At 55.2% G+C, this 57671-nt stretch carries 50 protein-coding genes (2 of these 50 cut by a window edge); 28 read left to right on the top strand and 22 right to left on the bottom strand.

What is annotated here, in order from left to right; translation table 11 throughout:
- A protein-coding gene (locus tag FRY97_RS07785) for an L-serine ammonia-lyase (protein ID WP_211356826.1) crosses the window boundary here: on the bottom strand, positions 1-780 show its 5' portion. The gene continues 639 nt to the left of window position 1, outside the view; the window shows 780 of its 1419 coding nt (coding positions 1-780); the start codon lies at positions 778-780; the stop codon falls past the left edge of the window.
- Between the two features lie 645 nt (positions 781-1425).
- Here FRY97_RS07785 and FRY97_RS07780 point away from each other — a divergent pair.
- The 3 genes from FRY97_RS07780 to FRY97_RS07770 are packed head-to-tail and all read left to right on the top strand — an operon-like array spanning position 1426 to position 4703.
- Complete coding sequence (locus tag FRY97_RS07780; protein WP_147166881.1) at positions 1426-2448, top strand: dipeptide epimerase; 1023 nt, start codon at positions 1426-1428, stop codon at positions 2446-2448.
- A 3-nt stretch (positions 2449-2451) separates the two neighbouring features.
- Positions 2452-3501: an aminotransferase class I/II-fold pyridoxal phosphate-dependent enzyme gene (locus FRY97_RS07775; protein ID WP_147166880.1), complete on the top strand. Its 1050-nt coding sequence runs from the start codon at positions 2452-2454 to the stop codon at positions 3499-3501.
- Positions 3498-4703 (top strand): serine hydrolase, encoded by a 1206-nt coding sequence (locus FRY97_RS07770; RefSeq protein WP_147166879.1) that lies wholly within the window; start codon positions 3498-3500, stop codon positions 4701-4703. Before FRY97_RS07775 ends, FRY97_RS07770 begins: the two co-directional genes overlap by 4 nt.
- A 3-nt stretch (positions 4704-4706) precedes the next feature.
- Here FRY97_RS07770 and FRY97_RS07765 read toward each other — a convergent pair whose 3' ends face one another.
- Positions 4707-6605 (bottom strand): serine hydrolase domain-containing protein, encoded by a 1899-nt coding sequence (locus FRY97_RS07765; protein ID WP_147166878.1) that lies wholly within the window; start codon positions 6603-6605, stop codon positions 4707-4709.
- A gap of 88 nt (positions 6606-6693) precedes the next feature.
- On the opposite strand from FRY97_RS07765, the gene FRY97_RS07760 reads away from it, so the two are divergent.
- The 3 genes from FRY97_RS07760 to FRY97_RS07750 all read left to right on the top strand — a co-directional run bounded on the left by FRY97_RS07760 (position 6694) and on the right by FRY97_RS07750 (position 12321).
- Positions 6694-8025, top strand: coding sequence for a D-alanyl-D-alanine carboxypeptidase/D-alanyl-D-alanine-endopeptidase (locus FRY97_RS07760; protein WP_147166877.1), 1332 nt, complete (start codon positions 6694-6696; stop codon positions 8023-8025).
- 99 nt (positions 8026-8124) lie between these two features.
- Complete coding sequence (locus FRY97_RS07755) at positions 8125-9615, top strand: Na+/H+ antiporter NhaC family protein (protein WP_147166876.1); 1491 nt, start codon at positions 8125-8127, stop codon at positions 9613-9615.
- Positions 9616-9951: 336 nt separating this feature from the next.
- Positions 9952-12321, top strand: a complete 2370-nt coding sequence (locus tag FRY97_RS07750) for a hypothetical protein (protein ID WP_147166875.1) — start codon at positions 9952-9954, stop codon at positions 12319-12321.
- A 52-nt stretch (positions 12322-12373) separates the two neighbouring features.
- Here FRY97_RS07750 and pth read toward each other — a convergent pair whose 3' ends face one another.
- Entirely contained in the window at positions 12374-12934 is a 561-nt protein-coding gene (pth, locus tag FRY97_RS07745; protein WP_147166874.1) for an aminoacyl-tRNA hydrolase, read from the bottom strand.
- Positions 12935-12996: 62 nt separating this feature from the next.
- Positions 12997-13815 carry a 2,3,4,5-tetrahydropyridine-2,6-dicarboxylate N-succinyltransferase gene (locus FRY97_RS07740; protein ID WP_147166873.1) on the bottom strand — a complete coding sequence of 273 codons (819 nt, stop codon included), beginning with the start codon at positions 13813-13815 and terminating at the stop codon, positions 12997-12999.
- A 105-nt stretch (positions 13816-13920) separates the two neighbouring features.
- Between FRY97_RS07740 and FRY97_RS07735 the strand changes: the two genes are divergently transcribed.
- Genes FRY97_RS07735 through FRY97_RS07700 form a run of 8 tightly spaced genes read left to right on the top strand, consistent with a single transcriptional unit; the run spans position 13921 to position 20986 of the window.
- The gene (locus FRY97_RS07735; protein ID WP_170254545.1) at positions 13921-14541 is read left to right on the top strand and encodes a TetR/AcrR family transcriptional regulator; all 621 of its coding nucleotides are present in this window, start codon (positions 13921-13923) and stop codon (positions 14539-14541) included.
- Between the two features lie 43 nt (positions 14542-14584).
- A complete protein-coding gene (locus tag FRY97_RS22300; RefSeq protein ID WP_170254544.1) occupies positions 14585-14980 on the top strand; it encodes a cupin domain-containing protein in 396 nt (131 codons plus the stop codon).
- Positions 14981-14989: 9 nt separating this feature from the next.
- The gene (locus FRY97_RS07725; protein WP_147166871.1) at positions 14990-16282 is read left to right on the top strand and encodes a TolC family protein; all 1293 of its coding nucleotides are present in this window, start codon (positions 14990-14992) and stop codon (positions 16280-16282) included.
- A complete protein-coding gene (locus FRY97_RS07720) occupies positions 16279-17190 on the top strand; it encodes an HlyD family secretion protein (protein ID WP_147166870.1) in 912 nt (303 codons plus the stop codon). Before FRY97_RS07725 ends, FRY97_RS07720 begins: the two co-directional genes overlap by 4 nt.
- Positions 17187-18080, top strand: a complete 894-nt coding sequence (locus tag FRY97_RS07715) for an ABC transporter ATP-binding protein (RefSeq protein ID WP_147166869.1) — start codon at positions 17187-17189, stop codon at positions 18078-18080. The genes FRY97_RS07720 and FRY97_RS07715 overlap by 4 nt, the downstream gene beginning before the upstream one ends.
- The gene (locus FRY97_RS07710) at positions 18070-18813 is read left to right on the top strand and encodes an ABC transporter ATP-binding protein (RefSeq protein WP_147166868.1); all 744 of its coding nucleotides are present in this window, start codon (positions 18070-18072) and stop codon (positions 18811-18813) included. Before FRY97_RS07715 ends, FRY97_RS07710 begins: the two co-directional genes overlap by 11 nt.
- Positions 18810-19904, top strand: coding sequence for an ABC transporter permease (locus tag FRY97_RS07705; protein ID WP_246141627.1), 1095 nt, complete (start codon positions 18810-18812; stop codon positions 19902-19904). Before FRY97_RS07710 ends, FRY97_RS07705 begins: the two co-directional genes overlap by 4 nt.
- Positions 19901-20986, top strand: coding sequence for an ABC transporter permease (locus FRY97_RS07700; RefSeq protein WP_147166867.1), 1086 nt, complete (start codon positions 19901-19903; stop codon positions 20984-20986). Before FRY97_RS07705 ends, FRY97_RS07700 begins: the two co-directional genes overlap by 4 nt.
- 74 nt (positions 20987-21060) lie before the next feature.
- On the opposite strand, the gene FRY97_RS07695 is transcribed toward FRY97_RS07700, so the two are convergent.
- Positions 21061-21561: an OmpH family outer membrane protein gene (locus FRY97_RS07695; protein WP_147166866.1), complete on the bottom strand. Its 501-nt coding sequence runs from the start codon at positions 21559-21561 to the stop codon at positions 21061-21063.
- Between the two features lie 271 nt (positions 21562-21832).
- On the opposite strand from FRY97_RS07695, the gene FRY97_RS07690 reads away from it, so the two are divergent.
- Complete coding sequence (locus FRY97_RS07690) at positions 21833-22738, top strand: glycoside hydrolase family 73 protein (RefSeq protein WP_170254543.1); 906 nt, start codon at positions 21833-21835, stop codon at positions 22736-22738.
- 451 nt (positions 22739-23189) lie between these two features.
- Here FRY97_RS07690 and FRY97_RS07680 read toward each other — a convergent pair whose 3' ends face one another.
- Both FRY97_RS07680 and FRY97_RS07675 read right to left on the bottom strand, forming a co-directional pair.
- The gene (locus FRY97_RS07680) at positions 23190-23903 is read right to left on the bottom strand and encodes a gluconate 2-dehydrogenase subunit 3 family protein (protein WP_147166863.1); all 714 of its coding nucleotides are present in this window, start codon (positions 23901-23903) and stop codon (positions 23190-23192) included.
- Positions 23903-25621: a GMC oxidoreductase gene (locus FRY97_RS07675; RefSeq protein WP_147166862.1), complete on the bottom strand. Its 1719-nt coding sequence runs from the start codon at positions 25619-25621 to the stop codon at positions 23903-23905. Before FRY97_RS07675 ends, FRY97_RS07680 begins: the two co-directional genes overlap by 1 nt.
- A gap of 243 nt (positions 25622-25864) precedes the next feature.
- On the opposite strand from FRY97_RS07675, the gene FRY97_RS07670 reads away from it, so the two are divergent.
- The 7 genes from FRY97_RS07670 (at position 25865) to FRY97_RS07640 (ending at position 32227) form a co-directional block, all read left to right on the top strand.
- Complete coding sequence (locus FRY97_RS07670) at positions 25865-26083, top strand: hypothetical protein (RefSeq protein ID WP_147166861.1); 219 nt, start codon at positions 25865-25867, stop codon at positions 26081-26083.
- Between the two features lie 81 nt (positions 26084-26164).
- A complete protein-coding gene (gene ahcY, locus FRY97_RS07665; protein WP_147166860.1) occupies positions 26165-27478 on the top strand; it encodes an adenosylhomocysteinase in 1314 nt (437 codons plus the stop codon).
- Positions 27479-27598: 120 nt separating this feature from the next.
- Positions 27599-28207 (top strand): HupE/UreJ family protein, encoded by a 609-nt coding sequence (locus tag FRY97_RS07660; RefSeq protein WP_147166859.1) that lies wholly within the window; start codon positions 27599-27601, stop codon positions 28205-28207.
- A 133-nt stretch (positions 28208-28340) separates the two neighbouring features.
- On the top strand, positions 28341-29021 hold the full coding sequence (locus FRY97_RS07655; RefSeq protein ID WP_147166858.1) for a succinate dehydrogenase cytochrome b subunit: 681 nt from the start codon (positions 28341-28343) through the stop codon (positions 29019-29021).
- Positions 29022-29023: 2 nt separating this feature from the next.
- The gene (locus tag FRY97_RS07650; RefSeq protein WP_147166857.1) at positions 29024-30940 is read left to right on the top strand and encodes a fumarate reductase/succinate dehydrogenase flavoprotein subunit; all 1917 of its coding nucleotides are present in this window, start codon (positions 29024-29026) and stop codon (positions 30938-30940) included.
- Positions 30937-31683 (top strand): succinate dehydrogenase/fumarate reductase iron-sulfur subunit, encoded by a 747-nt coding sequence (locus tag FRY97_RS07645; protein ID WP_147166856.1) that lies wholly within the window; start codon positions 30937-30939, stop codon positions 31681-31683. Before FRY97_RS07650 ends, FRY97_RS07645 begins: the two co-directional genes overlap by 4 nt.
- Positions 31684-31723: 40 nt before the next feature.
- Positions 31724-32227 (top strand): DUF6702 family protein, encoded by a 504-nt coding sequence (locus FRY97_RS07640; protein ID WP_147166855.1) that lies wholly within the window; start codon positions 31724-31726, stop codon positions 32225-32227.
- A 79-nt stretch (positions 32228-32306) separates the two neighbouring features.
- Here FRY97_RS07640 and FRY97_RS07635 read toward each other — a convergent pair whose 3' ends face one another.
- The 7 genes from FRY97_RS07635 to FRY97_RS07610 all read right to left on the bottom strand — a co-directional run bounded on the left by FRY97_RS07635 (position 32307) and on the right by FRY97_RS07610 (position 41656).
- Positions 32307-33575 carry a UbiA family prenyltransferase gene (locus FRY97_RS07635; RefSeq protein ID WP_170254542.1) on the bottom strand — a complete coding sequence of 423 codons (1269 nt, stop codon included), beginning with the start codon at positions 33573-33575 and terminating at the stop codon, positions 32307-32309.
- 68 nt (positions 33576-33643) lie between these two features.
- Positions 33644-34396 carry a DUF2059 domain-containing protein gene (locus FRY97_RS22295; protein WP_170254541.1) on the bottom strand — a complete coding sequence of 251 codons (753 nt, stop codon included), beginning with the start codon at positions 34394-34396 and terminating at the stop codon, positions 33644-33646.
- 306 nt (positions 34397-34702) lie between these two features.
- Positions 34703-35488, bottom strand: coding sequence for a bacteriorhodopsin-like (locus FRY97_RS07630; protein ID WP_147166853.1), 786 nt, complete (start codon positions 35486-35488; stop codon positions 34703-34705).
- Between the two features lie 225 nt (positions 35489-35713).
- Entirely contained in the window at positions 35714-36643 is a 930-nt protein-coding gene (locus FRY97_RS07625; protein WP_147166852.1) for a Brp/Blh family beta-carotene 15,15'-dioxygenase, read from the bottom strand.
- 3 nt (positions 36644-36646) lie between these two features.
- Positions 36647-37864 carry a lycopene cyclase family protein gene (locus FRY97_RS07620; protein ID WP_147166851.1) on the bottom strand — a complete coding sequence of 406 codons (1218 nt, stop codon included), beginning with the start codon at positions 37862-37864 and terminating at the stop codon, positions 36647-36649.
- 423 nt (positions 37865-38287) lie between these two features.
- Positions 38288-40405: a 3-hydroxyacyl-CoA dehydrogenase NAD-binding domain-containing protein gene (locus FRY97_RS07615; protein WP_147166850.1), complete on the bottom strand. Its 2118-nt coding sequence runs from the start codon at positions 40403-40405 to the stop codon at positions 38288-38290.
- 45 nt (positions 40406-40450) lie between these two features.
- The gene (locus tag FRY97_RS07610) at positions 40451-41656 is read right to left on the bottom strand and encodes an acetyl-CoA C-acetyltransferase (RefSeq protein ID WP_147166849.1); all 1206 of its coding nucleotides are present in this window, start codon (positions 41654-41656) and stop codon (positions 40451-40453) included.
- A 268-nt stretch (positions 41657-41924) separates the two neighbouring features.
- Between FRY97_RS07610 and FRY97_RS07605 the strand changes: the two genes are divergently transcribed.
- Both FRY97_RS07605 and FRY97_RS07600 read left to right on the top strand, forming a co-directional pair.
- Positions 41925-42236 carry a hypothetical protein gene (locus tag FRY97_RS07605; protein ID WP_147166848.1) on the top strand — a complete coding sequence of 104 codons (312 nt, stop codon included), beginning with the start codon at positions 41925-41927 and terminating at the stop codon, positions 42234-42236.
- 2 nt (positions 42237-42238) lie between these two features.
- The gene (locus FRY97_RS07600; protein ID WP_147166847.1) at positions 42239-42571 is read left to right on the top strand and encodes a phage holin family protein; all 333 of its coding nucleotides are present in this window, start codon (positions 42239-42241) and stop codon (positions 42569-42571) included.
- 19 nt (positions 42572-42590) lie between these two features.
- On the opposite strand, the gene FRY97_RS07595 is transcribed toward FRY97_RS07600, so the two are convergent.
- Complete coding sequence (locus FRY97_RS07595) at positions 42591-44654, bottom strand: TonB-dependent receptor family protein (RefSeq protein WP_147166846.1); 2064 nt, start codon at positions 44652-44654, stop codon at positions 42591-42593.
- 145 nt (positions 44655-44799) lie between these two features.
- Here FRY97_RS07595 and FRY97_RS07590 point away from each other — a divergent pair, with 145 nt between their 5' ends.
- From FRY97_RS07590 to FRY97_RS07575, 4 genes are all read left to right on the top strand, one after another.
- Positions 44800-47343 carry a T9SS type A sorting domain-containing protein gene (locus FRY97_RS07590; protein WP_147166845.1) on the top strand — a complete coding sequence of 848 codons (2544 nt, stop codon included), beginning with the start codon at positions 44800-44802 and terminating at the stop codon, positions 47341-47343.
- A gap of 57 nt (positions 47344-47400) precedes the next feature.
- The gene (locus FRY97_RS07585; protein ID WP_147166844.1) at positions 47401-48174 is read left to right on the top strand and encodes a glycosyltransferase family 2 protein; all 774 of its coding nucleotides are present in this window, start codon (positions 47401-47403) and stop codon (positions 48172-48174) included.
- Positions 48171-49001 carry a glycosyltransferase family 2 protein gene (locus FRY97_RS07580; protein WP_147166843.1) on the top strand — a complete coding sequence of 277 codons (831 nt, stop codon included), beginning with the start codon at positions 48171-48173 and terminating at the stop codon, positions 48999-49001. Before FRY97_RS07585 ends, FRY97_RS07580 begins: the two co-directional genes overlap by 4 nt.
- Positions 49002-49256: 255 nt before the next feature.
- Positions 49257-49787 carry a hypothetical protein gene (locus FRY97_RS07575; protein ID WP_147166842.1) on the top strand — a complete coding sequence of 177 codons (531 nt, stop codon included), beginning with the start codon at positions 49257-49259 and terminating at the stop codon, positions 49785-49787.
- A 105-nt stretch (positions 49788-49892) separates the two neighbouring features.
- Here the strand turns inward: FRY97_RS07575 and atpG are convergent, their stop codons facing one another.
- The 7 genes from atpG to FRY97_RS07540 form a co-directional block, all read right to left on the bottom strand.
- Complete coding sequence (gene atpG, locus FRY97_RS07570) at positions 49893-50792, bottom strand: ATP synthase F1 subunit gamma (RefSeq protein ID WP_147166841.1); 900 nt, start codon at positions 50790-50792, stop codon at positions 49893-49895.
- 141 nt (positions 50793-50933) lie between these two features.
- Positions 50934-52538: a F0F1 ATP synthase subunit alpha gene (gene atpA, locus FRY97_RS07565; protein WP_147166840.1), complete on the bottom strand. Its 1605-nt coding sequence runs from the start codon at positions 52536-52538 to the stop codon at positions 50934-50936.
- A gap of 61 nt (positions 52539-52599) precedes the next feature.
- Positions 52600-53166, bottom strand: coding sequence for an ATP synthase F1 subunit delta (gene atpH / locus FRY97_RS07560; RefSeq protein WP_147166839.1), 567 nt, complete (start codon positions 53164-53166; stop codon positions 52600-52602).
- Between the two features lie 91 nt (positions 53167-53257).
- Positions 53258-53779 (bottom strand): F0F1 ATP synthase subunit B, encoded by a 522-nt coding sequence (gene atpF, locus FRY97_RS07555; protein ID WP_147166838.1) that lies wholly within the window; start codon positions 53777-53779, stop codon positions 53258-53260.
- Between the two features lie 121 nt (positions 53780-53900).
- Positions 53901-54092, bottom strand: coding sequence for an ATP synthase F0 subunit C (atpE, locus tag FRY97_RS07550; protein WP_147166837.1), 192 nt, complete (start codon positions 54090-54092; stop codon positions 53901-53903).
- 46 nt (positions 54093-54138) lie between these two features.
- Entirely contained in the window at positions 54139-55413 is a 1275-nt protein-coding gene (gene atpB / locus FRY97_RS07545) for a F0F1 ATP synthase subunit A (protein WP_246141625.1), read from the bottom strand.
- A 627-nt stretch (positions 55414-56040) separates the two neighbouring features.
- On the bottom strand, positions 56041-57671 hold the 3' portion of the coding sequence (locus FRY97_RS07540; RefSeq protein ID WP_147166836.1) for a transglycosylase domain-containing protein. 973 nt of this gene lie beyond the right edge of the window; the window shows 1631 of its 2604 coding nt (coding positions 974-2604); the start codon falls outside the window, past its right edge; the stop codon is at positions 56041-56043.

Genomic DNA, 57671 nt, shown 5'->3' with positions numbered 1-57671 from the left:
GCGCAGCCACTCGTCTGCATTGCTGTACTCACAGGGCAAGACCAGTTTTTGGTGCAAAGCAGCTGCCCTTCGGCTAACGCCTAGCCCACCGGGCAGTGTCCCTTCGGTATGGCAGCCACGGTACATGCTGTTCTTCATCACCCCCCAGATGCGCAGCAGCCCCGATTTGATCTCGGCCTCGGTGCGCCAAGACTGTTCGTTCTCCATGACCACCTCCCAAATGCCCGCAGCGCGGGCCTCGCAATAAGCGCTCAGCTCACGGGCAGTGCCGATAGGGCAGGGCAAGGCCTGCTGCAGCTCATCAAGCGATTCGCCTTCCCGTACCACAAAGCCCCCGCCCACAGAGTAGTAGGTCTGGGCAGTAAGCAATTGGCCCTCCTCATCAAAGGCTTTAAAAATCAACCCATTGGCATGGCCGGGCAAGCGTTCGGAATAATGAAAGGCCAGGTGGCGGTCTGGCTGGAAAGCAATGGTATGCGCCCCAGACAAATGAAGCAAGTGGGATGCGCTGACTTGTTCCGGGATGGCCAGCACATCGGGTATTGGGATGGTCTCCGGGTCTTGCCCGCTCAGCCCGAGCAGTACAGCTATATCTGTACCATGGCCTTTACCCGTAAGGGCTAGGGAACCGTAGAGGTGGGCTTCTACGCGGGCTACAGCGTGGAGGTGGTGTGAGAGGGAGTGGCAAAAGCGCTCGGCTGCGCGCCAAGGGCCTAGGGTATGGGAGCTGGACGGGCCTACGCCTATCTTCAGCATATCGAAAACACTAATGGCTTCCATGGTCAGTTTTGGTTAGGGACAGTAACAGGTTTTCCGGTAAAGGCGGCAGGAAGTGGTTAGGCTCCTATCAGGCCGCGCCGTCAGCAAAAGTCGCACAATTCGGGGGAATAGCCAAGAAGGAAGGCAGCAGGTGTGCGCAAGGGCTTGCACAGCCCCTCGTAAATCCTATATTTGACGAGGCGAAAGCCAAAATCTCGGAGGCGTTTGTGCTTTTCGGGCTCTAGTGCCTCAAACCATAAATCCTTGCCACCCCAAGTTTCGTTCTTTTCCGCCTACTCTTCGTTAAAGAACCGCTCCTTTAGCTCGGGCTAAAGCCGCGAACCTTCGCCTGGATTAGCCGGAAAATAACTTCAACTTAAGTATCAGAGATTTATGGCTTAAGGCACTTGCCTGGCATTGGCCTAGCGCTGCGAAGGGGTGGCAAGCCCGACAGGGCCGAGCGGATAGCGAGCCCCGCAGCATAGCGGCACCTGCCCTCACGGCAGGGGCAGGCCCCCTCAAAAAAAACGACCATCTGGTTTGTGCCAATTTGCCGATACGGATCAGATTGGCAGGGATTCCGTACCTTCATAAACCGTATCCATTATTGCGCTTTACAGGGCCTGTGCCAGCAGCAGCGCCCTTTTACAGGAAAACCATACGCATATGAAGCTGACCATTCATACCTTTCAGCTGCCCCTGAGGCACACTTTCTCCATCACCCACGAATCAAGGGATGTGATGCCCAGCCTGATTGTAGAGCTTTCGCAAGACGGGCTATCAGGCTTTGGGGAGGCTACAGAAACCCGCTACTATGGCATAACGCTAGAAAACATGTCTCAACGACTAGAAGCCCTGCGCCCTGTCATTGAGACCGCCCGCCTCGATGCGCCGGAAGCATTTTGGGAGCACATGCGGGCCCACCTGGCCGATGCGCCTTTCATCTTGTGCGCCCTGGACCAGGCTGCGCACGACCTCTACGGGAAGCTGCACAACACTACGGTGTACGAGCGCTGGGGGCTTTCCATGGAGCAGGTGCCCCGGTCTAACTATACCATTGGGATGGCCAGCATACCGGAAATGGTCAGCAAAATGGAGGATCAGCCCTGGCCCTTGTACAAAATCAAGCTGGGCACCAGCCATGACCTGGAAATCATCAAAGCCCTACGGGCAAAAACCGATGCTGTTTTCCGCATTGACGCCAATACGGCGTGGACTGCTGAGCAGACCCTGGAGTACGCGCCCCGCCTAAAAGAACTGGGGGTAGAATTTATCGAGCAGCCCCTTAAAGCCAACGACTGGGAAGGCATGAAGCAAGTTTATGCCAACTGTGCCTTGCCCGTCATCGCAGACGAAAGCTGCCATGTGGAAGCCGATGTAGCCCGTTGTTATGGCTTCTTTCACGGCATCAATATCAAACTGATGAAGTGCGGCGGACTGACCCCCGCCCGCCGTATGGCAGAGCACGCCAAAAAGCTGGGGCTCAAAGTCATGGCCGGCTGTATGACCGAGTCCTCGGTTGGCATTTCTGCCATTGCACAGCTGCTCCCCCTGCTCGACTATGTAGATATGGATGGCGCTATGCTGCTTAGCGAAGACCCCGCCGAGGGCGTTTCTCTGGACGCCAACGGCTACGCCAGCTTCTCTGCCCGGAAAGGTACTGGCGCTCAGCTCAAAAAACTGGCTTAGGCTATGCTGGACCACATCCCCGGGCGCTTTGCCAAATGGCAAGGGCAGCGCCTGAATTATTTTGGCGGCACTTCCTACCTAGGCCTGGCTACAAGCCCCGATTTTGCCGAGCTGATCAAAGCTGGCATCGACCGCTATGGCAGCAACTACGGGGGCTCTCGGCTGAGCTCGCCCCGTATCCGCATTTTTGAAGAAGCGGAAGCCTGGATCGCACAATGGGTGGGGCTGCCGGCTGCCCTCACCGTCAGCTCCGGCTCGCTGGCCGGGCAGCTGCTCATGAAATACTGCGCAACGGTGGGCGAGTGCCATTATGCACCGGGCACCCACCCCGCCCTGCTCGGCCCCGGGCAAGCTTATACAGAAGACTTCGACGCCTGGAGCCAAAAAGTGCCGGCTATTTTGGAAAAAGCAGCACGCCCGGTTTTTATCATGGCCAGTACCGTAGATGCCATACACAGCAGGCGCTACGGCTTTGAGTGGCTGCACAGCCTGCCTGCCAACCGGCCATTTACCCTCATCCTCGACGATGCCCACGGGGTAGGTGTATACGGGGATGAAGGCAAGGGTTTTTTGCCCGATGTGCCCCGCCTACCTCAGATAGAACTGGTGCTCACGGCCTCCCTTGCAAAAGCCATGGGCGTGCCAGGCGGCTTCGTAGCTGGCTCCGAAGCCCTCATCCAAAGGCTATGGCAGCAGGCCTTCTTTGGCGGGGCATCGCCCATACTGCCCCCCTACCTCTACGCGCTGCTGCAAGGCCAGGGCCTGTACCAGGAAGCACGCCGTCATTTGGCCCAACTGCAAGGGCTGCTCCGGAGCAAGATTGCAAGTACAGGCCTGTTCCAAAGTTTCTCCGGCTACCCGGTATGGTATACAGCTCATGAGGGCATAGCCCCTTTCCTACTGCAGCACGGCATCCTCATCCCTCAGTTCCACTACCCTACACCAAGCAGCCCGCTGGCTACCCGTATGGTGGTCAGTGCCCACCATGAGCTGGAGGATGTTGAGCGCCTACAGATCGGCATACACGCTTTCGCACAACAACTGGACCTATGAAAAAATTACTGCTGCTGCTCGCCCTCGGATGGGTGGGCTTAGCCAACGCCCAACCCCTCAATGACACCACCTGGCTCCGGCAGTTCCTACTGGAAAGGGGCGATTCCTTGCTACAGGCGGTCATCCAACAGCCTGACCGCTATCAGCTGCAAGTGATTTATACCCAGATCAATGAACACGCCTCCGGGCCGCCCCAACTGCACACCTATACCTTTGGCCTTGATACCAACCTATACTTTTACCCGGCGAGCACGGTAAAAATGCCAGTGGCCTTCCTTGCCTTGGAAAAACTTAACCGGCTGCGCATAGAAGGGCTCGACAAAGACACCCCTATGTTCACCGGCAGGGCCCACCCGCTGCAAACGGCTGTGCGGGAGGATACGTCAGCGGAACAGGGCGTGCCTTCTGTGGGGCACTATATCCGCAAAATCTTCTTGGTGAGCGACAATGATGCCTACAACCGGCTCTACGAGTGGCTGGGGCAAGGCTATATCAACGAGCAGCTCCATGCCAAAGGCTACCGAAGCTCCCGTATCATCCACCGCCTTTCGGCCCCGGAGCATACGCCTGAGAGCAACCGCTATACCAACCCTGTCTCCTTCACCCAAGCCAACGAGCTGCTGTATCATCAGGGGCAAGCTTATAGCCATTACGAGGGGGAGCTCCGACTGAGGGGGCAGGTGCGTGGCAAGGGATATACTGGCCCCGACGGGCAGCTGATCCCCGCGCCTTTTGATTTCCGGCAGAAAAACTACCTCTCCCTGTCAGACCTCCACCGCATGCTGCAGGCTGTAATCCTGCCCGATGCCGTGCCACCCCAGCAGCGTTTCCACCTTAAGCCTGCCGATTATGCCTTCCTGAAGAAATACATGGCCATGTTGCCCAGGGAGAGCAAATACCCGGCCTACCCCGACCTCGCAGATTGGGACAACTACGTGAAGTTCATTTGGCATGGAGACCGAAAAACGCCGGTGCCGCCCCATGTAAAGATCCTTAACAAAGTAGGCGACGCTTATGGCTTCCTGACGGATGTAGCCTACTTCAGGGACGAGCAGCAGGGCACATCCTTCTTCCTTTCTGTTACCATCCACACCAATGACAACGGCATTTACAACGATGGGGTATACGAATACGACACGACCGGGCTGCCCGTCATCGCTCAGATCGGACAGCTGCTACGAGCCTGGGAGGCAGAACGATAAACCCTACTCCTTTATGGCATCGTAAGCCGCCTGATGCAGCCGGGGCCGGATGTTGAGCTCGTACAACCGGCGGTTTTCCCTTGTGGTGTAAACCCGGTTGGACAGGAAGACGATTAGGATTCCGCTTTCGGGGTCCGCCCAAGTAAAAGTGCCGGTGTACCCGCTATGGCCGAAGCTCGAAGGGCTGGCAGCAGCGGCTACATAGCTCTTTTCGGCATCGTACTCCAGCAGGGGCTTGTCAAAGCCGAGCCCACGGCGGTTGCCTTCTGCTGCATAGTGGCGGCTGGTAAAAGCCGCTACGGAGGCAGAATCGATCAGCTGCTCCCGGAACGACCGGCCGCCGTTCGCATAGACGTACATCAGCTTGGCCAGGTCGTTGGCATTTGAAAACAAGCCTGCATTTGCAGAAACGCCCCCCATCATGGCTGCGCCCTCATCGTGCACATGGCCGTGTATTTGCACCATCCGGAAAAAGGTATCCCTTTCGGTTGGCACAATGCGGGCTTTGGGGAAGCGCTCCAGTGGGTTGTACCCCAGGGTGACCGCACCTATGCGGTCGTAAAACGCACTGCGCAGGTATTGCCGGTAAGGCTGCCCGCTGCGCTGGGCAACGATATCGGGCAGCACATAGAACAACAGCCCGGAGTAGACGTAGCCGGGCTCCTCATTTAGGGGCGACTTAGCAATGGCTTTGTAGATTTTATTTTTAAAACGGCGGTGCAGCCAAAGCCCTTCCGCTACGTAGGTGGGGAAACGCCGGGAAGAATCGGCTTTGAAGGTAAACCACCGGAAACGGCCGTCATTGACCCGCTCATCGTCCCATTTGTCATCCCAAGGGTAGCGGGCATGCCCTTTGAGCGTGCCCTTCCAATAAGGGACCCAAGGCCTTAGGCGGGCGTTGTGCGACAGCATGCTGCGGAAAGTGAGGCCCGCTTTGTTGGTACCGCGGAAGGCCGGGGCATAATCCTTGAGCGGGGCATCGAGGTCAAACTGCCCCCGGCTGTGCAGCTGCATGGCTAGCGGCAGGGCACTGCTGATTTTGGTCACAGAAGCCAGATCGTACAAGTCGCTAACGAGCACCGGCTGCTGCCCGTCGTAGGTATGATGGCCAAAGGCCTTATGGTAAACAACCTTCCCATGCCGGGCGATCAGCACCTGCGCGCCAGGGTAAGCGCCGCCATTTATGCCCGCCTCGACGATAGCCCGGATGCTGTCTTCCAAGAGCTGCCCGTCCATATCAGCATAGGCATAAGGTGTGTAGGCCAGGGCTTCCCCTCCGGCATAAGTATAACCATCCCCGGCTTGGAAAGCGGTGCCCCGGATAGGGCCAAGCAGCACCCCTTTTGCCCCAACAGCACCAAACAATATCTGCGGGGCTACCACGGTGCTCATCCGGAGATGCTGCGGAGCCATGATCAGGCCGGCCGATTGGGCGAGCTCGGGCACCACCTGGAAAATGCTGCCATCGCCGTTCAGGAAAGTAAGGGTAGTGCAACTGCCCAACACCGCTTTCAGGGTTTTGGCCATAGCGTAAGAAGGCGGGAGCAGCCCGCCGGCGGGTATGTCCTCTACTTCCAGGATTAAGAGGTTGAACCGGGCTTGCAGAGCGGACAGCCAGGCAGAATCCACCTTGGCGGGAAGGGGCACCGGAGTGATATCGGCATACTGCTGCAACGTCTCTAAGAATGGGCCCGTGCGGAGCTCGCCAAAAGCCATATACCCAATGCGCAGCGTATCCAAACGGGAAAGCGGCAACAGCCCGCCTTCGTTCCGGAGTACCGTAATGGCCTGTTCGGCTTGCTTGAACCCAAGCGTGGCCTGCTTATCAGCCATGTCCTGAGCAGGAAGGGAGAAGGAAATTGCAAAGAGCAAGGGCAGGGCGTAAATCAACCGTGAGATCATATTAATTTTTGTAGTTTGTGTGGAGCATTGGCGGCCCCAACAGCGGCCGCTGCTCCAAACTTAATCAATTGATCGAAAAAGCGCGCCTATGAAACCGATTTTGACCGGGCTTTTCCTCTTGGCTTGTTCCTTCCTATCTGCCCAGCCCGAAACCGAAGCAGGCCACTTAGAAGTAGTTCAGCGCATGCTGAAGGAGTCAGAAGTTTTCAGCCCTATCTTCACCGGGTTTGCCCTTTTCGACCCTCAGCGGGAAGCCTTTCTGCTTGAGCAAGATGCAGACAAGTACTTTACACCCGCTTCCAACACCAAGATATTCACGCTCTATACTGCCCTGCAGATTTTGGGCGACAGCCTGCCGGCTTTCCGCTATGCACAGTACAAGGATACCACAGTAGTATGGGGCACAGGCAACCCCCTATTCCTGAACCCGGGCATGCCTGCAGATACCGCAGGGCTGAACCTGCTGCGCCGGTCAGGGCAGCACTTGTTGCTCAGCGTGCACAATTACCACGATGACCGATTTGGCCCGGGCTGGGCATGGGACGATTACAGCTACAGCTATCAGGCCGAAAAATCCCCCTTCCCCATTTATGGCAATCTGGCTTGGTTCGAACGTACGAAAGTACGGGAAGGCTTTCGGGCCTACCCGCCCTTTTTTCAGGACAAGCTGGTGTACAACCCCAAGCTGGACAACCGGCGAGCGAGGGTAGTCAGGCAGGAGCATCAGAATATTTTCGAGTACAACGACCGGGCACTGACCGGCTTCCCTTTTCAAGTCAGCGCCCCTTTCCGGGCCAGCCCGGCGCTCATCGCTGCCCTACTTTCAGATACATTGGGGCGCAAGGTGCAGCCTACCGACCTCAGCCTGCTACCGCCCTTGCCTGTAAAAACATGGCATCAGCCCATACCCGACACCCTGTATCAGCGGCTGATGAAAGACAGCGATAACTTCATCGCCGAGCAACTGCTCCTGGCTTGCTCGGAAAAACTCTACGGGCGGCAAGAGACTGCTGCCGCCATACGGTTTGCACAAGACAGCCTGTTCGCTGCTTTCCCCGATAGGCTACAGTGGCGAGACGGCTCAGGGCTCTCCCGCTACAACTTATTCACCCCTCGGTCGGTGGCCAGCGTGCTCCACCTCATTGCACAGCAAAAAGGGATGGGCTGGGTGCAGCGCATTTTCCCGGCAGGCGGGCAGTCTGGCACCCTGGAGCGGGACTACGCCGGGCCCAGCGGCCAACCTTACGTATTTGCCAAAACCGGTACCCTGAGCAATAAACACTGCCTGAGCGGGTACCTCGTTACAGATTCCGGGCGGGTGCTCATCTTCAGTTTTATGAACAACAACTACACCAACGGCACTGCCCCAGTCAAAAAAGCGATGGAGCAAATTTTGAGCTACCTGCGCCGTAATCTATAACAACTGACTAAAAACCAACTACTTAGTATAAGTACAGAGCAGAGTTTGCCTCGGCATAGCCTGCAATTCACCTCAACTTCTTATATTTCAGGAAAAACGATGCCCAACGAATACGGTCTGTTGTCCCTCCTTCCCCCGGTAATTGCCATTATTCTGGCCATCCGCACCAAACAAGTTTATGTCTCCTTGCTGTTCGGCATCTGGCTGGGTTGGCTGATCTTGTCCGATTTCAATCCTCTGGAAGGCAGCTTTCAGACTGTAGAAGCACTGGTAGATGTATTTAGGGAGCCTGGCAATACCCGGACGATCATGTTCTGTGCCTTAGTCGGCGCGCTCATTATTTTCATACAGCGGTCAGGAGGCGTAGAGGGGTTCATTATTAGGGTCAACCGCCTGCTGCACTACTATGAGCAAAAGCAAAGTGGCAGCAACCGGATCATCGTACAGCTGCTGGCTTGGTTTACGGGCATGCTCATATTTGTGGAGTCGAGCATTTCGGTCCTCACGGTGGGCGCGCTTTACCGGCCTGTCTTCGACAAACTGGGCATATCAAGGGAAAAGCTGGCTTATGTGGCAGACTCCAGCTCTGCCCCTTCGAGCATATTGATCCCGTTCAACGGCTGGGGCGCCTTCATCATGTCGCTGCTGGTCGCAGAAGGCTTTACCGACCCTTTCGCAACCCTGTTCCGGGCAGTTGGCTTCAACTTCTACCCCATACTCGCGCTGCTGCTGGCCCTGATCATCATCATCACCCAAAAGGACTACGGGCCCATGCGCAAAGCGGAAAGGCGGGTCCGGGAAACGGGCGCCCTGCTGAATGAAGGGGCCACCCCTATGATTTCTGACGAGCTCACCGACGTTGAAACCGCGAGCGGCATCAAGCCAAAAGCCTACAATATGGTGCTCCCCATTGTAATCATGGTACTCATGATGCCCGCCATGCTGGCCACAACCGGCTGGGAAGCTGCCCTGGCCAACCGCCCCGAAGGCAGCTTTGGGCAACAGTTTTTTTACGCTATCGGGCAAGGCTCCGGCTCTACATCAGTGCTGATAGCGGTCATTACTTCCACGCTTTTTGCCATGTGCTTCTACCGGGCCCAAGGCTTGATGAAGTGGAAAGAGATGATCGACCTAACCCTGAAGGGCATCAGCGGCATGATGCCGCTCGCCCTGCTCATGATGTTCGCTTTTGCAATAGGCGCAGTATGCAAAGAGCTGGGCACCGGGCAATACGTGGCGGACGTGGCCAAAGCCTGGCTTTCGCCCAGTATGGTGCCTTTTATTGTATTCCTCGTAAGCTGCTTTATCGCTTTTTCCACCGGCACTTCCTGGGGGACTTTTGCGATCATGATATCCATAGCTGTACCTATGGCAAAAGGGATGGGGGCCGATGTGCACATGACCATTGCCGCAGCCCTAGGCGGGGGCGTTTTCGGGGACCACTGCTCCCCCATTTCCGATACGACCATCCTCTCCTCCATGGCCTCCGCTACCGACCATATCGACCATGTCCGCACGCAATTGCCCTATGCCTTGACCGCAGGCGGGCTGACCGCCCTCCTTTACTTGGCTGTAGGGCTGCTCGGGTAGCCCCGTCATGCTTATTTTATCGAAAAACAAAATATTATAAAAAACAAATTGTATCTCCCCTTGGTGAACATTCCCTGTTGAATGCCTATTTTAGCGGTATAAGGATAGCACAAATCTCTCCAGCGGCCTGGCCGCCAACAATCTCCTGAAGCGAAAAGATGCCCTCCCGAGTGCAATTCGGTGCGCTTGTGCAGCTATTGTTTTACAACACCCTTCCTCTTTGTTTTTACAAATGGTGACAGCGTGTACCAGGGCACAGCGCATGCCCTGCGCACCGCAAACAACATATCCCCCACCGGGCTTGCCCGGATATTTGAACATACATACCAAAATACTATGAAGACGACGATTACACGGCTTATGGCGCTGGCTTTGCTGCTCTTTGGAGCAATTGCCAGCAATTCCCAAACTATTGCTCACTGGGAGCTGAGCAATACCCCGGCACCAAGCACTATCGCAAACGGCGTAACGGCTAGCCCTCTGCTCAGGGGCAACGGAGTGTCCAACCCGGAATTTGGCCAATCCAAAGCAGGCTTTTTTGCTTGGACTACTGAAAACAGCGCCATGGCTTTCGACTTCATTGAGGTGGCGCTCAATGCCATGCCCGGCACCAACCTGTACATCGACAGCATAAGTTTTGAAGAAAAACGGGAACCGGGCGCCATCCGCTACCGGGAAGTACGCTTTGCCAAAAACCTAGACAACGAAGGCAGCCTGCTCCAGCGGGACACCCTTCCCGCAGACACCCTTGACCGGGCAGTTGTGGTGCCTTCGTCCGGGCTGCGCGCTTGCGACGGGGAAACTGTTTACCTACGGTGGTACGGCTATGGTGCAGACACTCTGCTCTCCAAATGGCTGATCAGCAACTTGCGCGTTTACGGTGGCGTAGAAAGCGTTTGCAGCCCGCCTGCTGGGGTGGCCAGTAGTTTTACAGTAGACAGCTACGGCAGCGGCAACGTCAACTTGTCTTGGTCGGTCAGCGGGGCGCATGTGCTCATCACTGCCCGTGAGGAAGGCTTGCCGGCTGCCCTGCCGCCCTGCAGCGGAGAAATGCCGCTCCCCAGCCCGGTCTTTGGCAATGGCGCAAGCCTCGGCCAGGGCACTTACGTGGTTTACGCCGGCAATGGCTTATCCACCAATATATCGGGCCTCAAGCCCGGCGGCAACTATACCTTCACCGCCTTCACCTACGACCCACAGGAGTACTGCTTCAACCGCCAAAGCGGCGTATCTGTTACGGCCACCCTGCCCTGCAATGGGCCGCAGCCGGCCACCGGTATAAAGGGCTTCCTGCTTGGAGATTCAGCCATTATTTCCTGGGAGATGCCCCCCTGTGCCAGCTCTGTGCTCCTGCTCGGGCGCTACGGGCAGCCTATCACCTTTGACCCCTCTGGGCTACAGGCTGATAGCTACCTGGCAATGCCTGAGTTTGGCTCGGCTCCCGAATCTGACGACTTCCCTTCGGCTGTATATGCCCTTTACCAAGGGCAAGAAGGGGATGCCATGATCTCCAACCTCTTGCAAGAAGGCGATTACCATTTCCGCCTATACACCAACTTCGATGGAACTTGGGTAGCTGGCGACGCTATCACGCTCTCGCCAAGCTACAGCTGCCCCTCCCTCAATGGGGATTTTGTCTTTATCAGCGAGTTTCATTACCGCAATGTGGGCGTGCCCGTCGATCAGGGGGTCGAACTGACAGGGCCGGCAGGTACAGATCTGAGCCACTATCAACTGCTGGCTTATGCCCCTTCCGGCATAGCCAACGTAGGAGGCGTCCTCAACACTTCCGTCGGGGAGGGCGGCATATTCCGCCTGCAGGACACCATCCCCGGGCCGGAGGGCAGCTTCGGAGCAGTATGGGTGCCTATGCCGGGCATCTCTTCTGTCAGCGGGGCTATCGCCCTGTACAATACCCTGACCCAAACGGTTGTCGAAGCGTATACTTACCGGGCCACCTCCATTCAATCCTTAGCAGATGGGCCTGCAGCCGGCTACAGCACTACCTATATTTCACCTTCCCAATCGCCCAGCACGCCGGTGGGGCATTCTGTGCAGCGCAATGGCACACTTGGCTGCCCGGATGAGGCCTGGCTCTTCCCGCGTTTGTCCACTCCTGGCGTTGTCAACAACGAAATGTTCATGCCGGAAGGTGGCCCACTGCCGATTGCACTGCTCGATTTTTCCGCCCGCCTGCAAGGCGGACAGGTAAAAGTAGAATGGCAGACCGCTACCGAACTGAACAACGACTATATGGCAGTGGAACGCAGTACTGATGGACGGGCTTTCTTCGAAATTGGCCGCGTGCGGGGCGCAGGTACGACTCAGTCGCCACAGTCCTATACCCTGACGGACGCCTCCCCACTGCCAGGGTACAACTACTACAGGCTGCGGCAAGTAGACTACGATGGGGCGGCGGCCTACCACGGCCCAGTTTCTGTTAAGTTGACGGCTGGCCAAGCTGCCCACCTTAAGGTCTATCCTACAGTAGCCAGGGAAGGGGTATGGGTAGAATGGCTTGGCTTAAGCAGCTCCGCAAAACTTGTTGTTGTCAATCAGTTGGGGCAGGTGGTACTGCAAAAAGACCTAGACGGGCAGAGCGCACTTGAGTACCTGCCAATACAGCAACTGCCGGCCGGCCCATATTGGGCACGGCTCGTGGCACCCGGCGTGCAGGTACAGGCCTCCCGCTTCATGAAGCAATGATTATGACCCGTAGCCCCGGCCAAGCAACGATGCACATGCCGGGGCTTCTTTTTTATCCATTGTATTGGCTCATCGCGTGCTGCAGCCCTATGCTGCCGAAAGCAATACAGGCCTCTCCTGCCCGTTTCACAATCTCAGGCAGCCCGTCCATTTCTTCCTGCGACCATTTCCCCAGCACATAGTCTACCTGCCGCCCTTTAGAAAATTCGTTGCCGATGCCCAAGCGCAAACGGGCATAGTTGTTGCCGCCAGTGACCTGATCAATGTCCTTGAGCCCATTGTGGCCGCCATCGCTACCCTTGCCCCGCAGGCGCTGTTTGCCAAAAGGCAGGTTGAGGTCGTCGATGACAACCAATAGGCGGGACTTTTCGATCTTCTCTTTTTGCAGCCAATAGTGAACAGCCTTCCCACTGCGGTTCATGTAGGTAGAGGGCTTGAGCAGGACGAACGTCCGCCCACGGTGCTTGATGGTGGCTACATCGCCAAGCTTATCCGTTTTCCACTCGCCTCCATGCCGGGCAGCCAAGCCGTCCACCACGTCGAAACCAATATTATGCCGGGTATTGACGTACTCCGGCCCTATGTTCCCAAGGCCTGCAATCAGGTACTTCATGGGGTCTACTGCTGTTTGTTCTGTTTTGGAAAAAAGGCCTGACAGCCATTTTACAATGCCCATCACACGGCTACGTTATATTCGCGCAGCGCTTCGTTCAGGGAAGTCTTTAGATCCGTACTAGCTTTCCGCTGCCCAATGATCAGTGCACAGGCTACCTGATAAGTGCCCGCCGGGAACTCCTTGGGGTAGGTGCCCGGGATAACGACCGACCGGGCAGGCACCCGCCCCTTGTGCGTGACCGGCTCCTTGCCCGTTACGTCTATGATACGGGTCGACTTCGTAAGCACCACATTGGCACCTAACACAGCTTCCTTCTCCACGTGCACCCCCTCTACCACAATACTGCGGGAGCCGATGAAGCAGTTGTCTTCAATGATAGTAGGCGACGCCTGAGGGGGCTCCAACACCCCGCCGATGCCCACGCCACCGCTGAGGTGTACGTTGCGGCCGATCTGTGCACAAGAGCCTACTGTCGCCCAGGTATCCACCATTGTACCGCTGCCCACCCATGCACCGAGGTTGACATAGCTCGGCATCATGATCACCCCTTCTTCTAAGAAAGCGCCATAGCGGGCGATAGCGTGAGGCACTACGCGCACCCCTTGTGCTTTGTAGTTCCGCTTCAGCGGTATCTTATCATGGAACTCAAAAGGCCCCACTTCTATCGTTTCCATCTGCTGCAAAGGGAAATACAGGACAACCGCTTTTTTGACCCAGTCATTTACTTGCCAAGTACCATCGGAGAGGGGGGCAGCCACGCGCAGCTTGCCCTGATCGAGCTGCGAGAGCACTTGCTGTACCGCTTCCTGTACCCGTTTGTCCTTCAACAGGCTGCGGTCTTCCCAGGCCTGCTCTATCGTTTGCCGTAATTGGTCCATGATGCTTGCGACTTTTGTGGTGTAATGAGCCGCAAAGATAAAGAATATCGCATTAGCCCTTGCGCCTTAAGCGCAAACCACTTACCTTTGCTCAAAATTACCCAAATGGGTAAAAAGTATATGGAGCCAACAACAGAAGAAAAAATATTGGAAGCCGCCCGCAAAGTCTTTATGAACAAAGGCTTCGCCGCTGCCCGCATGCAGGAGATAGCGGACACGGCTGCCATCAACAAAGGGCTGCTCCACTACTACTACCGAAGCAAGAACAAGCTTTTCCGCGCTGTTTTCGATGAGGCTTTCGCCAAATTCTCTGCCGGGATCAACGAAGTCTTTGAAGCCGACCTGCCTTTGTTCGAGAAGATCGAACAATTCGTAGACCGGTATATGGACCTGCTCATGGACAACCCCAATATGCCCGCTTTTGTCATCAGCGAGATCAACCAAAAAGGGGGAGCTTTCGCAGAAGACCTCCTCAGCCGCCGGCAGCGCCCCAATCCTATGCCCCTCATCGCACAGGTACAAGCAGAGGCCGCAGCGGGGCACATCCGGCAGGTGAACCCCATCAGCCTCGTCATGAACCTGCTTTCTATGTGCGTTTTCCCCTTCCTTGCCCGGCCTATGTTCCAAGGGCTTATGGGGGTGGATGCAGCGCTCTACCAAAATATCCTGCAGCAGCGCAAAAAGGAGGTTGCTGCCTTTACCATCAATGCCATCCGGCTCGACTGATTTTTTTTAACCCCCATTTACCCAAATGGCTAAATTTTGATTTATGAAATATCTAATCCTCATTTTCATCACTGCCCTAGGCATCAGCAACAGCTTGGCACAGTCCAGCCCACTGCCTGATGACGGCACAACCACTTCTGCTATGCAAAATTTAAGCCTACAGGGGCTGCACAGCCCAGAGAAGCCCATCTCTGCCCGGCCTCTTTTCACCGGCGCAAAAGGCACCACCACCGCCCTGCAAATACTTAAAGGGGGGCAACTGAAAAGCCATACGTCTGATGTTAAAGCCTTGCTCATCTGCCTTTCGGGGCAGGTAAGCTACGGTACTTCTCAAGGGGAGACACAAACACTGAGCCCGGGGGGCTATTTGTTCATCGAGCCTCAGGTAGAACATTGGGTAGACGGACTTGAAGACAGCCAATTGCTCCTGATCAAATAACCCTGCCCTATGCGACCCTATCCATATCATACGCTCATAGCTGTGCTAAGCCTGCTCACTGCCCTTCAGCTTAGTGCTCAGGTACAGCCCCTTCCTTTGTCCTCGATTTACCAAGGCATGGAAGCCCAAAACCCCCTTTCAGGGCAGCGCAGCCTTCTCCGGCAATCTGCCCAAACCGAACAGCTCGGCCTCGCGCAAAGCAGGCTGCCCAAACTGTACGCACAGGCCGCGGCCACTCTACAGAGTGAAGCCCCAGCCTTGCCCTTCGACCTCCCGGTACCGGGCGGGGGCGGGCTAGACCTGCCCCTCTACCGGCTGCAAGCCACCGCCAATGCAGAGTATGCCCTTTACGACGGTGGGGCCAGGAAGGCCCAACAAAAAATACTTGAGGCCAGCGCTGCTTTGTCTGAGGCAGCGCTTGAGGCCGAGCTGCAGCAGCCGCGAGCAGAAGCAGACCGGTATATTGGGCAGATCCTACTGTTGCGGGCACAGGCAGCGCAGCTTTCAGCCAGCCAAGAGCAACTCGGCGCACGGGCCAGCCAGCTGGCAGGGGCAGTGGAAGCGGGGGCAGCCCTGCCCGGTGAGCACCGCAGGCTGCAGGCCGAGCTTTTGAGGCTGCAGGCCAAACAGGATGAGCTGCATGGAGCTTTGGCCGCTATGCGGGCTGCGCTGTCTAGCCTCACCGGGCTCCCCATCCCCGAAGGGGTAGCCTTTCAGCTCCCTATCGTGAGCGATACCCTCTGGCTAGGGGAAGCCAAGCGCTTGGAGCTCAATGTCTTTGAGCAACAGGCCCTACAGGCTGCAGCACAGCCCGGCCTGGCCCGCGCAGCCCTGCAGCCCAAAGTAGCTGCCTTCCTGCAAGCTGGCATCGGAGCCCCCAACCCTGTCAATTTTTTTGACCGCACCCTAAGCCCTTTTGCCATAGGCGGGCTACAGCTCAACTGGCCGATCACCGATTGGGGGCAAGCCAGCCGTGCTGACGACTTGGCGCGCATCAAAGCAGAACAAGCCCGCAACCGGGCGGCCGCTTTCCTCACCACCAACCAACGGCAGGCAGCGGTTTTGCAAAAGCAGATCGAAACCTTTGGGCAGCTGGCTGAACAGCAAGGGCCTATCATTGAGCTGGAAGCGGCCAGCCTAGAGGAGCTCGGGGCCAGGCTGCAGCAAGGCACCGCACTTGCTGCTGATTACATTGAACAAGCCACACGGGTGCGCACTGCACGACTGCTACAGCAGCAATACCAAGTACAACAACAAACCCTCTACCTCCAATTGCTCACCCTTAAAGGCATTCAACCATGATCCGATATACCCTGTTTACAGCCATCCTGCTCTTGGCCTACAGCTGCCAGCCCGAAGCACAGCAGGCTGATGCTTATGGCAATTTCGAAGCCCGGGAAACTACCGTAGCTGCCGAACAGCCCGGGAGGCTGCTCTTCCTCAATGCGAAAGAAGGGGAAACACTGAAAGCTGGCGAATGGATCGGCCTGACGGACACCTCCGCCCTACACCTACAACGCCAACAGCTGAAGGCCCGAATTCAAGCTGTGCGCGGGAAAACAAGAGATGCCGAGCCACAGGTGAGCGTCCTTCTGGAAAAAAGGGAGCATGCCCTGCGCGAAGTCAGGCGGGTACAAGCCCTCCTCGCCGCCAACGCTGCCACCACCAAGCAGCTCGACGACCTGGAAGCCCAGATTAAGCTCATTGACCGGGAAGTGGGGGCGCTAAGGGCTCAAAATCAGACCGCCAACCAAGGGATCTTGTCTGAGATCGCCCCCTTGGAAGCCCAGCTTGACATCATCGATGATCAGATCAGGAGGTGCTACCTCTACAATCCAGTAGACGGCACCGTACTGCTCCAACTGGCCGAGCCTTTCGAATTTGCCCCAGCCGGCAGGCCCCTCTACACCATCGCCTATTTGGGCGAGCTTGAGCTGCGTGCTTACCTCAGCGGCGAACAGCTGGCAGAGGCCAGCCTGGGGCAGAAAGTAAAGGTGGGCGTAGACGGTGGAGGCGATAGCCTCATCTATTTTGACGGCCAGATCAGCTGGATTGCCGCTGAAGCGGAATTCACCCCCAAGACCGTTCAAACCCGCGAAGAGCGCATCAACTTAGTGTACGCCTTCAAAGTCAAAGTGCCCAACGACGGCCGGCTGAAAGCCGGAATGCCCGGGGAAGTATACTGGGCGCCAACAACTTCAGAGCAATGATAACTGCACAAAACCTCAGTAAAGCCTATGGCAAAACCACTGCCCTGCAGGAGGTGAGCCTTACCATACAGGCCGGCGAGCTATTTGGGCTCATTGGGCCAGACGGGGCAGGCAAGACTACCCTCCTCCGCATTTTAGGCACCCTACTGCTCCCCGATGCTGGCACGGCCTTCCTCGATGGCAAGCCGGTGGTAGAAAGCTACCGGGCCATACGGCGGGCCATAGGATACATGCCGGGCACTTTTTCTCTCTACCAAGACCTGACTGTAGAAGAGAACCTACATTTCTTTGCTACCATTTTTGGCACCAGCATAGCCGAGAACTACGAGCTGATCCGGGACATTTACGTGCAGCTCGAGCCCTTTAAAAACCGGAGGGCCGGGCAGCTTTCCGGGGGGATGAAGCAAAAGCTCGCTCTATGCTGTGCCCTGATCCACCGGCCGCGCATCCTCCTTCTTGACGAGCCCACCACCGGAGTGGACCCGGTCTCCCGGGAGGAATTCTGGGCCATGCTTCAGCGGCTTAAGTCACATGGCATCACCATGCTGGTTTCTACCCCCTATATGGACGAAGCCAGCCTGTGTGACAGGGTCGCACTAATGCGAGATGGGCAAGTACTGAGCACCGGCAGCCCGCAGTCTCTCATCGAAGCATTTGACCGCCCCCTGCTCGCTGTGCAGGCAGATGACACCTACCGGATGCTCACAGACCTCCGCCAATTTGAAAGCACTTACAGCGCCTTTGCTTTCGGGCACGCAGTGCACCTGAGCCTAAAAGCACCGGTCTGGCCAGAACTGGTCCAAAGCTATTTGCTCAACCTCAAGCATACGGGCGTTTCGGTAACGCCCATTGCGCCAAGCATAGAAGACGTTTTCATCCATGCAGAATAGCCCCCAAAGCCCTATCATCGAAGCCTCAAAGCTTACCAAGCAGTTTGGCGCTTTCACCGCAGTAGACGCCATCTCATTTGAGGTAGAGCGTGGCGAGATATTTGGATTCCTGGGCGCCAATGGCGCAGGGAAGACCACGGCAATGCGCATGCTCACCGGGCTTTCCCGCCCCACTTCTGGGCAGGCCCGGGTTGCAGGCATTGACGTAGCAGCCCATCCTGAAAAAGTGAAGCAGCGCATTGGCTACATGAGCCAGAAGTTCTCCCTGTACGAAGACCTGACCGTGATGGAAAACATCCGGTTCTACGGCGGCATCTATGGGCTGCCCCGCAAGCAAGCCCGGCAGGCGGGCAGCCAGCTTATTGAGCAGCTTGGCATGGAAGCCTTTGCGCGCAAGCAGGTGAGCGGCATACCTCTGGGCTGGCGGCAAAAATTGTCTTTCTCCATCGCCCTGCTGCACCAGCCTGATGTTGTTTTCCTCGATGAGCCGACCGGCGGGGTTGACCCCGTCACCCGCCGGCAGTTTTGGGAGATGATTTACCAAGCAGCTGAAACAGGCACCACGGTATTTGTCACGACCCATTATATGGACGAAGCAGAGTATTGCGGCAGGGTATCCATCATGGTAGATGGGCAAATTGCTGCCCTAGATACGCCCGATCGGCTAAAAAGCGAATTCCAAGCTGCCAATATGCACGAAGTATTCCTTCAACTAACCCGCCCCAAGCCATGATCAAGCCACTCCTCGTATTCATCCGGAAAGAAGCCTTCCACATCCTGCGCGACCGCCGCACGCTTATCATATTGCTAGGCATGCCAGCCGTGTTGGTCCTCTTGTTCGGTTTTGCCATCAGCAATGAAATCAGGGAAGCAGGGTTTGCGGTGCTAGACCAGGCCCGGAATGAGCCAAGCCGGCAGCTTACTGACCGTTTCAGGGCATCCCCCTACTTCACCATGCAAGAAGGAGTACAGACTCAGGCCGCAATGGAAGCCGCTTTCCGCAAAGGCAGCCTAAAGCTGGCCCTCGTCATCCCTCCGGGCTACGGCGAGCCCCCGGTTTCCCTTCAGCTCGTAACGGATGCCACAGACCCCAATACCGCCACCACCTTGTCCAATTATGCCAGTGCCATCATTCGGCAAGAATGGGCTGGCCGCGCAACTGGACAGCAGGCCAGCGCTTTGGTAGAAGTAAAGCCACTGATGCTCTACAACCGGGAGCTCAAGAGCGTTTTTCTCTTTGTGCCCGGCGTGATGACGGTCATCCTGATGCTTGTTTCAGCTATGATGACCTCAATCGCCATCACCCGGGAGAAAGAGCTCGGCACCATGGAAGTGCTGCTCGTCTCCCCCCTTCCGCCCGCCCTGATCATTGTCGGCAAAGTCATCCCTTACATCTTGCTGGCCTTGGCGAATACCGGGGTCATCCTATGGCTGGGCACAGCTGTTTTCGATATGCCTATGCGGGGCAGCTACCTCCTGCTTTGGGCCAGCGCCCTGCTCTTTGTGGGGACAGCGCTTTCCCTAGGCATACTCATATCCACCCGCACCTCAAGCCAACAGGTCGCCATGCTGTTCAGCCTGATGGTGCTCATGCTGCCGACCATCTTACTTTCTGGCTTCATTTTCCCCATCGCATCTATGCCGTTGCCCCTGCAAGTCATCAGCAATGCCATACCAGCCAAGTGGTTCATCATCATCCTGAAAGACATTATGCTCAAGGGGGGCGGGCTAAGCCTCATCTGGCAGGAAAGCCTAATATTGCTTGGCATGACCACATTCTTCATTGCGCTAAGCGTGCGCAGCTTTAAAACCAGATTGGCATGAGGGCTATCCCATACATCGTCCAAAAAGAGTTCCTCCAGATTTTCCGGCACCGGATCATGCTGCCCCTCATCTTCGTGATGCCGGTACTGCAGCTGCTCGTGCTCTCTTTTGCCGCAGACTATGAGGTGGACAACCTCCGGCTCCATATCAATGACCTAGACCGCTCACAGGCTTCCCGTCAGCTCGTGGGGCATTTCCAAGCTTCGCCCCACTTTACCCTTACCGGGAACGGGGCAGGCGGGGCAGGGCAGATCCACCGTGGAGAAGCCGACCTGCTGCTAGAGATCCCGCTTGGGTTCAACCGCAGCCTGGCCAAGGGAAACCGAGCGGAGGTTCAGGTGGCAGCAGATGCGATCAACGGCGTACAAGCCGGGCTGGCGCAGGCTTATGCCAATGCCATTGTACAAAGCTTTAGCCGGCAGTTTTCAGGGCCAACAAGGGGGCTGCTCTCCATTGAAACAGCCAACTGGTACAACCCCGGGCAGGATTACCAAACCTTTATGGTGCCAGGCATTCTGGTCATCCTGGTCACTTTGGTAGGCATGTTCCTATCTGGTATGAACATCGTCAAGGAAAAGGAGATCGGGACCATAGAGCAGATCAATGTGAGCCCTATAGGGAAAGGGGCTTTCATAGTAGGGAAACTTTTGCCATTTTGGCTCATTGGCATGGCAGAGCTATCCATAGGGCTAATTGCAGGCAGGCTGGTATTCGGCCTGCCACTGGCCGGCAGCCTGGCCATCATCTTTGTTTTTGCAGGCTTGTACCTGTTTGTCGTACTAGGCTTTGGCCTGCTGATCAGCACCTTCACCGAAACACAGCAGCAGGCCATGTTCCTCGCTTGGTTTTTCCTGATCATCTTCATCCTGATGAGCGGGCTGTTCACCCCTATCGAAAGCATGCCCCCTTGGGCACAAGCGCTGACCAAAGGGAACCCGGTCGCCTACTTTGTAGATGTCATGCGCCTGGTACTCCTCAAAGGGAGCGGATGGCAGGATGTACAGCCCCACTTTGGGGTGATGGCCGTTTATGCAGGGGCTGTCAATACCCTGGCGGTGCTCAACTACCAAAAGACCAATTGACCCCATAGCACAGCAAAGCCCTCTTCTGCAATAGAGCAAAAGAGGGCTGTACCTGGGCGAAGAAGTAGCCAAAGCTACATTTTAGCCTTCACCTTGTCCATGACATCATCGCTTTCTGCAGCGAATAAAATCGCATTGAACACACTCGTATCAAAAATCATGACATACCCATTTTCCTTGGCCACATCCTGAATCGCCTTTTCCGCTTTCTCAATGATTGGGCCGAGCAGCTCCTGCCGCTTGGCCTGCACTTTTTCTGAGACTTCCTGCTCATAAGCCAGGATATCCCCCCGCTCTTTTTCCAGCTGCTGCTGCTGCTCCTGCTGCGCTTTAGGCGCCAAGTCGCCAGACTGCACCTTTGCGGCGAATGCCTGCGCTTTCTGCTGCCAGGCTTTGGCCATTTCCTCCCCTTTAGCGACCAGCTGCTTCTGATAAGCTTCTAACTCAGCGTCTGCGGCCTGAGTGGCATCTAATGAGGAAACGAGGTTGCCAAAGTTGAGGTGGCCATATTTCTGTGCCTGTAGGGCCGGAAGGCTAAGCAGCAGGCAGGCTGCGATCATCAAATAAGATTTCATAGTCTGTGGTTTGATCTTTTAATGTGGCGGTAATGCCGGGCTTTCCAGCCCGGGCTGCTGCTTTTCAAAAGCCCTGCAAAGGTAGCCTGAGCCCGGCACTATGCCAATTTTGTCGCAGACAAATTCCCTGCCTGCACCCCTATTATGACGCAGGCAGCCTCCCGCTCGTTGCTTAAGGGATTGTTAAACCAGGGTAAAGCAAATGCCTTGCAACAAAAAAATACAATCAATTTGTTTTTAAAATTTGACTATGAAACAAAAAGTATTAATTTTGTTTCAAACAAAACCAATTGGCAGCGACCGCTATCACCTTTTCAACCGGGCTCAAATGATACAACACTCCAACATCCCCTCCTTAAACCGGCTTGCGCACCGTGCCGGGCAAATTGCAGGCAGCACCCTTCAGAAACATTGGCTGAAAACCGCCCTGCTCGGAGCCGCCGCATACATGGCCCTGCAAAAGGACCTTAATATTAACCTACAGCTGAACCAAGCTCCTGCTGCTATGGTCCGGGGCGGCGGCAAGGTGGCTACGGCTCAGGCGGCTGCTTTCCGGCCAGAAGCGCCACCTATGAACACCTCCCTCGTTGGCGGCCGGGAGGCCTCACCTTCCGCAGGTGCAGAAGCAAACCGGGCAACAGAAAATACCGCCAATACCCTTTCCAATCTCACCGCTGCCAATAAAGGGCTGAAAGAAGAAACCGGGCACAGCGCGCGGAAAGCTGCCAAAATAGCCCGGCAGAAAGCATACGTAAAGCGCTTCGCCAAGGTAGCCCAAGCAGAAATGAAGCACTATGGTATACCGGCGAGCATTATACTGGCACAGGGGCTATTGGAAAGCAATGTAGGGGAGAGCAAGCTCGCGCAGCGCAACAACAACCACTTCGGGATGAAGTGTTTTTCAAAGAGCTGCAAGCCCGGGCACTGCAGCAACTATACCGACGACAGCCACAAGGACTTTTTCCGCATCTATGGCAACGCTTGGGAAAGCTACCGCGCACACAGCTTGCTGCTGAAAAATAGCGAACGGTATCAGCCCTTGTTCCGGCTGCGCTCAACCGACTACAAAGGGTGGGCCAGGGGGCTGAGCAAAGCAGGCTATGCGACAGACAAAAAGTACGCCGATAAAATCATCCACCTGATAGAAGACCTTGGGCTACACCGTTACGACAGATAAGCCCGAAAGCAGGCATCTTTAGGCGCAAGCTTGGTTGCCGTTTTTGGAGCCTGAACAACAGGATAGGGCCTGCCCCCTCCGCAAGGATTGGGGCCTCCCCCTGCCCAACGGCAGGGGGCGCTATGCTACGGGGCTCGCTATCCGCTCGGCCCCTCGCCCTACAGGCGTCGGGTCTGGCCTTTGGCCACCCCTTCGCAGCGCTAGGCCAATGCCAAGCTAGCGCCCGCAATGCTTAAGCACCTGCGGCATTGGGGCCCACGCCCTTTTCAATACCTTGGGAGCAGTCAGCCACTTGATTTCCAGCAGCTGCCCCCAAAGCAGGCTGCCCCGCCACAGTCATGCAGACAACAGCACCACCATCAATGGCACTAGGGTAAAAACAACCAACAAAGCAAAGCCAAACGCCATTTATCACCTAATTTGCTACTCCTACGATACTGCAACGTACCCGTTAAGTGAGCAAATTGCCATCCTCGTCCCACTTGGCCAGCTCATGCCGGGTTTCTACATTCAGGCACTTAGCCAGCCATTCCGGGTCGTAATCTACCTCGTGCTCAGCCAAGACCTCCGGCGGCACGCCATCCCAAGTATTCGGGTAGTTTCCATCATACTGCAGGTCCTTCAGTACACCTTCCTTGGCCGTATAGAAGCCCGTGAGGGTCAGGAAGCGCATCAGATTGAAAAATTGGACGCCGTAAGGCTGCTCTTCCTCTGGCAGTTCCGGGTCGGGGTAGGCTATAGCGTCGAGCAGCGCGGTTTGAGCAGCTGCCCCAGCTTCCGCAAAAGGCAGGCCAGCTTGTTCGTAAGCAGCGTGGTTGAGCCAGGCCAGCCCCCCCCTCAGCGGCAGCTGATACGCTGGCATATCCTTGGCTATGAATTCTATAAACTCCGGCACGCCTGCGTCAACAGCAGAGCCGGAACGCTCATCGGCGGGGATGATCAGTGCACAAAGGGCGGTAAGGGCGGCCATTTCATCTTCCCGGAAAAAGGACTCCGCCATCAAGCGGGCATCGCGGGCCTGCTCTTCGGGGGTGCGCCCGTAGCCGGGCACCGGCCCCATTGCAACGGTTTCTGAGGAAGCCGTTTCAGGGGTACAGCTTTGCAGGAGGGCACTGCCGGCCAGGCCGCCCAACAATAAAGTGCGAAGGTGTTCTCTCCTATCCATTAGAGGGCTTGTTTTTTGAGTTGGTCAATGATGTGATCGGCCATGCGCCAAGAGAGGGCGAGTATGGTCCAGGTGGGGTTTTTGTCCGCTTGGGAAACAAAAGGTGCGCCATCGGCCAGGAAGACGTTTTTCACATCGTGCAGCCTTTGGTAAGCGGTCGTCACCGAATCACGAGGGTCGTTGCCCATGCGGGCAGTACCTACTTCGTGGATGATCTCCCCGGGCTTGTTCAGCCCAAAATCCTGGTCTGCGCCGGGCACCTCCGTCAATGGTATAGCCCCAATGCCTGCATAAATCTCTTGGAAGGTCTGATGCATGTGCTGGGCCTGCTTTCGCTCATGATCGGACCACTTATAGTTGAAGCGCAATACTGGCACCCCAAACTCATCGACGACGTTGGGGTCAATTTCGCAATAGTTGTCTTTCATAGCTACAGACTCGCCCCGGCCGGAGATGCCTATGACAGCGCCGTAAAACCTGCGGGCCTCTTCTTTGAGCTTTCTGCCATAGCCTCCGATGCGCTGCCGGGCCGCTTCCTGCATTTTGAGGTGCATGCCGCCAAAGCCATAGCTGGGCATGCCCAGGCCGCCCCATATCTCCGTATGGTAACCGCGCGGGAAGTCCAGTTTTTTGTTGTCCAGCCACCAAGGGGAGTAGATGTGCAGCCCTCCTACCCCATCTTCATTGTACATCTTACGGCCCATCAGCTGAGGGATGAAGGCCATGCTAGAACTGCCCGTACTGTCGTGGAGGTACTTGCCTATCAGCCCGCTGGAATTGCCAAGCCCCTCGCTGTGCCGGGGCGCTTTGGAATTGAGCAGAATGCGTGCTGTGCTGCAGGCAGAAGCAGCCAGCACAATGACCCGGCCCCGGATCTGATACTCCCGGCGGTCGTTTTTGTTGATGTAAGAAACGGCAGTAGCGACGTGCTCTTCGTTGGTCTCTACGGAACGGGCCATGCAATTGGTGAAGAGGTCGATCTGCCCGCCAGCTTTCTGGGCCGGGAAAATCAGGCAGCTGCCCGAGCTGAAGTCCGCATAAACAGCACAGCTCCTGGCGCACTGCCGGCAGAAGAAACACACGCCCCGGTCTTTGTTGATGGCCTTGGTCACTACCGACATCCGGGAGGGGATGACCGTGACCCCAGCCTTTCTGGCCCCTTTGATGTAGTAGAGCTCGTGCAGGCGGGGCTTAGGCGGCGGCAGGAAAAACCCGTCGGGCTCATTGCGCAGCCCTTCTTTGCTCCCAAACACCCCGATGAGCTTATCGACTTTGTCGTAATAGGGCTTCACATCTTCGTATGAAATTGGCCAATCGGCGCCGAGCCCATCAATGCTGTAACGCCGGAAATCATCCGGGCCAAAACGCAAAGAAATACGCCCCCAGTGGTTGGTACGCCCGCCCAGCATTTGAGAACGGAACCACCGGAAATCGCTCCCGTTGTCGTTCGTATAAGGCTGGCCTTCTATTTCCCATCCGCCATAAGCCATATCGAAATCCCCGAAAGCACGGGTGGTGCCCGCACCACGGCGGGGAGACTCCCAGGGCCACCGCATTTGTGTTTTGGTCTCTGGGGCGGCAGGGTCAAAGAAAGGGCCTGCTTCCAAGATAGCGACGGACAAGCCGGCTTCCGCCAGAACTTTGGCCGCCATGCCGCCCCCTGCACCGGAGCCGACAATGACGACATCGTACTTTTTGGTAGGTTTTTTAATTTCCATGCGTTTGTTGTTGGTTTCCGTAGCCAGAGCGGCTAGCCCAAATGCCTGCTGGCATCTACGGCTCAATCCTATCGCCGGCCATAAAAAGCGTTTGAGCAGGCTTGATGCGCCGGGCTGATGGAATGGGGGGCATGGGCTATGCTCAGCTAATGAACGCTCAAGCTTCTTTAGCGTTCATTAGCTGATATTGGCAAGGAAAAAGCCAGCTCGCCCTTGAGCCATTTCCGACGAATCAAGTCTGATATGCTCAAAAAACGAATTTTTTCCCGCCTTTCCGCTTATTGGCAAACACTTTATGTGCCACAGGCTTTACAAAACAGCACACAGGAAAGCCCCTCCACAGCCCAACAGCCTTGGCACATTATTGTCGGCTACAACGGCCATGCCCAATGGTTTGCACTGTCTTCCCAGCCGCCCTGCACAATATTATTAGCCCCGGCAGGCAAGCTGCTGCAGCATTAGCAAATACGCCAAAAAACCGTTATTTTTGTAGTCGGGTTTTAAACCCCTTCTTTATTCTAACACATTCAAACTGAGTAATCAATGCAATCAGTAGATCAGACGCTGAAGTACAAAGTAAAAGATATAAACCTGGCCGACTGGGGCCGTAAAGAAATCGAACTGGCAGAGGCAGAAATGCCGGGCCTGATGGCCCTGCGGGAGAAGTACGGCGAATCTAAGCCGCTCAAGGGCGCGCGCATCGCGGGCTGCCTGCACATGACCATCCAAACGGCTGTCCTGATCGAGACCCTCGTAGAACTGGGCGCTGACGTGACCTGGTCTTCTTGCAACATCTTCTCCACACAAGACCACGCTGCAGCAGCCATCGCAGCAGCTGGCGTGCCGGTCTATGCCTGGAAAGGCCAAACGGATGAAGAATTTTGGTGGTGCATTGAACAGACCCTCTTCGCCTTTGAAGGCGGGCAGCCGCTGAACATGATCCTGGATGACGGGGGCGACCTCACCAATATGGTCCTGGACAAGCACCCTGAGCTGGTGGAAGGCGTCAAAGGGCTGAGCGAAGAAACGACTACCGGCGTACACCGCTTGTACGAGCGCATGAAAAAAGGCACCCTGCCAATGCCGGCGATCAATGTGAACGACTCGGTCACCAAGTCTAAATTTGATAACAAGTACGGCTGCAAAGAATCAGCAGTAGACGCTATCCGCCGAGCTACCGATGTCATGATGGCGGGCAAAGTTGCTGTTGTTGCTGGCTACGGTGATGTGGGCAAAGGCACTGCCGCATCTCTGCGCGGTGCTGGCTGCCGGGTGATCGTTACAGAAATCGACCCTATCTGTGCCCTGCAGGCTGCTATGGACGGCTTCGAGGTACAGAAAATGGAGAAAGCCCTGCCCCGTGTGGATATCGTGGTAACGGCTACCGGCAACAAAAACATCGTTGCGGAGCGCCACTTCCGACTGATGAAGGACAAGACCATCGTCTGCAATATCGGCCACTTCGACAATGAGATTGATGTTGCGTTCCTGAACCGGGAATATGGCCATACCAAAACGGAAATCAAGCCACAGGTGGATAAGTATACCATAGATGGCAAAGACATCATCCTGCTGGCAGAAGGCCGCCTGGTCAACTTGGGCTGTGCTACAGGCCACCCTTCCTTTGTGATGTCCAACTCCTTTACCAATCAGGTGCTGGCACAAATCGAGCTGTGGGCCAACACAGATCAGTATGAGAACAAAGTGTACACCCTGCCCAAGCACCTCGATGAGGAAGTTGCCCGCCTGCACCTCGCCAAAATTGGCGCAGAGCTGGAGACCCTCTCCGAGGATCAGGCAGAGTACATCGGCGTGACCGTAGAAGGGCCGTTCAAGCCAGAATACTACCGTTACTAAGCCAACAGGCGTTTGGCCAATTAGCAAAAAGCTGCCCCGGTTCTTCCGGGGCAGCTTTTTATCTTTGTAGAGCAACCCAAACGGGCGCAAGCCCTGAAACACCAAATTCAACTACGCTCCATGCAATCCGTCTTCTCTGTTTACCTCCAATTGGGCTTTACGCACATTTCTGACCTGGCAGGTTATGACCATATTTTATTCATTGTCGCCCTTTGCGCCATCTACCGGCTTGCCCAATGGCGGCAGGTTGCACTGTTGGCTACCGCTTTCACCCTAGGGCACAGCCTGACGCTCGGCATGGCCGCGCTCGGCTGGCTGCCAGTCAATATGGCTTGGATAGAATTCCTCATCCCTATCACAATCCTCGCAACGGCGCTTTTCAACATCACAGCCCACCGGCAGGGCGGGCAGGAGGAACTGCTCTGGGGGCCTACCATGAAGCTCAATTATGGCTTTGCGCTCGCATTTGGCCTCATTCACGGCATGGGGTTCTCCAATTTCCTCCGCTCCAGCCTTCTGCCGGGCCAGGAAAATCAGCTGCTCACACAGCTACTGGCGTTCAACATAGGTGTGGAGCTGGGGCAGTTGGCCATTGTAGCGGTAGTGCTGGGGCTCTCCTTCGCCGCTATGCAAGGCCTGAAAGTCAGGCAGCGGGAATGGAACCTCTTCGTTTCCGGTGCGGCCTTCGGGCTTGCCCTAGTCATGGCGCTGGAGCGGGTTCCAGCATAGCACAATTTTCAGGCGGCCCGCTGAGAATTGTCACCTCCGGCCTAGCCAAAAGCTGATAATTTTGCAGACAAGTGAAAGCGCCGGGAGGGCTAAGCCCTCTTTGTGCTAAACTCCGCAAAATCCAATGCCGCTTATGCACCTGCCCTTCCGCCACAGCATCGCCCGGAAAAACCTCATGGCTCTGACCGGAGGTTTCCTGTCGTTTTTCCTTCTGATCCACCTGGCCGGCAACCTACAGTTGCTGCTGCCTGAAGCCCGTGCACGGGAACAGTTCAACTTGTATGCTCAGCTCTTGTCTGGCAACATATTGATCAAAGCCATTTCCTACGGACTTTATCTCAGCATACTGCTGCACGCCCTGTACGCCCTCCTCCTTGCCCTAAGCAGCCGGAAAGCGAGGGGCGGCCAAGCTTATGTCTACGACCACAGGCGGCAAGCCTCCCCTTGGTATGCCCGCAGCATGGGGCTGCTCGGCAGCATACTGCTGGTGTTCCTGGCCGTCCACATGAAGGACTTCTGGTACGTTTATAAATTTACGGCTATCCCCCTTGACGAGCACGGCCAAAAAGATTTGTACACGGTGGTAGCCACCGCCTATCAAGAAGCGTGGTACGTTTTGCTCTACGTCGTGGCCATGATCGCCTTAGGCTTCCACCTGCTGCACGGGGTAAAAAGCGCACTTTTCAGCCTGGGGCTTTACCATCCCCGGTACCGGTTGTGGGCTAAGCGGGCAAGCACCGCCTACGCCATTGCTATGACCGCAGGCTTCTGCCTCATCCCCATTTATCTCTACTTCACCCAAAACCCTGCTTGACCATGAAGCTTGACGCAAAAATCCCCGAAGGCCCCCTGGCCGAGAAGTGGGGCCGCTACCGGGCCGCCTGCCGCCTGGTGAGCCCCGCCAACAAGAAAAAGATGTCCATTATTGTTGTAGGCACAGGCTTGGCGGGTAGTGCAGCTGCTGCCTCTTTGGCAGAAATGGGCTATCAGATCAAGGCTTTTTGTTTTCAGGACAGCCCCCGGCGGGCGCATTCAGTGGCAGCGCAGGGCGGGGTAAATGCTGCAAAGAACTATCAGAATGATGGCGACAACGCCTACCGGATGTTTTACGATACCCTCAAAGGGGGCGACTTCCGCTCCCGGGAAGCCAATGTGTACCGGTTGGCAGAATGCTCTGCCCAACTGATTGATCAGGCGGTAGCACAGGGCGTGCCTTTTGCGCGCGAATACGGCGGCTACCTGGCCAACCGCTCTTTCGGCGGGGTACAGGTGAAGCGGACTTTTTATGCCCGCGGGCAAACCGGCCAACAGCTCTTGCTCGGCGCCTATTCGGCCCTGAGCCGTCAGGTTGCGCAGGGGCAAGTGCAGCTTTTCGCCCGGCACGAAATGCTGGAGCTCGTGACCGTTGACGGGCAGGCCAGGGGCATCATCGCCCGCAACCTCGATACGGGCAAACTGGAAAGGCATGCTGCACATGCTGTCGTGCTCGCTACCGGTGGGTATGGGAAAATATATTACCTCTCCACGCTAGCTATGGGCTGCAACGGATCTGCCATCTGGCGGGCCTATAAAAAAGGTGCAGGGTTCGCTGCGCCCAGCTGGACTCAGATACACCCCACCTGTCTGCCACAGTCGGGCAGCTATCAGTCCAAGCTGACGCTAATGTCAGAATCTTTGCGCAATGACGGCCGCATCTGGGTGCCTATACGGGCTCACGACCAACGCCCGCCCAATGAAATACCAGAAGCAGAGCGCGACTACTATCTCGAGCGCCGCTACCCGGCTTTTGGCAACCTGGCCCCGAGGGACATCGCCAGCCGGGCTGCCAAGGAACGGATCGACGCTGGCTTTGGGATTGGGCCCCAAAAAAATGCAGTGTACCTGGATTTTGCCCATGCCATACAGGAGTATGGCGAGGGGGCCATCCGCGAGCGGTACGGCAATCTTTTCCGCATGTATGAAAAGATTACGGGCCGGAACGCTTACCGAGAGCCGATGATGATCTCGCCTGCGGCCCACTTTTCCATGGGCGGCCTTTGGGTAGATTATGAACTAATGACCTCCCTGCCCGGGCTGTTCGCTATCGGAGAATGCAACTTCTCCGACCACGGGGCCAACCGCCTCGGGGCCAACTCCCTGCTGCAAGCCTGTGTGGACGGCTATTTTATTCTCCCCAACACCATCAGCAACTTCTTGGCAGGCCAGCTGACAGCTCCGGCCATCGGCCCCAGCCATGAAGCCTTTGCGGCAGCCGAGCAAAGCGTGGCACTACAACTCGGCCGCCTGCTCAATATCCAAGGTCAGCGCACGGCAGGCAGCTACCACAAAGCGCTCGGCGCACTCCTTTACGATAAGTGTGGGGTACTGCGGAGCCGGGAAGGGCTGCAGCAGGCTATCAAGGATATCTCAGCACTTCGGGCTGACTTCTGGCAAAACCTGAAAGTGCCGGGGGCCACTGAAACGGTCAACAGTGAACTGGAAAAAGCCGGCCGGGTAGCAGATTACCTGGAGCTCGCTGAGCTCATGTGCCGGGATGCCTTGGCCCGAGAAGAGTCTTGCGGCGCCCATTTCCGAGAGGAATACCAGACCGGAGATGGAGAAGCCCTAAGGCGGGACGAGGCCTTCCAATACGTTCCGGTATGGAGCTACCAAGGGCCTGACACCCCGCCAGAGCTCGTCGAGGAGCCACTCCTTTTTGAAACTGTTTCCCCAACTGTAAGAAATTACCGATGAAGATCACCCTCTATATCTGGCGCCAAGACAACGCCCAAGCCAAAGGCAATATGGAAAAGCATGCCCTGAACGGGCTCAACCCGGATATGTCTTTCCTAGAAATGCTTGACGTGCTCAATGAGCAGATCATCACCGCTGGCGGAGACCCGGTAGAGTTTGACCACGACTGCAGAGAGGGTATCTGCGGGCAGTGCGGGCTGTTCATCAATGGCCGTGCCCACGGCCCGCTTGCCGCTACCACTACCTGCCAGCTCCACCTGCGCCATTTTAAAGATGGCGATACCATCTACGTTGAGCCATTCCGGGCGGCAGCTTTCCCTGTTGTCAAAGACCTGCGCATCGACCGCTCTGCATTCGACCGCATCATACAAGCCGGAGGGTATGTCTCTGCCCGTACCGGCGATGCGCCCGAAGCCAATGCCCTTCCTGTACCGCACCGTACTGCAGAACAGGCTTTTGATGCGGCAGCCTGTATCGGCTGCGGCGCCTGCGTGGCTACCTGCAAGAATGCTTCTGCGGCCCTGTTCACAGCTGCAAAGGTAAGCCACCTGGCTATGCTGCCACAAGGGCAGCCCGAACGTGAACACCGCGCACAGGCCATGTCAGCACAAATGGACGAGGAGGGCTTCGGCCATTGTACACAGACCGGAGCTTGTGAAGTAGAGTGCCCACAGGAAATTTCCATTGCGCACATCGCTCGCATGAATTATGAATTCAACCGGGGCGCAATTTTAAAACCCTGAGCAACTTCAACGCTTGCCGCCACGTTTAGCATAAAAAAAGATGGCTGTACTGTTGCTTTCTGCCCTCCTCTGGCTGAGCCGCCCAGCGCATGATTTCCACGTCAGCAAGTGCTTGGCGCACTACGATACCGAAGAGCAGGCTTTACAAATGAGCATGCATATTTTCATCGACGACTTGGAGCTCGCCCTTGCACAAGAAGGGCATGAAAACCTTTTCCTTTGTACCCCCAAAGAGGCCACAGAGGCGGAAGCCTACCTCAAAGATTATCTCCAGCGGCACTTCAAGCTTTCTGCTGACGGCACCCCCTTATCCTTTGACTTCATCGGCAAGGAAATATCTGACGACCTTATGGCCGTGTGGTGCTACCTTGAAGTAACGGGGCTGCCCCGCCCTGAGTCGCTCGAAGTAGAATACAGCATACTGTTGAATACTTACGACGACCAAAAGAATATCCTCAGCCTTGACTTTCCCGGGGAAAAACCTGGCATGCTGTTTTTCCAGAAAGGGCAGGCAAAAAAAACTGCTGCTTTGGGGGAGCATTAAAAAGGTGGGCAAGCTGGCGCTTGCCCACCAATGAACCCAATAATCAAATTAAACACATCTGAAGTCAGCTCTTGATAGCTCAGAGTATAAGCGCTATGGCTGTAAACAGCCCGCCCAATGCGCTCAGCGCTATTGTCCTTTTATTGGATAAGACCAGAGAACGGTCCTCATAATGCATGCGGATATGCCGGAAAATAGCCAAGCCCGATGCCAGTATCAGGACAGCTACCAGTGCAAGCCATAGGTTGCCCCCAGGCAGGGCGAAGGACAAACCCAGCGTGAGCCCAGCTGCCGCTAAAAGTATGCCCAAATAGATGTAGGTGCTTTTTTCCTTGCCAAAAGTAACGACCAAGTGGTTTTTCCCCGTAAGGGCATCAGACTCTGCATCCGGGAATTCATTGATCAGCAAAATATTGGCAGTCAGCAGCCCAGCTGGCAAGCCTATCCAAAAAGCCATTGGCACCAACTGTAGGGTGGCCACATATACAATGCCTAACGTGACCAATGGCCCGAACGCAAGCGCAATGCCCAGCTCGCCAAGCCCGCGGCGCGCAACCAGCCTTACAGGCGGAGCGGTGTACAGATACCCTATAGCTAAGCCTGCCAATCCTATCATCAATGCAGGCCAGCCCGTTGCCCATGCCAGATAGGCGCCGATGAGGCCCGAAGCAGCAAGGAGGAGCAGCCCAAGCTTTTTAGTCTGCCCTAAGGTAATGAGCCCCAATTCAATGGCACGGCTGCCGCCTGAAAATTGTAGGAAGTAATTGTTGTTGGCGCCGTCTGTCCCGTCTTTTACATCGAAATAATCATTCATGACGTTGCTGCCCAAGTGCAGCAGCGCTACGCCGAGCACGGCCCACAAAAACAGCCCCCAGCTGAAAGCCGTGCCAGGGTTGTCCAGAACATAATGATAAGCAAACGCCCCTCCGATGAAGGCGGGCATCAGTACAGCCGAAAGGAATGGCATCCGGGTAATGGCCAAGGCTTTGACCAGCTTGGTTGTCCAACGTATGGGCGGGTCGACTTCTTCGGCTACAGCTTCTGTCACACCGCAATAGCCGGTCTGCCCATTCGCCTTGCCATTGGCAAAAGTCGGCGTAATCCGTATGCGGGCGCTGAATGGGGAGCCGTCTTTCCGTAAAAACCGGGTCTCGCCTTCGTACTTGCCTTCCCGGCTAGCCGTATCCAGCCAGACGGGCACGTTCTGCAGTACGATCTCCCCAGGGGAAAAAACAGAAACCCGCTCTTTCCCTACTACTTCTTCGGCCGAGTACCCAAACAGTTCTTCTGCTCCTTTGCTGAAGGTTTCGATCCGGCCTTCCATATCACAGGTGATGACACTTTTCATATTTTTTACTTTCAGTAATTTCTGAAAATAAAACAACCGTGAGAGGTAAAGGTTCGCAAAAGGGGCTTTCACTCTCTTATGCCCAAGGCCTCGAAGGGGTAAAAGGACAGCCCGACATCTTGTAGGGACTGCCCTCCCCGGACCCCCTCCAGTTCCATGCTGATCAGCCCGAAGTCGTGAGCAGTCGCCAGGCGGGCGCCGGTCGGCAGTTGTTCCCATTTTTCCCAAGAGGCCTTAAGCCCGCCGATAGGCAATACCGAAACCCACATCCGGTAGGAAAGCGGCCGGCCGTCTTCGCCCAGCTCCCATAAGTAGGCATCTCCCGGGGTCACCCCTCCACTGCTGTAGGCCACGAGGAGCCCTCGGCTACCGTCTTGGAGTGTGGCTAAGCTGCGCGTAGTTCCAGGGTCGAACACCTTCGTGGGGGCGCAAAGCCAGAAAGCATCATTGCAGAAAAAGCCCCAAGCCTGTTCTAAAGCCTGTTGCGCAGCTTCTCCGCCCAACGGCTGTTCTGAACGCCAAGCCTTGCCATTAGGGCCATTCGCCGACATCAAAACCTCGGTATCCCCCCATTTCACCTGCACCACTTCCTTGGCCTTATCCCAGATGTACTCGTGCCCTCCGGGAAAAGCCCAAGCTACATAGCGGGTCGCCTCCCAAGCCTCTGCATTTACCGCCTCCATCATTTTGCGGGCCAGCGCATCGGCTTCCGGGGAAGGAGAGGCTTCCGGGCGGGGCGTATGGGCCAGCCATATGCCCAAAACGGATAAAGCTAAGAGGGCAGCCACTATGAGCCCCGTGATTTTCAGTGCTTTTTTCATTGGGTTTGCTTTGATTTTTTTCTGAGAACCTGCCAGGGTTGGCCTTGGCAGATGGTGGTTTTTAAAGGCAGGAAGGCAGAAAAAGTTCAGCGGATGAGGGGCAACAGCAGGTAGTAAACGAAACCGGCAGCACTGCGCGATTGTGCAGTACTGCCGGTAGTTTTTTGGCTTTAACACCCTATTAACAAGTAAATCCCTTAACTTTGCAGGAATAGTTTACTAATGCATTGTCGACCTGTGCCTGCCTATTGGTGGGTGCAGGTTTTTTTCATGTGCAAAAGTAAAGGGAGGACCTTGCTTTGTTTTTTATGCGTTGGTTGTCGCTTTGCCCGCGCCAGCTTCTACGTGCTGCTCGGCTCCCTGTGCAGACTTGGAGACTGCAAGCGAGTAGATCACCAGACCAAAGCCAATCTTATTGACAGCATCCCCAATGTTGTAGATGATATCCATAGATTCTGCCGGGATCAATCCAGCGAGCCAGCCCGTTTCGATGGTCATGTAGCCGATTGGGTAAATCGCCCAGCCAGCAAATACGAACCACGCCAGTGCATTGAAGCCTTTCTGCAGGATCGGATCGTTTGAGTTGTTGGACAAACGCTTTGCCGAGCCCATCCATACTTCATACAGGATACCAGCGTACCCAATGGTGGAAATAAAGCCCCAAAGTGGAGAAGCATCGCGGAAGACCGTCTCGCCCAAGTAGCCCGCTACAAGCATCACTACAGAGTAGAAGATCATTTTCCACAGCAGGCCTACCTTAGCGCCAAACGCACGCAGGATGAGGTAAAACTCAACGCACATCAGGGGCACGGTGAGGATCCAGTCAATGTAGCGGAACTCCGTAGGGGAAGCTTGGTTGGTTGCCCAGAAATCCCGCATGTAGAAGTAATGGACCGCAGCGATGAAAGTGATCAGCCCTGAGACCAGCATAGAATCCTTCCATTTGCCCTTCACTTGGCTGAACTGGAAGAAAAAGAAGACTGTGGCAGCTGCCATAGCCATAGAGCCGATGAAGAAGGTGAACCCTACGTAGTCACCGGACTTGAGCTGCGCAAGCAGCAAAGGTTGAAAATTGTTTACTAATGCATCCATGATAAAAGTGTTTTCCGTTAAAGAACTGTTAACGACGAGAAGGAAACAGGCCCTCTCAAAAATGGTTTATAAAATTTCAATAATTTTTGTACCTACGGAAATTATAAGAAGCGTACAGCAGATTATTGAAATTTCATTCCAATGGCCTTGATGCGCCGGGCCAGTGCAGTGGGCAGGAAATAGCCCTTCTGACTCCGAAATGCCCCCGCGCACCAAGTCTAAATATCATGGCGAATCATGCGCTTTGTAGAGCTGATCGATCAACAACATATGCGGCAAGGTAACCACGGAGATGAATACGAAAACGAGCCCAATGTTCATGGCGAGCGCCATCTCATTTTGCAGCCAGGCCAAGGCTGCCAACCCCGTGATAGCCACCGCAGTGAGCGGAAGCGCATTTCTGAAATAATGCCGCCAGCCATACTGCCGGTCCTCATCTCTGAAAAAGCGGATTTGGTCCATCATTGAGCTCAGAGAGTGCCAGCCTACGAAGTATACCGCGAACCCCAAAAGCAAAGGCAGCTGTGTGAGCACGATGGCCAGCACAATCAAATTGAACACCTCATTGCGCAGGTCGCGCCAGCTGATCGCCCCCTCCAAGAAGTAATAGAGGCTGGCCCAGAGGTTGATGATGAACAAGGCAGCTACCACTGCCCTTCGCCATGTGGCAGCCATAGCGGGCGGGGCCTCGCCCGTGATGTGCGTTATAATCGGCACGGCTGCCTCATAATGCCATAATATAGGTGCGGACAATACGAAAGCGCCCCAGATGAAGTGTGCGGCCCTGTTCTTCCAGCCGGCGCCCAGGTCTGCATAGTTCCAATTGGACTGCCCAAAATGGTACATAGAAATGAAGAGGAAAAAGAGCAACGACAGCTGCGGCAACAGATACCAAGCCAAGGCGTACCCCCCCATTATGGCCAAATAACAAGCGTAGAATTGCAACATGCTGCCATTCCCCCACAGCGGGCGGGCCAAGTGCTGAAAGATCAGGTAGTCTGTAGCCCCATGGGGGATGCCAATAAGGACAATCAGCCCTAGGGCAGCCCAAAACTGCATTTGGGCCAAAAGGCCGGGAGCCAAAAAGCTGAAAAGGGCTAGCAATAGCCCCAGCCCTTGAACCGAACGGTATAGCAAAGGGTACCTGGCTGTCATAAGCTATTGTTTTGGGGTCAACGTTGCAGGGGCTGCAGCGGCCGTGCTTGGGTAGGCAGCAGCATAACTGCCCGCCCTGAGCTGAAGGTTGCGCAACAGCGCCTTCAGGAATAGGGGCACCGGCAGGGTGGCAAAAATACGGGCTTCTGCCACCGGGTTGCTGCGCTCCGACAAGAACTTCAGCACTTTCCCGATGCGGTTGTGGCGGAACAAACGGTGGAAAACCCCCTTCCCTCTGAAACCTTCCACCTCAAGAATATCGAGCAACAGCTGATCATAAAATGCAAAGCGCGCTTGTGAAGGCAGGCGGGTATCCGGAGCTTGCCCGGCTTCCAGCTGGGCCACCACCTGCCGGGCTTGTTCTTGAATGCGGCTGAAGGCATAGCCTGTCGTAGGCTTCACCGCCCCCCCTACCGTACCTATCTGATGCACACGAGGGCTCAGCCGGTTTTTAAAGGCCGCATCTGTCATAGGGATTGCCCCTTCCTCTTTTTCAAGGACCTCATATTGGCTGAACCCAAGCTGGCCTTCTATATAATCCTTCAATGCAGACTGATACGCCTCTGCAGCCAAACGGGAGGGCGAGAAAACAGTGAACTCAACCAGCGCACGCGACGGGCTTACCGGCAGTACATAAAAAAAACGGCAGTCTCCAGGCTGAGCCGTACGGAAGTCCATAAGTGTGCCCTCTGCTGAGCTGAACACGGGCTTGCCCAACTCTATCCACCAGCCTGCAAAATGCTGTAACAGCTGATACCTGCCCAGAGCGGGCAGTGCGCCAGGCAAAGGGCAGCTATTAAAAACATGACGGCCTGAATATGCTCCTATCTGTGTTTTGACAATAGCCCTGCCGCTCTTTTCATCTATGCTCTCTATCCGCTCTTGCCGGAATTCAAAATTGCTCCTGCTCGCTAATGCACTCCGCACATGACGGTAAAAGTCCAGCCCGCGGATCATATGATACTTCAAAGGCCCCAGTTGCCCTCCATAACGGCCTGTCTCATCTTGAAAATAAAGCTTCTCCCAAGTATGGAAAACAGCCTCAGGGAAAGGGGGAGCCCCTTCTGACCAAAAGCACCAAGTACGGTCATTGGTATTTTTTGGATCGGCATCCAATAACAGAACATCCAGCTCGCAGAGGGAGCTTTGAGACAAGTGGTACGCTAAGGACAAGCCCGCTGCACCAGCACCGGCGATGATGATATCGTATTCCCTAACCATGTTTTACTAATGCATTGGCAAGTGCACCTGTCTGGAAATACAGAGAGGAAAAACTTGCAAAAGCTAGACAGCAAAACAAGAAAAAGGTTTAGGCTGCAAAATATTTTTTTGCTCAGCCAGGCAATAAATTTCAAAAGTTCGGCGAAAGCCGCTAAAAACAACAGAAGAGACACCCGGCTAAAAAAGCACAAACCAGATTGTCGTTTTTGGGCCTGCCCCTGCTGCATGTATGGGGCCTGCCCCTGCCAGCAGGCAGGTGCCGCTATGCTCCGGGGCTCGCTATCCGCTCGGCCCCTCGCCCTGCAGGCGTCGGGTCTGGCCTTCGGCCACCCCTGCGCAGCGCTAGGCCAATGCCAGCCTAGAGCCAGCTATGCTTAGCATTGCTAAACATCTGTGGCATTTGGGTTCACGCCCGCCTACAAACTAGTCCTTTGCTATAATCTCTTTCAGTTGGCTTGGCACGCTGAAACGTTGCCCGTACTTGGCCTTTAGCTCGCCACAACGCGCAACGAAAGCCTCCGCGCCGTAATCGTGTATATACTGTATCACCCCCCCTTTGAAAGCGGGGAAGCCCCAGCCGTAGATGCTCCCCAAGTTGGCTGCAGCCACAGAGTGGATAACCTGTTCCTGCATGCACCAAACAGCTTCCAGCACCTGAGTAAACATAAAGCGCTCTGCGAGCTCAGACAGCTTTGGCGCACCTTTTTTTTGTGGAAAAGCATCAGCCAGGCCAGGCCAGAGCTGCTGAGCCGTGTCTCCTGTGTAATCGTAAAAACCAGCACGTTTCTGCTGCCCAGGGCGTTGGAGCTCCTCCAGCATCGTCCGGAGCACAGATACCGCCGGGTGTTGGATGTATTTGGCCCCGTAATGCTCAGCCGCCTGGTTTTCGTAGCGGAGCACCATGTTCAGCCCCATGCTGTCTGCCAAGGCCAAAGCGCCATAAGGCATGCCAAGCTGCCGCCCTACATTTTCAATCAGTGCGGGGGAGAGCCCTTCGGCAAGCATGGTAATGCCCTCTAGGATGTAAGTATTCTGTACTCTTGCCGCATAAAAGCCCCAATCATCTTTAACGACTATGGGGGTTTTGTGGATTGCCCGGACAAAATCAAAAGCACGGGCTATCGTCTCTTCGGAAGTTTGGGCGCCCCGCACAATCTCCACCAACGGCACTTCCTCAGCTGGGGAAAAGAAGTGGAGCCCGATGTAATTGTACGGGCGTAGAGAGCCTTCTGCCAGTTTGGTAATAGGGATGGAAATGGTATTGCTCGCGAAGATGCTATAATCATCCAGGTGCTCTTCAGCCTCGCGCATGACTTTCTGCTTGACCATGCGATTTTCAAAAACGGCCTCGATGACCAAGTCGCAGTCTTCAAAATCAGCTGAAGACTCCGTGGTGTGTATCCGCTTCAACATCGCATCGCACTGCGCCGCCTGTTTACGGCCTTCTGCCTTCATTTGATCCAACCGCCGGCTGACATACTCCCGCCCGCGCTCTGCTATTGGCTTAGAGACATCCTTCAATACGACTTCCATACCGTGGTCTAGGCAGACATAAGCAATACCAGAGCCCATACGGCCCGCGCCAATAATGCCGATTTTCCGTGGGCGGAATTTGCCAAACCCTTTTGGGCGGTTCCCTCCTTGCCGGATATAGTTGTGGTCAAACCAAAAAGCTTTGATCATATTCTGTGTCTCCGGGCTTCTCATCAGAGCAGTAAATGCGCGGCTTTCCAGGCGGCAAGAAGTATCAAAGTCCACCTTCCCGCCTTCATACAGAATGCTAAGGATGGCCTGCTGCCCGGGTGTCTTGTGCAAACGCCGGCTGGCCAGCTGGGCTACTGCCGAACGCAAAAACCCCTCCACTCCCGCACCACGGGAGTCCCCACCGGGGATGGCAGCGCCTTCCTGATCCCATGGCCGGCGGCCCTCTTGGGTAGCCAAGATCCAAGCTTTAGCCCGCTCCCGCATCTCCCTTGGGGAACTCGCCAGCTCATCGATAAGCCCAACCTGAATGGCTTCCCGGGCATTATACCTCAAGCCCTCGCTTAAAATGGGGAAGGCTTTTTCTATGCCCAATAGCCACATCAGCCGGGTAATGCTGCCTCCGCCGGGGATAAGCCCCAGCTGCGCCTCAGGGAAACCATAACGGCTGCGGGGCTCTTCCACCGCAATCCGGTGGTGGCAAGCCAAGGCCAATTCAAAGCCTGCGCCTAATGCTGAGCCGTTCAGCGCGGCCACTACAGGCACACCGGGACTTTCCAGGGCCCGGAAGACATCCTTCAATTGCTCAGCCAGCTCAAAGATCTCACCGGCAGCTTCTTCCTGAAAAAGGTACTCCAGATCGCCCCCTATCGCGAATGTCTTCTTGGCGGAAGTCAGGATAACCCCTCGGAGCATGCCCTTTTTCTTCTCCTCCCTTAGGTGTTCTATGACCGGCATCAGCACTTTGCTGATGTGGTGGTTGATAATATTAGCTGGCCGGCCGGCCATATCCAGGGTTAGGGTGACGATGTGGTCGGTATCCTTTTTATAATAGATCATCAGGCGATGCAGTTTGAAAGGCCAAGGTAATAGTAGGTATAGAAATCAGACGCGCTCAATGATGGTAGCAACCCCCATGCCCCCGCCTGCGCAGAGCGTCACACAGCCCGTCTGCTTGCCTTGCCGCTCAAGCTCATCCAGCAGCGTGCCCAGCAGCATAGCGCCGGTAGCGCCCAGCGGGTGCCCTAAGGCAATTGCCCCTCCGTTTACATTGAGGCGGCTGTCGTTGATGCCCAGGTCACGCTGAAACTTGAGGACAACAGATGCGAAAGCCTCGTTGCACTCCCAAAGGTCAATATCCTTAGCTTCCATGCCAGCCTGCCCCAATGCCTTGACTGAAGCCGGGGCGGGCCCGGTCAGCATGATGGTAGGGTCAACGCTTGCTGTAGCAGCGGCTCTTATCTTGGCACGCGGCTTGAGCCCCTGAGCTGCGCCCGCCTCTTTACTGCCGACCAGCACCAAGGCGGCACCGTCTACGATGCCTGAGCTATTGCCTGCCGTGTGCAAGTGGTGTATGCGCTCTAGTGTGGGGTATTTTTCTAGGGCCAGGGCGTCAAACCCAAGCTCCCCGAGCGCTCGGAAAGCGGCGGGCAGATGAGCAAGCGCCTCCTGCGTAATCTGTGGGCGGGGCAGCTCGTCTACCTCAAGGATAGGCAAGCCGTTGGGGTCAAAAATGGGGACTATGGCTTTGCGGAAGTAGCCTTCTTCCATAGCGTGCTTGGCCCGCTGCTGAGATTGATAGGCGTAGGCGTCCAGCATTTCCCGGGTAAACCCTTCCCGGGTAGCAATCAGATCGGCAGCAACACCCTGAGGAAGGTAGCGGGTGGAAAGGACCAGGCCCGGATCAAACAGCAGGGCGCCGCCGTCACTGCCCATAGGAATGCGGCTCATGCTCTCCACACCCCCTGCTAAAGCCAGCTGCCCCCAACCAGAACGGATTTTCATGGCGGCCAAATTGACCGCCTCCAGGCCCGAAGCACAGTAGCGGTTGATCTGCATGCTTCCGCCAGAGGCACTGTAACCCGCTTTGAGCAGGGCAGCCTGCCCCACATTGTACCCCTGATCGTCAATAGGGGTCACACAACCGATGATCGTGTCATCTATTTGAGCAGGATCGATATTATGCCGCTCCCCCAAGGCCTGGAGCAAAGCAGCGAGCAAATCTACAGGCTTGACTTCGTAAAGCGCGCCGGAGCTCTTCCCCTTGCCCCGGGGAGTGCGCAGCGCTTCGTAAATGTATGCTTCTGGCATGGTAAGGGTTTGTGCACAAAAATAGCACCCATTAATGGCCCTCCCTAACGATGGGAAGACATTTTAGGGCTGGACTTCCAGACACTACATCGGAAATCCGCTGGATTAAGTAGATAAATATGGATTCTCGCAAATCCTGTACATAATTTTATTTTTGCAGTTGACAATTTCCCGGGTGTTTACCCAAAAGGCTAGAGAAGGGCGCGCCCCTCTCGGGGCCGGCTAACAAGGGCCGTACAAGGCCCAGACTTCAATCCTACACAAAATTATGCCAAAGCGTAAAGTAACTCCTTTTGCCCGCTTCCTGCTGGCCATGGTTTTCATCGTACCCCTGGCTTTTGCCGGTGCCTCCTACATCAACGGAGAAGACCCCATCCAAAACTTTAAAGACTGGACTGGGATGGGCCAGTCAGCACCAGCAGCTCAGGAAACGTCTGCCTCCCCCAATGCAGCCCCTGTGCGCAAAGCCAAAACAGCCAAGCCCTCTTTGGATGAAGAAGTGAAGCGCTTGGAGAAAGAGGTCGCCAAACGGGACGCAGCCATAAAGGACCTCCAGCAACAACTCGAAAACTGCCAGTAATCATGGACCTGATCCTTACGCTCCTCATCAACGCTGTCGCCCTGATGGCAGGTGCCCACCTGCTCAAAGGTGTGGACGTGGAAGACTTCGCCCGGGCCCTCATCGTGGCGGTAGCGCTCGCACTGCTCAATGCCACCCTCGGCAACATCCTAGACTTTATCACCACTCCCCTGCGCTTCCTTACCCTAGGGCTCTTCAGCTTTGTGGTAGATGGTGCCATGCTGTTGATTGCTGCCTATTTTTTAAAGGGGTTCACGGTTCAGAACTTCGGTTCGGCCTTCCTTTTAGCACTCATTATGGCCGTTGTCAATACCCTTTTGCACGGTTTGCTGTAAAGCAGGAAAGGTTAAAAACTCACCAGCCTACCTCAACCGCAAAGTAGATATTGCGGCCCGGGGCAGGCTCAAAATGCCGCCCTCCAAACGCATTGATGCGTATGTTCTGAGCATAGGCCTGCCCTAGGATGTTGTTCGCCCCCCCCATGAGCTGTAAGGTTATGGGGCCTGCCGAAAAGGTATAGCCGCCGTGCAGCCCAAGCTCTAGGAAGCCCTCTACCCGCGTAGCGTTGGCATCGTCTGCGAACAGAGCCCCCAACTGCCTAGCCTCCGCTTTGAGATAAGCACCTTGCGAAAAGGCCCAGGTCAACTGCCCAGCCCACCAATGACGCGGGATGCCGGGCAGAGCGTTGCCGCTCAGCTGTGTACCGCCCGTTTCAAAATCTGTATACTCAAAATCTGCATAGTTGTAAGCCACTTGCCCGCTCAATGGCCCCGATGGCTTCAAGGCCAGGCGCGCCTCTACCCCCCTACGGCTAGAAGCTCCTGCATTGCTGTAGTAAGTACGGCCAGGCTGGCCTTCCAGTTCGTAAGGGACCAGCTCAGAACGCAGGAAGATTTGATAACCGCAAAGGTCAAATTCCCACATACTGCCCAATGAGCTTTTCAAGCCCAGCTCTGTACTGTGGGCCTGCTGAGGGCGGAGCGCAGGGTTGAAGCCGCCCCCCGTAGGGTTGGCCGACAGCTCGCTCAGGGCGGGGGCTTCGAAACTATAAGCATAATTGGCGTACAGCCCAATGTTTTCCCAACCCTGCCAAAACAGCCCCAGCGCGGGGCTCAGGTTGTGAAACACCTGCCCACCGGAATCGTCGCCATCTTCCAGCCATCTGTCTTTTACGCCCAAAGCGTTGAGGTCGTAGCGCAGGGAAGCCTGAAGGCGCCAAGGCGCAGAGGGCCTCCATTCCTGTACATGGTACACCCCAACATTCATCCATTCCTCCTGCTGATCCAAAGCGAGGGCACCTTGTTCGCCTTCCAGGTTGTCGTACCGCTGCCGCCCGTCCGACAGCCCCAATACCGTGATGCCCGTAGTGCCGCGCAGAGCCGGAGAATACTTGCCAGATAGCTTGAGCCCAACGCCTGCATAGTGCCGGAAGAGCTTTACTATGCCCCCCGTTTCAAATGGCAGACGGTTGCTAAAGTCACGGAACAGATAAAACCCAAAAGCAGAGAGGGCAGCCTTTGGGCCTAGCCGCTGCTGCCATTTCAATCCAGCTTTGCCTTGCAATACGGTTTCTCCCGCATCGAAGGCCAGGTTGCTGCCCCAAGCCTGGCCAGGGGCCTCCAACCCCTCTTCAGGCAGCCCGCCCGGGTCTTGCGCCACAGGGCTGTACGCTAGGTTGAAAAGCAGCTCTAGATTCTGCCCGTCCTCCCAAGACCACTGCTTCTTGGCATTGAATAGGCTAGACACAGCACGGCTCTGCTCCCGGTACCCCTCAAAACGAGTGTGCGCGCCATAGGCTACCCACCCTGGGCCGCCTACCTGCAGCTGATATTTCTGGAACCCAAAGCTGCCCACTGACAGCCTCGCCCGCCCACCAGCCTCCTCAGGCGGCGCTACGGTTTGCAAATTAAGGACGCCCCCAGCTGCGTTGCCATACCAGCCAGACGCAGGCGAGCGCAACAGAGAAGCTTGGGACAACAGGCCTGCATCCAGGTTGTCTACCTGTGCCTGGCCATCGGGCGTAGACTCGGGCAGGCCATCTACCCATACAGCAATGCCCCGTATACCGAAAGCCGAACGAGCCCCGAAACCCCGCACGGAGAGGCGCAAATCTTGTGCAAAATTATACGGGTTGAGCGCCAACAGCCCCGGAAGTTGTTGAAGGGGCTCGCCCAGGCTCAGCTGTTGGCCCCGCTGGAAAGATGCCGGGCCTATCCGGGCTTCTGCATAGGGCAGCTGCTGCCCAGCGGTAGGCAGCAATGTAGCCGTGACAACCACCTCCTGCAGCTCCCTTAACCACAAGGAATCAGCAGTTTCCTGGGCGACACCCCCCAAAGACAGCAGAAACAATGCGTGCAAGAGGAGCCCCAAGATGATGCCCCTCCTCCTCTTATCCGAAATCCCCATATACTCGTTCAACAATCCTTGTTCAAAAGATGATGTATTAACGCGGACTGAACGCAATAGTTGGGGGCAAATATAGCTGTCCGTCAGCTGACCGCCATGAAGGATTAGCCAGATTGGGGTATATTGTAGGCCTCATCAACTTACAATCTGCCTCATTATGAAAAAGCGCTTACTTTGGCTACTGCTGCCGGCTATCGCCTTACCCTTGCTTTTTAACCTTTACAACGATACCCCATCCGATGGCAGGCCTGCCCCTACCCAAATCCGGGAAGGGGAAGAAGAGGGCAAAAGCGACGCCCGGGAAGCTTGGATAGAAGCCATGCACCGGAGTGCACCGGGCACCGATTGGAAAAGCCTAGAGTACCAAAACCAAATGGCACGGCAACGAGGGCAGCTGGAAACGCGCAATGATTGTAGTGAAGGCACAGTAGCAGAAGGCTGGCTTTCCGGCAGCTGGGCCGAGCGCGGCAGCAACAATCAGGCTGGCAGTGTATTTGACATCGCCTATGACCCTACTACCGATGAGCTTTGGCTGCTCTCAGCAGGCGGCTCTCTTTTCCAAGGCGATCTTGATGGCTCATCTTGGGCACCGGTCAATCAGGCCCTGCGGTTCAACCAAGGTATGCTGGAGTTCATAGATGGGCCGGAAGGAAGGCGGATGCTTGCCTTTGCTGGCCGCATCCCTCATTATTCTGATGACGACGGGCATACTTGGACGCCCGCAACGGGCATTGCACACGCTGACAGCTGGGGCACGAGCTATTCACCAAAGCTCGTGAGCGGAGAAAACCAAGCCGTATTTGTCCTTGCCAAGCCTGATTACTGGACGGCCCTCAAGCTGTACCGCTCTGATCAAGATGGGGAAAATTACGAGCCTATACACACCTTTTCCACTCATGAAACTGGGCGCCTGGCTTTGTCCCGGCCCCATCATACCGAAAGCCTGTGGGCAGCAGAAAAGACAGAGCAGGGCAGTGCTCAGCTTTTTCAGGTAGATACCGGCACTGGCGAGCTAACTCCTGCCGGACAAGCGGGAGCGCTCAACTTTGGGAGCGCACGTGCTAACCTCCAAGGGTATGCTATAGGGGACAGCCTCATCCTTTATGCTTATGCTAAGCCCGCCGATGCCGGGTGGCAAGTGCTGCGCTCTACTGACGGGGGCTCCGAATGGGAAGTAAGGGGCGAGCTCCCGGCAAGCCCTTGGGAGGTTGGCTTGTTCATCAGCCCAGAAAACCCAGACCACCTCTATATGGGCGAAGTAGAGGCACACCGCAGCCTCGACGGTGGTGCCACTTGGGCTAAAATCAACGATTGGTGGGCTTACTACGATGATGTGGCCAATACCCTTCATGCCGATATCATGCGGTTCAGCGCTTTCCGCAAAGCGGACAGTACGGCATTTACCTTGGTGAGCAACCACGGGGGGCTTTCTGTTTCCTATGACAACCTCGAAACGGTCCAAAATATAGGCCTGGCGGGGCTGAATGTAAGCCAATACTACAGTGTGCGCACAGACCCGACCAACAGCCGCTATGTCTATGCAGGCTCTCAAGACCAAGGGTTCCAACGCTCGCGCGACTTTGATGAGCCGGGCATACCCAATTTCAACCAGGTCATTTCTGGCGACTATGGGCATATTGTATTCTCCAATGAGGGCGAAGAGCTGTGGACCGTTTACCCCGGTGGATGGGTCACTTACTACCGGGTGCCTAAGACTGGCAACCTGACTGCCTCGTGGGAGGTGATCTCAGCAGATGAATCTGTCTGGCTCCCCCCTTTGCTGAGCAGCCCCTTCCCTGCAGACAACGCCGTGTACCTTGCTGGCGGCAATGCGGATGGAGGGCCAGGCTCTTACTTGATCCGGCTAGAGCCCACAGGCCAGGAAATACAGGCTTCACAATCTGATTTCGACTTCAAGTCTGCCTCTGTGGGGGGAGAGCTGACCGCTCTAGCTGCTTCTAGCCTAGATTACAACTACTGGTATACGGCCACTTCTAACGGCCGCTTCTTCTACTCTGCAGACGGAGGGTTTACCTGGGAACAGAGCCTCAACTTTTTGCCGGAAGGCCACTACCTCTATGGCCAAGCTATTCATGCCTCTACAACGCAGGAAGGCATGGTCCTTCTTGGCGGCAGCGGCTATTCCAATCCGGCGGTATACCGGAGCGATGACCACGGTGCCAATTTTACGCCCATGTCTGCTGGACTGCCGCCCACAATGGTCTTCGGCTTGGCTGCCACACCAGATGAGCAGTACTTCTTCGCAGCTACCGAAGCCGGGCCTTATGTCTACCCAGTGGAAGCCGGGCAGTGGTTTTATATGGGGGGCGACTGTGCGCCTGCGCAGACTTACTGGTCTGTGGAGTACGTGGAAGCGGATCAGACCGTACGCTTTGGCACCTACGGACGGGGGATATGGGATTTCCAGCTCGACCCGGAGGTGAGTGTAGCCGCTGTACCAGCCCCCCCTGCTTTCCGCTTTGGGCCCAACCCTGCACAAGAATGGGTAGATGTCCAACTGCCGGAAGGGCAATGGGACATCACCCTCACAGGGCAGAACGGACAGATCGTACAAGTGTGGAAGCAGCAAAGCCGTACTGCAAGGTTGAGCCTGCCTGCTGTGCCGGGCGGCCTATACGCCCTACAGATCCAAAATGAATCAGGGCAGATGCGCGTGCAGAAGCTCGTCATCGCACAATAGCCTCAAATGCTGGAAAAAGGCTAGTTTTGCAGGCCTAAACCGACAACAATTAAGCCTTTGGAACCTGTAAAAATATCTGCAACGGTGCTCACGCTCAACGAAGCGCACAATATCCGTGATTGTGTGGAGAGCCTTCGCCCTGTAGCAGATGAAATCCTAGTCGTAGATTCCTTCAGTACGGATGGCACGGAAGCCATCTGCCGTGAGCTGGGCGTACGTTTCCTTCAGCATGCTTTCGAGGGTTTTATAGAACAACGGAGGTATGCAGCAGAAATGGCAGCCCACGATATCATCTTGGCTGTAGAAGCCGACGAACGGGTGACGCCGGAGCTCGCGCACGCTATACTAGAAGCCAAAGGCAATTGGTCGGCTAATGGGTACACCTTTAACCGGCTGAACAATTACGGCGGGAAATGGCTCCGATATGCCTGGTACCCCGACCGCAAGCTCCGTCTTTGGGACCGCAGGCGGGGCGAGGTCAAAGGGGCTAACCCTCATGACCAAATTGTAGTAGAAGGGGAGCCAAGGCAGCTCCGGGGCGACCTTTTGCACTACGCTTATGTACATATTGGAGAACATGCGGCCCAAGCTGCAAAATTCTCCCGTACAGCTGCTCTTGCTAAGTTTAAGGCCCGCCCGGAAAAACGGGCAGGCTTTTGGCCCAAGGTTGTGCTCAACCCCTGCTTCACCTTCATCAAACTTTATGTGCTGAAAAGAGGTTTTCTGGATGGCAAGCATGGGCTGATTTACTGCGCCCTGGCTGCATACATCAACTTTTTGAAGTATGCCCAGCTCTGGGAGCTGCAAAAAAAGCGCTCCTCTAACCAATGAACACCATGGCACTCCGGTTTTCTGTCATTATTTCTACTTACAATCAGCCCGAATGGCTGCACAAGGTGCTGTGCGGGTACGAGCATCAGACTTACCCCCACTTTGAGATCCTTGTAGCGGACGATGGGTCTGGCCCAGAAACGAAGGCAGTAGTTGAAGCCCACCAAAGCCGTGGAAAAAACCGGATACGCCACGTCTGGCATGAGGACAATGGCTTCCAAAAAACAGCGATCCTAAATAAGGCAACAGTAGCCGCAGCTTTCGAATACCTACTGTTTACCGATGGGGATTGTATCCCCCGTGCCGACTTTTTGGCGACGCACGCTCATTTTGCAAAGCCGGGCTACTTCCTTTCCGGAGGGTACTGCAAATTGCCCATGCAGCTGAGCAAAGCCATTACTGAAGAAGATATTGCCGCACAACGGTGCTTTTCCCCTTCCTGGCTTAAGGAAAGGGGGCTGAAAAACCGTTCTGCACTGCGCAAGCTGCGAGCTAAAGGCTGGAAGGCCGCTCTGCTGGACTGGGCTACGCCTACCAATGCCTCCTTCAATGGATGCAATACTTCTGTGTGGAAAGCGGATGTGATGGCGGTCAACGGGGCTGACGAGCGCATGCAGTACGGGGGGGAAGACCGGGAATTGGGCGAACGCCTGTTCAACTATGGCATCCAAAGCCGGCAAATCCGGCACAGGGCAGTTTTAGCACACTTAGACCACGCTCGGGGGTATGCCACTCAAGAAAGTATAGACCGCAACGAAGCCATACGTAAGGAAACCCGCAAAAACCGGACGGTGCGCACTGCCTATGGCATTGAGCCTGCCCGATAGATATACAAGCTACAGCGGGCTTATTGTTCAGTATACACTAAACTAATAGCCCTTTTCGTTATAATCAGGATCGGCCACAATGGCTATATCAGGGGCATAGCCGCTAATTCGGCAAAGCAGGTCCAGCTAGGCCGGAAAACTACCTGATTCTACCTTTCAATTGCCACTGTGCCCTAACTTTGCCACCGCCAAGAGATGCCGGCAGATCATCATCTCTTATCCGCTCATACTTTTTTAACAACTCAGTAGCACTACATGAAAATCGTCCATTTTTTGACCGCAGTATTCCTGCTCGGGCTCACAGCCTGCAGCAGCACGGACAGCGGTAAAGTACAGTCCGAATTGCAAAAGATCTACTCCGCTATCTCTGATGAAGATTACGCCACCGCCAATCAGCTGCTAGTCGCAGACAACGCTATAAAGGAATACCCCCTCCCCAACGACGGCAACCAAAAGTCCCTCTATGGGCAGGTAATGGTGATAGAAACCCAACCGATGGCCAACGACGCAGAGCTCGTCCTCTACCAGATTTCGGTACACGAAAAAAACCGCCGGATCTACAACCGCCTTGATTCAGAAGGCTATAAGGCCCTGGAAAAATCAGGCAAGGTGCGCTCTGTCAATAAAGAGGAGGGCGTTATTGTATATGCGGAACGTAAAGTGGCCATGCGGCTCAAAGATGGGGGCAAGCCCAAATACATCATCAACCCTACCCCGGAAAGTATCGAGCTGCACTTCAAAAACAGTCAGCAGGAGGTCAGGCAGTTGCTCGCAAAGTATCAATAACCCAGGGTATAGCCCCTAAAACAAAAATCCCCCGGAGGAGCCCTACAGCTTCCCGGGGGATTTTTATATCGTAATAAACTAGATTGCCTTTGCCTGTAGCTTACGTTAGCTATTTTCAAGGGCGGCCGCACCACCAACGATCTCCAAGATTTCATTGGTAATCGCTTCCTGACGGGCTTTGTTGTAAGAAATACGCAAGTCGCGGAGCAGCTCTTGGGCATTTTCCGTGGCCTTGTCCATGGCTGTCATACGAGCGCCGTGCTCAGAAGCATGGGTATCAAGAAGGTATTTCTGGAATTGTGTCTGCAAGATAGTAGGCACAAGATAGTTGAGCAGCTCTTCCTTTCCTGGCTCGAAGATATAGTCAGCAACAAACTCTTCTGTAGCGCCCCCCTCTTCCTTTTCCATCTTAGGGACCGGCAGGAACTGATCGACGATGGCAAACTGCGTGGCGGCATTTTTAAATTTGCCGTAAGCCACCTCTACGCGGTCGAAATCGTGCTGCTCAAAAGCACGGATCAGCATCTTAGGCACTTTGGAAACGTTGTCAAAAGACAAGTTATCGAACAGCGCGATGTGGTCAGTGATGATATCGAGGTTCGCATAGCGCTTTTTGAAGTACTCGTAGCCTTTTTTGCCGATAGGCAGAAGGGTCAGTGTACCAGCGGCAAGCTGCTCTGCGTACTTGGTTTCGATAGCTTGAGCAGCAGCCTTAGAGATATTGGAGTTAAAGGCGCCGCAAAGCCCCCGGTTAGAGGTCACGATCACGATGCACACGCGCTTAGCATCCCGCTCTTCGCCCAGGCTGGTAGCCGCATCCCCCTCCAGGTTGGAAAGGATATTGCGAAGCACCTGGTTGAGCTTGTCTGCATAAGGGCGCATTTGCAGAATCGCGTCCTGCGCACGGCGCAGTTTAGCTGCCGAAACCATTTTCATGGCTTTGGTAATCTGCTGCGTATTCTGAACGGACTTGATCCGGTCCCTTACCTCTTTTAAGTTTGCCATCAGGATTGTTATTAGGACAGATGCCTGTTGATTGCGTAATCTTTATCGGCAGCCTGAGCTGCTTGGGAAGTGGGCCCGGTAACTGTAGGGCAGCTACCGGGCCAGCTATTATTGCAAGCGCATAAAATGCGCTGACGGTCGTTAAGCTTTATACTGAGCAGACAGTTCTTTGGCCAAGGCTTCTACCTGATCGGTAGCTTCTTTGTCGAGCTTGCCAGCTTTGAACGTCTGCAGTACCTGTGGGTGCTGCTTCTCGAGGGTAGTAAGGAACAGTTCTTCGAACTCCTTCACTTTCTCTACAGGCACATCGCGCAACAAGCCTTTGGTGCCCAAGTAGATGATAGCAACCTGCTTCTCTACAGAAACGGGCGAGTACTGCGGCTGCTTCAGGATTTCCACGTTCCGCTTGCCTTTTTCCAAGACTGCAGTTGTAGCAGCGTCAAGGTCAGAACCGAACTTAGAGAAGGCTTCCAGCTCCCGGTACTGAGCCTGATCGAGCTTCAGTGTACCCGATACTTTTTTCATAGACTTGATCTGAGCAGCCCCCCCTACCCGTGATACGGAGATACCTACGTTGATCGCGGGGCGCACGCCAGCATTGAAGAGGTTGGACTCCAGGAAAATCTGCCCGTCCGTAATAGAAATTACGTTGGTTGGGATATAAGCGGAAACGTCGCCTGCCTGAGTCTCGATGATAGGGAGCGCTGTGAGCGAACCACCACCTTTTACGAGCGGCTTGCCATCTTTGCCTTTGGCATTCGCCAAAGACTCGGGCAGGTCGTTCATATTGCGTGCGATATCGTCATTGCTGATGATTTTCGCAGCGCGCTCCAGCAAACGTGAGTGCAGGTAGAATACATCGCCAGGGTAAGCCTCGCGGCCTGGAGGGCGGCGCAGCAGGAGGGAAACCTCGCGGTAGGCTACTGCCTGCTTAGAGAGGTCATCATAAATAATGAGGGCTGGGCGGCCTGTGTCGCGGAAATACTCCCCAATAGCAGCACCTGCGAATGGCGCGTAAAACTGCAGCGGGGCCGGGTCAGCAGCAGAAGCGGATACGATTACGGTGTAATCCATTGCTCCGTTCTCCTCGAGCGTCTTGGCTACATTAGCCACCGTAGAGGCTTTCTGGCCAGAAGCGACGTAGATACAGAAAACAGGCTCGCCGCGGTCGTAAAATTCGCGCTGATTGATGATGGTATCAATTGCGATAGCCGTCTTACCGGTCTGACGGTCGCCGATGATCAGCTCCCGCTGTCCACGGCCGATGGGGATCATTGCGTCGATAGACTTGATGCCCGTCTGTAGCGGCTCGTTTACCGGCTGACGGTAGATAACGCCAGGCGCTTTGCGCTCAAGTGGCATTTCATAGGTAGTACCTACAATCTCGCCCTTGCCATCGATAGGCTCGCCCAGGGCGTTTACTACACGGCCTACAAAGCCTTCGCCTACTTTAATGGAGGCGATACGGCTTGTCCGGTGTACACGGCTGCCTTCGCGGATGCCGTCGCCGGAGCCCATGAGTACAACACCTACGTTGTCTTCTTCCAGGTTAAGGACGATAGCTTGCGTACCATTTTCAAACTCGACAAGCTCACCGGCCTGTGCCTGTGTCAAACCATACACACGCGCAATACCGTCACCGACTTGAAGTACCGTTCCGTACTCTTCCAGCTCCGTAGCAGAACTGAAGCCGGAAAGCTGTTGCTTGAGTATTGCGGAGATTTCATCAGGTTTTACATCAACCATATCTGACAAATTTTATCACTGCGCGGTGCAGCGGGTTCTCTAGTTTTACGTTTCAAAAAGACTATTGGGAGACCTTAGAAATATAAAGGTTCCCCTTGAATTGACGCTTGAGGCCTTCCAGCTTGGACTGAATGCTCGCGTCGTATATTTTATCTTCCACCTCAAGTACGAAGCCTCCGATCAGGTCTTGATTGACCTCGGCTGAGATTTCGACAGCCCCTGTTGCGATACCGCTATTTTGGAGTTTCTCCTCGATAGCTTTTAGGGCCGCGCTGCTCATCGGTGCTGCGGTTGTCACCCGAACGGTGGCGATATTGTTCAACTTTTTGTACTGTGCCAGGTATTCGCCTACGATTTCCGGCATATAGCTTTCCCGGGCCTTGGTAGCGAGGATGTTGAGGAACGCCAAGGTGAGCTCGTTGAACTTGCCCTCAAACAGCACTTTGAAGATTTGCTTCTTCTTATCTGTGCTGATGACCGGGCTCTTCAGCAGCAGGTAGAGGTCGCGGTTCGCTAACAGCGTTTTGAAGCTGCGCATATCTTCCGTGACCGCATCAATCCTGCCTTGCTCTTTGGCCAAATCCAGCAGAGACTTGGCATATCGGGAAGCTACTCTTTGTACAGACATAACTTAGTTCTAATGTTGGCTGCCCGCTGAGCGGGCATGTGCTAAAAGATGGAAGCTGCCCGGTAAAGGCAGCAGGAGCCCTACCGGAGGGCTAGTTCATTTCGATCTCTTTCACGAGGTCGTCGACAAGTTTCTCCTGAGCACCTTTGTTGTCCAGCTGATTGCGGAGCACCTTCTCAGCAATTTCGATGGCCAGCACGCCCACCTGATTTTTCAGGTCAGTCATAGCTGCCAGGCGCTGATTCTCGATATCCTGCTTGGCGTTGGTCACAATTTTGCGTGCTTCGTTCTCTGCTTTTTCTTTAGCTTCCTTAACGATAGCATCTTTAGTCTCCTTAGCTTCCTTCAGGATTTTGGCCCGCTCTTCCTGAGTCTGACGCATCAGCTCTTCGTTCTTGGTGTGCAGGGCTGCCATCTCATCGCGTGCTTTCTTGGCTTCATCCAATGCGCTCTGAATGTCGTTTTCACGTTTCTTCAGTGCACTTTGGATAGGCCCGAAAGCCATACGGCCCAGCAAAACCCAGACCAGGAGGAAAATCAGCGTAGTCCAGAATATCAGGCCCGGATCGGGCTTGATGACGGAGAAGTCGGCCAGGAACAATACGTTAGACATGGTATCGCAAATTATTTAGATGGTAAATCGTTGTTTGAAAACTCACTTGCTGAGGTAAGAGCGGGCAGACAGCCAACCGCTGCTGCTACCGCTCTTTACTCTTCTTGGTTTGGCGCAGCAATTAGCCCAAAAGGCCAACTACGATGGCAAACAGGGCAGCACCTTCCACGAGGGCTGCAACCAGAATCATGTTGCTTCGGATATCACCTGCAGCTTCTGGCTGACGTGCGATAGCGTCCATCGCGCGGCTACCAATCAAACCGATTCCGATACCTGCACCGAGTGCTGCGAGACCAGCTCCAATAGGACCCATAATCTAAAAATTTATAGGAGTGAGTAATTAAAAATCTAACTTATGCTTAGTGCGCGTGCGCTTCATCGTGGTGATGCTCTTCTACTGCTGCCCCGATGTAGGAGGCCGACAAAATAGCAAACACAAACGCCTGAAGCAGCGCAACCAACAATTCGATCAAGTTCATAAAGGCGGTGAACAGCCCGCCTACTACTGCACCGGCTGCAGCGCCCCCTGTATTCGTACCGTTCTCTCCAAAGAGGAAAATCAAGCCGATGAGCGAGAGGATGATGATGTGGCCCGCAGAGATATTGGCGAACAAACGTACCATCAATGAAAAGGGACGGATAAAGAGGCCGAGGATCTCAACCGGTGTAAGGATGATCTTCACCCAGCCCGGAATGCCTGGCATCCAAAAAATGTGCTGCCAGTAATCCTTCTTGCCATTAAAGTTCACTACAAAGAAGGTGAACACCGCAAGGGTAAGGGTCACTGCAATATTGCCCGTCACGTTAGCGCTGCCGGGAAAGAATGGGATAAGGCCCATAAGGTTGCAGAACATGATGAAGAAGAACAGCGTCATGATGAATGGCTGGAAACGCTCGTAGTGCTTTTCGCCTATCATGGGGCGGGAGACTTCATCGCGGATGAATACAAAGAAGACCTCGAAGAAAGACTGTATGCCAGAGGGTGCCTTGCCTTCGTTCTTCTTGTAGCCACGCGCTACTGCATTGAAGATAAAAATGAGCAGCAGCGCTGCCAGGATCATCGTGAAGACATTCTTGGTAATGGAAAAGTCGTAGAAGGAAGTGATGCCGCCTCCCATCATTCCGCCGTCGAGGGTGCTAGGCGCATCCAATGCATAATCTTTCCCTTCGTAAGTGGCGAAGTAGGCATCTGTAGTATCCCCTTCTGCTGTCACCACCATTTTGTGGGCGATGTGGCTGATGTGTACTTCCCCTTTCGGGAAACTTGCATCGGCTACCCGGTTGATGCGGCCGTGGTTCAGTACATACCCGTCAACTGCAGTATGGCCGTGCTCAAACATAGAAGAGAGGCCTGTCGTCCAGCCGTGCTCCGGTGCATAGAGGATGACCGGCAGTGGGATGTGCACGCCTTTCCAAACGTGGAACTCGTTGGCGTCAGCAATGTGGTGCATCACAGTCCCTACGGGATCGTACTCGCCTTCGTCCCCATGCGCTTCATGCGAGTTGTGATCATCATGGCTTTCCGCTCCGGAAGCCACTTCGGTACTGTGATCATCGTGTTGCGCTACAGCCGGGGCAGCAGCCATTGTAAGGGCCAGCGCTAAGACAAGAACGAAAAGTTGTCGGATATCCACTTTCACCACTTCTGTGCTTTAGTTTCGGAAGGCGAAAACCCCGCCAGTCCGGGTCTTTGATAAATCGGCACAAAAGTAAGGTACTTTGCCCAAATAATAAGAAGATACTCTCCCTTTTTTTAAGATTGACTGAAGTAGGCAAGGATTGAAAAACAGGCAGTTACGCTTTGGGGCAGGCAAATTTCGTAGGGCAGAATTGCATAGTTCCAGCTTCAAAGCGTTTTTTGTTCGCTATAATTGGTGAAATCCGGAATTTTTATTCCACCTTTTTTTCGTTGACTTGTACTACCTGGCAAAAATAAAACACTGCTGTGGCCTAAGGCTTTAAAAAACATCTGATTGCCAGATTGCTATTGTTGTTTTTCTGGGCGGAGAGGAGGCTTTCAAAAAGGGCTGCTGCTAATGATTGGGGGCGTCAACCAAACTGCAGGAGGCTTTTGCTCCAGGATGGCACAGGCCTAGCGCTGCGGAGGGGTGGCCGAAGGCCAGACCCGACGCCTGTAGGGCGAGGGGCCGAGCGGACAGCGAGCCCCGCAGCATAGCGGCACCTGCCATTGGGCAGGGGCAGGCCCCTCAATCGGCTCCAAAGTGGGCAGGGCTGCAAACCTTAGGTGCACCAGCCTGTCATTAGTTGCCCCCTTCTTTGCGGTCGAAGTAACGGTAACCGGTGGTGGGGGGCTCTTCCTGCTCCGTGCCCTCCTCTGCTTTGTCTTTGTTAAACAGCAGCTTGCTCCAGAAAGCTTTGCGTTTTTCCTTCCGCCCTTCCCGCGCTTCGAGCTGCTCCTGATAAGCCCTTACCCGGCCCAGGTAATCTTCATCGCTCTCTCCAGCTCTGCGGGGCGGCACCTGCACGATCCGCCCCTGCGCATCGCGGTAAGGCTGTTCCAGCAGACGCCCCAACAGGCTCCGGTTGTCTTCAAAATAATAGTAGCCATCCTCGTACGCTGCCAAAACCGGCATCTCATCCAGGTAAGGCGGGCACTGCATCAATGCCGCAATGCTGTCGGCCGGCTCAGAGAAACGGGCATACCGGATCTCTTTGAAGCTTTTGTCCCGGTATACCCGCCGCATGAAGTTGCCGAATATCGGCAAGGCAGTGGATGAGCCCTGCCCACGATATAGGGTACGGAAGTGGACCTGTGGCAGCTCTGCACCTACCCATGCCCCTGCTACCAGCTTGGGGTTGAAGCCCATGAACCAGCCATCTGACTGTTGCTGGGTGGTGCCTGTTTTCCCTGCTACTTCATTGTACAGCCCATACTCGTACCGGAGCTTCCTGGCTGTGCCGCTATCGACCACCTGCTCCAGCATTTTGATCATCATGTCAGCCTGGCCCTCAGGCAGCACAACTGGGAAACGCCGGGGCTCCGGGCGGCCCATCTCCAGTAGCACTTCCCCATCTGCCGTGGCAATCCGGTCTAGGTAATGCAGCTCTGGCCGCCGCCCCCGGTTCGCAAAGGTGCCATACACCTTTACCATGTCAAACAGGGAAGCTTCTACCGCACCTAATGAAATAGAGGGCACGGCCGGGATAGCAGAGCTGACGCCCATTGCCCGGGCCATCTGCCGGACAGAGTCGATGCCCGTGCGCATCATGATCTCTACGGTAACCGTATTGACCGAATTGCTCAGCGCACCGGCCATGGAGTAGACCCCTTCGTACGCTCCATCCGCATTACGGGGCGACCAGTTGTCATAACTTGCGTAGGAAACCTGCCGGTTGGGGGTGTATTCGCAGGGCAACATCCCGCTCTGCAAGGCTGTTGCAAATACAATCGGCTTGAAGGTAGACCCGACCTGACGGCGGGCAAAAATGTGGTCATATTGGAAATACTTGTGGCTCACGCCGCCCACCCAGGCTTTCACCAAGCCCGTGGAAGGGTCGGCAGCGAGGAAGCCTGCATTGAGGATGGTCAGGTAGTACTTGATGGAGTCCAGCGGGCTCATTTCCCGTTCTTCTTCCCCTCCCTCCCAGCTGAACACCGTCATCGGCACTGGCTTGCTGAACACTGCTGCTATCTCCTCTTGTGACTTGCCAGCCGCTGCCAGCCGCTGATAGCGCTCCGAGGCTTCCACGGCGCGCTGCAATACTTCGTTCCGCCCCCATGGCACGCCTTTTTTCCAGTCTTCATAAAACCGGGCCTGTACTTTGGCCATCTCCTCGCTCACCGCCTCCTCTGCATACTGCTGGAGCTTAGCGTCAAGCGTCGTATAGATCTTGAGCCCGTCTGTATACAGGTTGTAAGCGGTCCCATCCG

The organism is Phaeodactylibacter luteus, from assembly GCF_007993045.1.
GTDB classification, from domain to species: domain Bacteria; phylum Bacteroidota; class Bacteroidia; order Chitinophagales; family Saprospiraceae; genus Phaeodactylibacter; species Phaeodactylibacter luteus.
Note: the sequence above shows the minus strand (reverse complement) of the source record. Positions and strands in the feature narration are given on the sequence as shown.

Bases quoted from the DNA above. Each gene is read 5' to 3' on its own strand.
- FRY97_RS07780 (WP_147166881.1), top strand. From the start codon at position 1,426: ATGAAGCTGACCATTCATACCTTTCAGCTGCCCCTGAGGCACACTTTC.
- FRY97_RS07775 (WP_147166880.1), top strand. From the start codon at position 2,452: ATGCTGGACCACATCCCCGGGCGCTTTGCCAAATGGCAAGGGCAGCGC.
- FRY97_RS07770 (WP_147166879.1), top strand. From the start codon at position 3,498: ATGAAAAAATTACTGCTGCTGCTCGCCCTCGGATGGGTGGGCTTAGCC.
- FRY97_RS07765 (WP_147166878.1), bottom strand. From the start codon at position 6,605: ATGATCTCACGGTTGATTTACGCCCTGCCCTTGCTCTTTGCAATTTCC.
- FRY97_RS07760 (WP_147166877.1), top strand. From the start codon at position 6,694: ATGAAACCGATTTTGACCGGGCTTTTCCTCTTGGCTTGTTCCTTCCTA.
- FRY97_RS07755 (WP_147166876.1), top strand. From the start codon at position 8,125: ATGCCCAACGAATACGGTCTGTTGTCCCTCCTTCCCCCGGTAATTGCC.
- FRY97_RS07750 (WP_147166875.1), top strand. From the start codon at position 9,952: ATGAAGACGACGATTACACGGCTTATGGCGCTGGCTTTGCTGCTCTTT.
- pth (WP_147166874.1), bottom strand. From the start codon at position 12,934: ATGAAGTACCTGATTGCAGGCCTTGGGAACATAGGGCCGGAGTACGTC.
- FRY97_RS07740 (WP_147166873.1), bottom strand. From the start codon at position 13,815: ATGGACCAATTACGGCAAACGATAGAGCAGGCCTGGGAAGACCGCAGC.
- FRY97_RS07735 (WP_170254545.1), top strand. From the start codon at position 13,921: ATGGGTAAAAAGTATATGGAGCCAACAACAGAAGAAAAAATATTGGAA.
- FRY97_RS22300 (WP_170254544.1), top strand. From the start codon at position 14,585: ATGAAATATCTAATCCTCATTTTCATCACTGCCCTAGGCATCAGCAAC.
- FRY97_RS07725 (WP_147166871.1), top strand. From the start codon at position 14,990: ATGCGACCCTATCCATATCATACGCTCATAGCTGTGCTAAGCCTGCTC.
- FRY97_RS07720 (WP_147166870.1), top strand. From the start codon at position 16,279: ATGATCCGATATACCCTGTTTACAGCCATCCTGCTCTTGGCCTACAGC.
- FRY97_RS07715 (WP_147166869.1), top strand. From the start codon at position 17,187: ATGATAACTGCACAAAACCTCAGTAAAGCCTATGGCAAAACCACTGCC.
- FRY97_RS07710 (WP_147166868.1), top strand. From the start codon at position 18,070: ATGCAGAATAGCCCCCAAAGCCCTATCATCGAAGCCTCAAAGCTTACC.
- FRY97_RS07705 (WP_246141627.1), top strand. From the start codon at position 18,810: ATGATCAAGCCACTCCTCGTATTCATCCGGAAAGAAGCCTTCCACATC.
- FRY97_RS07700 (WP_147166867.1), top strand. From the start codon at position 19,901: ATGAGGGCTATCCCATACATCGTCCAAAAAGAGTTCCTCCAGATTTTC.
- FRY97_RS07695 (WP_147166866.1), bottom strand. From the start codon at position 21,561: ATGAAATCTTATTTGATGATCGCAGCCTGCCTGCTGCTTAGCCTTCCG.
- FRY97_RS07680 (WP_147166863.1), bottom strand. From the start codon at position 23,903: ATGGATAGGAGAGAACACCTTCGCACTTTATTGTTGGGCGGCCTGGCC.
- FRY97_RS07675 (WP_147166862.1), bottom strand. From the start codon at position 25,621: ATGGAAATTAAAAAACCTACCAAAAAGTACGATGTCGTCATTGTCGGC.
- FRY97_RS07670 (WP_147166861.1), top strand. From the start codon at position 25,865: ATGCTCAAAAAACGAATTTTTTCCCGCCTTTCCGCTTATTGGCAAACA.
- ahcY (WP_147166860.1), top strand. From the start codon at position 26,165: ATGCAATCAGTAGATCAGACGCTGAAGTACAAAGTAAAAGATATAAAC.
- FRY97_RS07660 (WP_147166859.1), top strand. From the start codon at position 27,599: ATGCAATCCGTCTTCTCTGTTTACCTCCAATTGGGCTTTACGCACATT.
- FRY97_RS07655 (WP_147166858.1), top strand. From the start codon at position 28,341: ATGCACCTGCCCTTCCGCCACAGCATCGCCCGGAAAAACCTCATGGCT.
- FRY97_RS07650 (WP_147166857.1), top strand. From the start codon at position 29,024: ATGAAGCTTGACGCAAAAATCCCCGAAGGCCCCCTGGCCGAGAAGTGG.
- FRY97_RS07645 (WP_147166856.1), top strand. From the start codon at position 30,937: ATGAAGATCACCCTCTATATCTGGCGCCAAGACAACGCCCAAGCCAAA.
- FRY97_RS07640 (WP_147166855.1), top strand. From the start codon at position 31,724: ATGGCTGTACTGTTGCTTTCTGCCCTCCTCTGGCTGAGCCGCCCAGCG.
- FRY97_RS07635 (WP_170254542.1), bottom strand. From the start codon at position 33,575: ATGAAAAGTGTCATCACCTGTGATATGGAAGGCCGGATCGAAACCTTC.
- FRY97_RS22295 (WP_170254541.1), bottom strand. From the start codon at position 34,396: ATGAAAAAAGCACTGAAAATCACGGGGCTCATAGTGGCTGCCCTCTTA.
- FRY97_RS07630 (WP_147166853.1), bottom strand. From the start codon at position 35,488: ATGGATGCATTAGTAAACAATTTTCAACCTTTGCTGCTTGCGCAGCTC.
- FRY97_RS07625 (WP_147166852.1), bottom strand. From the start codon at position 36,643: ATGACAGCCAGGTACCCTTTGCTATACCGTTCGGTTCAAGGGCTGGGG.
- FRY97_RS07620 (WP_147166851.1), bottom strand. From the start codon at position 37,864: ATGGTTAGGGAATACGATATCATCATCGCCGGTGCTGGTGCAGCGGGC.
- FRY97_RS07615 (WP_147166850.1), bottom strand. From the start codon at position 40,405: ATGATCTATTATAAAAAGGATACCGACCACATCGTCACCCTAACCCTG.
- FRY97_RS07610 (WP_147166849.1), bottom strand. From the start codon at position 41,656: ATGCCAGAAGCATACATTTACGAAGCGCTGCGCACTCCCCGGGGCAAG.
- FRY97_RS07605 (WP_147166848.1), top strand. From the start codon at position 41,925: ATGCCAAAGCGTAAAGTAACTCCTTTTGCCCGCTTCCTGCTGGCCATG.
- FRY97_RS07600 (WP_147166847.1), top strand. From the start codon at position 42,239: ATGGACCTGATCCTTACGCTCCTCATCAACGCTGTCGCCCTGATGGCA.
- FRY97_RS07590 (WP_147166845.1), top strand. From the start codon at position 44,800: ATGAAAAAGCGCTTACTTTGGCTACTGCTGCCGGCTATCGCCTTACCC.
- FRY97_RS07580 (WP_147166843.1), top strand. From the start codon at position 48,171: ATGAACACCATGGCACTCCGGTTTTCTGTCATTATTTCTACTTACAAT.
- FRY97_RS07575 (WP_147166842.1), top strand. From the start codon at position 49,257: ATGAAAATCGTCCATTTTTTGACCGCAGTATTCCTGCTCGGGCTCACA.
- atpG (WP_147166841.1), bottom strand. From the start codon at position 50,792: ATGGCAAACTTAAAAGAGGTAAGGGACCGGATCAAGTCCGTTCAGAAT.
- atpA (WP_147166840.1), bottom strand. From the start codon at position 52,538: ATGGTTGATGTAAAACCTGATGAAATCTCCGCAATACTCAAGCAACAG.
- atpH (WP_147166839.1), bottom strand. From the start codon at position 53,166: ATGTCTGTACAAAGAGTAGCTTCCCGATATGCCAAGTCTCTGCTGGAT.
- atpF (WP_147166838.1), bottom strand. From the start codon at position 53,779: ATGTCTAACGTATTGTTCCTGGCCGACTTCTCCGTCATCAAGCCCGAT.
- atpE (WP_147166837.1), bottom strand. From the start codon at position 54,092: ATGGGTCCTATTGGAGCTGGTCTCGCAGCACTCGGTGCAGGTATCGGA.